Source organism: Colwellia sp. MB3u-4 (assembly GCF_014077065.1).
Taxonomy (GTDB): Bacteria; Pseudomonadota; Gammaproteobacteria; order Enterobacterales; family Alteromonadaceae; genus Cognaticolwellia.
In genome coordinates, this window is the sequence record NZ_JACGVE010000081.1 from 1 (window position 1) to 57671 (window position 57671).

Here is a 57671-nt window from a genome sequence, read left to right on the forward strand (position 1 = left end):
AAGCTATTAAAACCGTTCGTTTGGGTTACCCCTTGGAACTGGAGCGCATTCTAGAGATTTCTCGCTTCACGTCAACACCTAATATCAATTAAATTGCGATTAAATGACTGTTTGCTTTTTAATTAAGCAATGTGAGCAAATAGAAGCCGATACATACATTAATAAACACTAATGCGTAATAAATAGCGGGCTTTTGCTTAAGTTAATGCAAGTAACAATAGCCTTCAAACGCTTTTTATCTTAAATAATTAGCTTAATTGTAAGACGCTGTCTAATAATATTCTATTAGACCCTTCTATACGGTGTTCATTTCTAATACCCCTTGTTATGAATGAATACAAACTTACTTACCGCTAAGATTAGTTATTGAATAGCGCTTAGGTTTAATTTTTTAGCATGACTAGTTAGTTATAGAGTGCAGAAGGCATTGTTGACTGGATTGAATGCAAGGTTTGAAAACGAAAAAAGCCGCTAGATAACTAGCGGCTTTCATATTTAATATTGTTATACCTTACAGTAAATCAATAGATGGCGGTGAGGGAGGGATTCGAACCCTCGAAGGCTTGCGCCTTACACGCTTTCCAGGCGTGCTCCTTCGGCCACTCGGACACCTCACCGTTTTAATCACTATCTATTAAGCTCCTCGTACCGAGCTGCGCTATGTTAGAAAAATAATCTCTATAACGCAACCTAATTTCAACAAAGTTAAAGCAGTTGCTTATTTAACAACCAACGTATAATAAGATTACTTATTTTTGTTCATTTCAGTATTAAAATTTAACATGCGGTCTAGAGATTTAAGCGCTCCTGTGCGAAGTTTCATATCAACGAAGACTTCTCTACCTTCTGGGTTTAACAGTGCTTGTTCAATTTCCTTTAAGCCATTCATTGCCATCCACGGACAATGTGCGCAACTACGACATGTAGCACCTTCGCCAGCTGTTGGTGCTTCAAAGAATTCTTTATCAGGGCATAACTGTTGCATTTTATAAAAAATACCACGGTCCGTCGCCACAATGAATTTTTTATTGGGTAGTGCTTGAGCCGCTTTAATTAATTGGCTAGTTGACCCTACCGAATCGGCCAGATCAATTATTTCTGCTGGTGATTCCGGATGAACAAGCACGGCAGCATCTGGATGAAGCGCCTTCATATCAATGAGTGCTTTGGTTTTAAACTCATCATGAACAATACAAGCACCTTGCCACATGATCATGTCGGCACCCGTTTGCTTTTCAATGTATGCACCTAGATGGCGATCAGGACCCCAAATAATTTTCTCACCCAGGTCATCAAGATGCTCAACAATTTCTAAAGCGCATGATGAAGTCACTATCCAATCAGCACGAGCTTTAACAGCGGTAGAAGTATTAGCATAGACCACAACGGTTCTGTCAGGGTGTTGATCACAAAAAGCACTAAACTCTTCAATTGGACAACCTAAATCTAACGAACATGTGGCTTCTAATGTAGGCATTACCACTGTTTTTTCTGGGGTCAGTACTTTTGACGTTTCACCCATAAAACGCACACCCGCTACAATCAAAGTCTCTGCAGGATGGTTGTTACCAAATCTTGCCATTTCTAATGAATCAGCTACACAACCACCGGTTTCTTCTGCTAATGCTTGAATTTCAGGATCAGTGTAATAATGTGCAACAAGTACAGCGTTTTTTTCTTTCAATAATAATTTGATACGTGCTTTATACTCTTCACGCTCTACAGCACTTAGTGGCGTAGCCTTTTTGGGGAATTGAAAGTCAAAGTCAACGGCTAAATTTGCTTGGGTCATATGTCTTCTCAATGAGTGCCTTTAAAATCGTAAGAATTATAAGGTATAGAAGAATAAAAGTGTACTACGAATATGGTTCAAGGTGGATAAGAAATATAAAAATTAAGTTACTGATATGAAGAATGGTGTAGGTGCTTAGGTAAAATAAAACATTACTGAGGTATAAGATAGGGTTTTTAAAAGTGGTCGGTCGTGAAGGATTTGAACCTTCGACAAATTGGTTAAAAGCCAACTGCTCTACCAACTGAGCTAACGACCGATAAACTACTTTTAATTTTTAATAATGAAACCGCATGGTGCTAATTTCAATGCCACTATGTTCTTAACTATCAAGTATCAAGGTTAAGAGAAGTGGTCGGTCGTGAAGGATTTGAACCTTCGACAAATTGGTTAAAAGCCAACTGCTCTACCAACTGAGCTAACGACCGTCATATATTCTGAAACAAATACCAAACACTTTTATTGGTAAAAAAGTGGTCGGTCGTGAAGGATTTGAACCTTCGACAAATTGGTTAAAAGCCAACTGCTCTACCAACTGAGCTAACGACCGGTATTTGTTCCCGCTGGACTACTCGTCCAATGCGGGGCATATAATACTCATAATATTTTTAAGTGCAACAACAATCGTCGACTTTTTTGCACTTTATTGTTTGTTCGAACAAAAAGCCACCAAAGCGCACAACTTATAAGCAAAAATTATGGTTTGATACTATTTAATCGTGGTTGCGCTAGTTTTGCAGCACTTGAATTAGGGTATTGCGCTATCAGCTTTTTGTATACGGCAATCGCTTTGGTTTCATTATTTTCTTTTTGCTCAACCATAGCAAGCTTTAACATTGCGTCACTACGTTTACTGGAATCAGGATAATTACTCACCACTACATCAAATTCTTGACGTGCTTGAGTTAACTCACCTTTGTTAAACAATAACTGTCCTAACCAATAATGGGCGTTCGCTGCATAAGTCGAGTTAGGATACCTTTGATTAAACGCTTCAAACTCAGGAATAGCTTGTTCGTAACGCTTATCTTTTAACACCATATTAACCGCACGATCATAGGCTTCATTTTCAGTTAAGTTATTACTGTAATTTACCTTACCTGCATCACCGCTAGGTGCAATGATTGTTGCGGGTATTTGATTTGCTGGTTTTAGTGCTTCTGATACTCTGCGATCAAGCTCTTGATACAACTCACGTTGACGGTCAAGTACCTGACTCAATTGATAAGTGTGTAACTCAGTGATGCCACGAAGCTCGTTCACTTCGTTTTGCAGTTCATCGAGTTGTCGTTGAACGTTAACTTGGGCTCTGTTACGGGCATCAAGTTTGCGTTCAAGACTAACCAGCTGTTCACTCAAGCTTAATTTGGCAGCCTTGGTAGGCGTGCCAGCGGTTACTTCAATAACAGGAGCCCGTTCAGCTGCTACTGCCAAATTGGCAGCCACAGCGAACGTCATCCCGAATAGAATACTATTGGGTTTCATTTCATTACCTGATTAGTAGACCAACACGGCACGACGGTTTTTAGCAAACGCGCCTTCGCTACGATCTTTAACCATTGGTTTTTCTTCGCCGTAACTTACTGTGCTTAATTGTGCAGCTGAAACGCCCATGTTCTCTAAAAACGTTTCAATAGCTTTTGCACGGCGTTCGCCTAATGCAATGTTATATTCAGGTGTACCACGTTCATCAGCATGACCTTCAATTAACACGTTGACCGTTGAGTTTTCGTTAAGAAACTCAGCATGTGCTTCAAGAATAGCGACAAAATCACCACTTACTGTTGATCTGTCAAAATCAAAATAAACAATATGCTCTGAACGTAATTTTTCAATTTCTTGACGTTTTTTAGCTTCAATAGCATCAGCACGTTGCATTGCTTCAACTTTTACAAGTTCGGCTGCTTCACGAGCTTTTTGTTCAGCCATAACGGCTTCATTTTTTTGCATCGCACTAGCGTCTTCGCTAGCTGAGTCAGATGAACTACAAGCCGATAAAGCCATGATAGGTAAAACAACCGCTAAGGCTTTTACTGTTTTATTAAAGCGCATTTTATGTGTCCTTATTATTTACAAATTAAATTACTAATAATTATTATAAAAATGGTGACCATGAAGGTGACTTCACTTCGCCATTAAGTGCTGGCAACCTTGCCTTAAATCTTCCATCTACGGAAACTAAACTTAGTACCTGACGGTTATTGTGTAAAGTACTATAAATAATCATACCACCGTTAGGTGATATACTTGGTGATTCGTCCAAACGTGTTGTGGTTAACACTTGAAAAATCCCTGAATCAAATTCTTGCTTGGCTAGATGATACTTACCGTTTGTACGATTTACCATCACTAATTGACGACCATCAGGTGTTAATGAGCCACCTAGGTTCATTTCGCCATCAAAAGTTAGCCTTCTAATTTTGCCATCTACTAAACTTACCCGATATAGCTGCGCTCTTCCACCCCGTTCTGAACTAAATATCAATGACTTGCCGTCTGGTGTCCAACTGGGTTCAGTATCAATGGCACGATGACGGGTTATACGTCGTAACTTTTTCGTTGCAACATTCATCACGTAAAGCTCAGGATTATCATCTTTAGACAATACCATTGCCAGTTTTTTACCATCTGGTGACCAATTAGGTGCGCTGTTGATACCCTCAAACGAGCTGATTAAATTACGTTGCCCAGAATAAATATCAATAATATGAATTTGTGCTTGTCGATTTTCAAAGGTTACATAAGCTAACTGATTACCACTGGGGTGCCACGATGGTGACATTAATGGCTCTTTTGAACTTAATAAAACATGTTCGTTAAAACCATCGTAATCGGCAATAGCTAACTGATAAGGATATTCACCTTGATCGCGCACAATAACATAGGCAATTTTTGTTAAAAATGCACCGCGGGTACCTGTGAGCTTTTCATAAACAGCATCACTGATACGGTGGGCATAACGACGAAATTGATCGGCGCCAATCTCAACGGTACTTTCATCCAAAATATGATCTGAGGTACGCACTAACTTGCCATTACTTAACATTTGCGTTTCGCCACCGGTAACTTGGCCACGAATAACATCAACCAGCTGGTATTTAATTTGATAACGACCTATCGAGGTTTCGCTAACTTCACCAATAACAACGGCTTCAACACCTTCACTTGCCCAAGCGCTGTAATCAATTTCACTATCCTTGTTAGGTACCTGAGGATAACGTGAGGCTTTAATTGGACTAAATTTACCACTGCGTAGTAAATCATCACTGACCACTGTAGATAAACGCTCTGGCATGACACCCGTTCCGGTCCATTTAAATGGCAACACAGCAATGGGCCGTGCACTATCAACACCTTCGGTGATAACAATTTCTAACGTTGCCCTTACCTGCTGCGAAAACACTGCAGCAAAGAATAGTAAAAATAAAGTTACATTTTTCATAGCGTCGATTATCTTCCTAATATATACAAAAACTTAATTAAATTTGTCTGGTGCTACCGTTAAACTGATCGTTCTCATTTCTCGAAATATTTCAGGGTCTTTAGAAACAGGTAAAGTACCCGCTTTATATACCGCTGTTTTTGCTGCTTCACAAACTCGTCTGTCGCCTTGGCCTGTGACCACATTGGTCACAAAACCTGAGGGTGCTAGACTTATGGTTAACTTACAAGATTTACCTTCCATCGTGCTACGGTCAGTGATCAAATTACGCTTTATGGTTTGCGTTATTAATGCGGTAAACCGACCAATTTCTGTCATCATTTGTTGGCGACGAGCCTGTTGACGATTGGCCATTTCTTCAGCCATTTGTTGCTCTAATAACTTTTGCTGAGCGGCACGTTCTCGATCTTCTTGCTGTTTACGTTTTTGCTCTGCCGCTTTCTTTTTACGTAAATCTTCTGCTTTTTTAGCTGCTTGCTCTTCTTTTATTCGCTTAGCTTGCGCGTCTGCTGCGGCTTTGTCAGCTTGCGCTCTTTCAAGCTCTTTTTGTTTGCGCTGTTTGTCTGCCGCATTTGCTTTAGCTTGAGACTTTTTAGCCGCGCTGTCAGCTGCCTTTTTTTCTTGCTCTTTTATCTTACGCTGACGTTCAAGACTCTTAATGCGTTTTTCTTCATTTAGTTGTTTTTCTTTTGCGGCGGCAATACTATTTTCAAGATTTTTAAGCTTTTGAGCGTCATCGGCCTTTTGCTTTTTAATCTTATTAATTTGCGCCTCTACTTTACTTCTTTCAACAACAACCGCTTGAATAGGCTCCATTTGTACTGACGTTGGCGTCGATTTTGGTGGCGATGAGAAATCACCCCACAACAAAACAACAGCAAGTACTATGTGTATGGCAAAACTTAACGCTAAGGGAGTTGAATACTTCGATGACACTACTTACTCTCCGGGGTATCAGTCATTAAACCAACAGATGGTACACCTGCTATTTTTTGTAACATCACCATTAATTGAATAACCGCATCATAAGAAACCGCACCATCGCCATTAACCACCACGGGGGTATCAGGTGCCAACTTTAAATGTGCGGCGACTAAGGTGGCAACTTCTTCTGCCGACATAGGTTCATTTTTGCTGGTTCCAACCGCCAGATAATAGTTGCCATTAGCATCAACTGAAGCCACTAAAGGCGGTTTCATGTCTTTACTTAGAGGTTGTGCATCAGCTTGCGGTAAATCAACTTTAACGCCTTGTGTTATCAGCGGTGCCGTTACCATAAAAATAATCAGCAACACTAACATTACGTCAATATAAGGTACTACATTTATCTCAGCAACCTTGCGGCGCCTGACTCGATTATACATAGTTAATCTCTACCTTAGCCGTGTTGCTCTGTCGCTGTTTGTCTTTGTAATATACTTGAAAATTCGTCCATAAAGTTACCATAGCTATTTTCAATTTTTTCAACATTATGACTAAAACGGTTAAATGCCATCACGGCAGGAATGGCGGCAAACAACCCCATTGCAGTCGCGATTAATGCCTCGGCAATACCGGGCGCAACCATAGCCAGAGTGGCTTGCTCAACCGCACCTAGGGCAATAAATGAATTCATGATACCCCACACGGTACCAAACAAACCAATATAAGGGCTTATTGAGCCAACGGTGGCCATAAAGGGCAAATGTGTTTCCAAGTTATCGACTTCTCTTGACATTGCCACGCGCATTGCCCGGTGGGTGCCGTCAACTATCACTTGTGGTGAATAGCCATGCGATTTACGTAAACGAGCAAATTCACGAAAACCAGAAACAAAAAGACTTTCAATACCGTCAATATGCTCTTTGGCAGAAACTTCACTGTAGAGCTTACTTAAATCAGCCCCACTCCAAAATTTGTCTTCAAAGTCTTTTAATTGTATTTTAGCTGCAAGCAATACTTTACGACGTTGAAAAATCATGGTCCAACAGGCAATTGAAAATCCTAATAAGGTCAACATGACCAGCTGAACTAATAAACTGGCCTGTAAAAATAAATCAAAAAACGAAATTTCAGCTGACACGTTTTAATGCTCCTAATATGCTTTTGGGGATAGTACAAGGTTTAGGTTTTGCTAGAGCCAAGTTAACACAAGCGACTTTAATCTCAGCCGTACATAATGTTATCTGGTTCTGGTTCACAAGTTGCTGTGAAAATACCAAACTCGCAGACTTTAATCGGCTTATTGTTGTGGTCATTGTTAGCAAGTCATCAAGTTTTGCTGATGCCTTATTGTCCATTGCCACCTTTGTGACCACAAAACCGATATTTTGTTCTAAAAATATTGATTGATTAATGCCAAGTTCGCGCAGCCATTCTGTTCTAGCGCGTTCAAAAAACTTTAAATAGTTCGCGTAATAAACGATACCACCGGCATCGGTATCTTCATAGTAAACACGTACGGTGTGTTGATGACTGCTTAATGACATTAAATTTTTCGATTTATCTTAGTATAAAATTTTCAAGTGCTTATCTTAATAGATAAAGCTCACACGGAACAAGAGCTAAGGTACTTTCTTTGTAAAAATTTCAACAATAAATCTAATTACGGATCTTTTATTAGTCTAATATTATAAAAAATCATTACTGATCAGCGACTGTAAATGGTTACTCTCCTTATATTAATGCAAGATTACTATAATTTATTTCGCATTAGTTTTCCTAATGATTAACATAAATTATTTTTGTTTGTGTTGCTCAACTCATCGGACTAGAATAGCCTTGTTGTTTGAGCTAGCGCACGAATTTTGTTTTTTACATTTTTCATCTTAGCCCACAAATGTTTTGATAGGTGTTGTTACCTTTCTCTGTTATATATTTTCTAGGATCCCCATTTCCTTTTAGCAGCTTATATTTTAAGTTGGCCCACATAGATTTATGTGGGCTTTTTTTTACTTAAAATTCAAAGAATAAACATCGACGTTCTTTCACATCCATGTGACCACGCCATACCGTTCATCCTGAACATAAAAAGCACCCTAAGGTGCTTTTTATAACGGTAAAAACTTAGCAGTTAACTTGGAAAGTCTAAGCCAAAGTGCAGATAAGCTCTACTTGTAGCAATTCGCCCGCGCGGTGTGCGTTGTAAAAAACCTTGCTGGATTAAAAAAGGCTCTAATACATCTTCAATGGTTTCACGTTCTTCGCCAATGGCAGCGGCAATGTTATCAAGACCAACGGGGCCGCCGGCAAATTTATCAATGATCGCTTCCAATAATTTCCGGTCCATTAAATCGAAACCTTCATTATCTACCTCTAACATATCTAAGGCACTAGCAGCGGTTGCTTTACTGACTATACCGTCAGTTTTTACATCCGCGTAATCTCTGACTCTGCGTAATAAGCGATTAGCAATTCGCGGTGTACCACGAGAACGCCTTGCGACTTCAAATGCTCCCGCTTGAGCAATGTCTAAATCTAAGAAATGTGCTGAACGCATGACAATTTCGGTTAACTCTTGCGTGTTATAAAATTCTAGCCGTTGCACTATCCCGAAACGATCGCGAAGTGGTGAGGTTAACGCGCCTGCGCGAGTTGTTGCACCAATTAAGGTAAAGGGCGGTAAATCAAGTTTTATAGAGCGGGCTGCTGGCCCTTCGCCGATCATAATATCTAACTGATAATCTTCCATTGCTGGGTAAAGAATTTCTTCTACCACAGGACTTAAACGATGAATTTCATCGATAAACAAGACATCATTTTCTTCAAGGTTAGTCAGTAATGCCGCCAAATCACCGGCTTTTTCCAATACCGGACCTGAGGTAGCCCGAACACTTACGCCCATTTCATTGGCGACAATATTGGCTAAGGTGGTTTTACCTAAACCCGGTGGACCAAAAATTAACAAATGGTCAAGCGGCTCGCGTCTTTTCAAAGCCGCCGCAATGAAAATTTCCATTTGAGACTTTACATGAGCCTGCCCAGTATAGTCGGACAACATTTTAGGCCTAATAGCCCGGTCAACCGTTTCATCTTCACGGGTGGCTACGGGTTCAATTAATCTGTCTGCTTCTATCATGTATTACTCATTGTAAAAAATCATTGAAAAAATCATTGAAAAATTTTATCGTCATCACGTTCGGCTAAAAATTGTTATCGTCGATATGGCGAAGTGATTAATACTTATAACATGGCTTTTAAGGCACCACGGATCAAATCTTCGCTACTTTTGTCAGGATGAAAAACTGATTTAACTGCTTTGTCTGCTTGTAGCTGACTATACCCTAAAGAAACTAAGGCGTTAATAGCATCGCCTTTACTATCACTGATAAAGGCATTGGCTTGATGAACATCCGTTGGCATCATATGCACCAAAGCGTCACTGCTGTCAGTTTGCCAATCTTTTAATCTATCGCGCATTTCAATCAACAAGCGTTCCGCTGTTTTTTTACCAACACCGGGTATTTTCACTATGGTGGTTAAATCGTCATGTATAACACAACTGACAAATTGATCGGCAGACATGCCTGACAAAATAGCCAAACCTAATTTAGGCCCAACACCATTAACCTTGATCAGTAAGCGAAACAGTTTACGCTCCACTTTATTAGCAAAGCCATAAAGTAATTGTGCATCTTCACGTACCACAAAGTGGGTATATAAAGTCGCTTCTTGATTAACCTCGCCAAGGGCATAAATACTGGTCATTGGCATTGTCACTTCATAGCCAACACCATTACATTCAATTAAAATTTCGGGGGCCATTTTTTCTATTAATATGCCACGTAAACGTCCAATCACGGCTTAACCTTTGCTTGATATACTATATGACAACACCATACCACTAGATATTTATACAGTAAAGTTTACGCCCTGAATTATTTAAAGCGGTGCGCAAATAACGATAATACTAAACAAATAGCTATTAGCGTAAGCGTCCACGTACTGTTTTAGTGGCTTGGCCTGAGAGTTTACTGATCGAGTCGTGACTGTGCGCATGACAAAGTGCAACGGCCAGTGCATCGGCGGCATCAGCTTGAGGTGTGCCCGGTAATTTCAAAATAGTTTTCACCATGTGTTGCACTTGAGTTTTATCTGCCGCACCTGTACCCACAACCGATTGCTTAATTTGTCTAGCAGAGTATTCTGCAATCGTTAAACCATTGTTCGTCGCCGCAACAATAGCCGCACCTCTGGCTTGGCCTAACTTTAATGCAGAATCAGGATTTTTCGCCATAAAGACTTGCTCAATAGCAAACATGTCAGGTTGAAATTGCAAGATAAGCTCACTAACGCCAGCAAAAATTGTTTGCAAGCGCATACCTAAATCTTCACCTGCCGCTGTGGCTTTAATACAACCACTGCCTAAATAGGTAAAGTTACGGCCCGATTGTTTAATGACGCCATAGCCGGTTAAACGTGACCCTGGGTCAATACCTAAAATAATACTCACTCGTTATTTACCTTAATAAAAGCGTTAACTTTAAAATAATACTATTGAAAAAAAACGCACGAATAAGGCCTAAGTAGCATTAATTCGTGCGTTTTAATTGTTTTAACATTAACGCTTAATCACGTTAAAATTTTTCTAACCGACGTTATTCTGCTTTTGGCTCAGTATCAGTTTCTTTTGCCAAACAAGCAATGCCTAATTCAGCCAGTTGTGCTGGGTTTGCATGACCTGGCGCATTAGTTAACGGACACGCCGCAGTTGTTGTTTTCGGGAATGCCATCACATCACGAATTGAACTAGCTCCAGTCATCAGCATCACTAAACGGTCTAAACCAAAGGCTAAACCGGCATGTGGTGGCGCACCGTATTGTAATGCTTCTAGTAGGAAACCAAACTTTTCTTGCGCTTCTTCATCGCTAATACCCAGAATGCGAAATACAGCGGCTTGCATATCTTGATTATGAATACGCACTGAACCACCACCTAATTCACAGCCATTAAGTACCATGTCATAGGCATCAGACAAAGCACCCACTGGGTTTGCTTCTAATTCAGCAGCGGTTAAATTGGTTGGCGCGGTAAACGGGTGATGAATAGCATGCATGTTGCCATCAGCTTCTTCAAACATTGGAAAGTCGACAACCCACAATGGTTTCCAATCACCTTGCAATAACTCAAGCTCTTCACCCACTTTTAAACGCAAAGCACCTAATGATTCAGTCACCACATTGTAAGTGTCTGAGCCGAAGAAAATAATATCGCCGGTTTTAGCATGAGTACGGGTTAATAAGGCATTAACGGCGGCTTCATCTAAGAATTTTAAAATCGGTGATTGTAAACCTTCAAGACCGGCATCAAGATCATTAACTTTTAACCATGGCATGCCCTTCGCACCGTAAATACCAACAAACTTAGTTAACTCGTCAATCCCTTTACGAGAGAATTTAGCGGCGCCTCCCGGTATACAAATAACGGCAACTCGGCCTTTATCGTCGTTAGCCGGGCCAGAGAACACTTTAAACTCTACATCTTTTAAGATGTCAGCCACGTCAACAATTTCAAGTGGATTACGTAAATCTGGTTTATCAGAGCCAAAACGAGTCATCGCCTCTAAATAAGTCATGCGCGGAAATTCACCTAAGTCTACGTTAAGTAGCTCTTGGAATAAGCCGCGGATCATAGTTTCAGTCACTTGCATCACTTGATCTGAACTCATAAATGAGGTTTCAATATCAATTTGAGTAAATTCTGGTTGGCGATCAGCACGTAAGTCTTCATCACGAAAACACTTAACGATTTGATAATAGCGTTCCATACCTGACATCATCAACAATTGTTTAAATAATTGTGGCGATTGCGGTAAAGCAAAAAATTGCCCTTTATGAGTACGACTAGGCACTAAATAATCACGCGCACCTTCAGGTGTAGCGGCTGTAAGAATGGGTGTTTCTATATCCAAAAAGCCTTGTGACTCAAGTGATGCACGCACCGCTGAAGTCACTTTAGCGCGAAAACGCATACGCTCAGTCATTTCTGGACGACGTAAATCAAGATAACGATATTTTAATCGTAACTCTTCAGAGTTCTTCTGATTTGAATCTAAAGGTAGCGGTGCTGACTTATTTAAAATAGTCAACTCTAAGCCCAACACTTCAATAGCGCCCGTTGCCATATCTTTATTCACTTGGCCATCAGGACGAGCGCGCACTTTACCTCTGATTTGCACGCAAAACTCATTACGCAAAGTGTTGGCTTTTTCAAGCACTTCAGGAAAGTCCGGGTCGTAAACAACTTGCACAATACCTTCACGGTCTCGTAAATCTAAGAAAATTACCGCACCTAAGTCACGACGACGATTAACCCAACCACAAAGTGTGACTTCCTGACCCACATGAGATTCATTAACCTCACCACAATAAAGACTACGCATGTATTTACCCTAAAATTCGAATAAGCTGAACAAGTTAACAGATGTTTTATAAATCTATAACTTGTGATGATAAAAATTGCCAACATTATAAAGCAATGCTAAGTAAAGTCACCCGACATTCAAGGAATAGTCTAATTAGACCCGTTCCGCTTCATTATGCCGGTTAATGATATTGATGATGCTTACCCCCTCAAGCTTTAAGTAGGTTTTTCATTCTATGCTAAGCACTGCCAATCATGGCGTAACGTCGGCTATAACGCCCTCAGCAGAACATAAAAACACATTACCTTGTTTATCAGAGAATATATCAGGTAAAATACGCTTTTATAGCCGCAAACGTTAGTATAGTTTTGACATCATGAAAACATCAGATACCGATTTAATTTTTTCTAATAAACAAAGTAAAATCAAAGACTTTGCATTCGACGCGCAAGTCGTAGAAGTTTTCCCCGATATGATCAGCCGCTCAGTGCCTGGTTATAGCACTATTATTGATACCATAGGCCGACTCAGTCAGCGCTATGTCACCGATAACAGCCAAGTTTACGACCTGGGCTGTTCGCTCGGCGCGGCAACATTGGCGATGCGTAAAGGTATCCGCGCAAAAAACTGTAAAATTATCGGTATTGATAGCTCAAGCGCTATGGTTGAACGCTGTAAAATGCATGTGAGTGCTTTTAAAGGTGAAACACCGGTTGAGATAATAGAAGCTAATATTCTTGATATTGAAATTAAAAATGCCTCTATGGTAGTGCTTAATTTTACTTTACAATTTATCGCGCCAGAACAACGTCAATTATTGTTAAATAAAATAGCTAAAGGCCTTAATCCCGGTGGTTTATTACTACTGTCAGAGAAAATAGCTCATACCGACAGCGTCTGCAACGAGTTACTCGTCGACTTACATCATGACTTTAAGCGTGCCAATGGTTATAGCGAATTAGAAATCGCCCAAAAACGTACCGCACTAGAAAACGTCATGCTCACTGATAATTTAGACACCCATTTAAAGCGTTTGAAACTGGCTGGCTTTAACCATAGCGCGCCTTGGTTTCAATGTTTTAACTTCTTTTCTCTGATCGCGATTAAATAACCCCATGATTTCATTTAACAACTTCTATCAAAAAATAGCGAGTAATCGCTTAAGTCACTGGCTTAACATTTTACCCGCGCAACTGACTCAGTGGCGTGAACAACATTTACACGGCGAGTTTGCCCAATGGCAAAAAACCTTAATGGCGTTACCAAAAACATCACCATCAAGTGTTGATATTAGTACCACAGTACGGGCAGGAGAACGCGCTGACATTAATGACGGTGAATATAAACGTTTAGAGAATTTACTGAAAAAGTTTAAACCTTGGCGTAAAGGCCCGTATCATATTCATGGGCTGCACATAGATACTGAATGGCGTTCCGATTTTAAATGGGATCGCTTAGCGCCGCATATTAGTGACTTAACTCATCGTTATGTACTCGATATTGGCTGTGGCAGTGGCTATCACTTGTGGCGTATGCGCGGTGCAGGTGCTGAGTTTGTTGTGGGTATCGACCCGACACAATTGTTTTTATCACAATTTCAAGCCATACAACATTTTGTTCAAGATGATCACGTTAACTTATTACCGCTAGGTGTTGAACAGTTGCCTGAGTTAAATGCCTTCGATACGGTATTTGCGATGGGCGTTTTGTATCATAGACGCTCGCCAATAGATTTTCTTTACCAACTAAAAGCGCAATTAGTTAAAGGCGGCGAACTGGTCTTAGAAACCTTAGTGGTCGATGGCGATGAAAATACCGTGTTAGTGCCGGGCGAGCGCTACGCGAAAATGCGCAATGTTTGGTTCTTACCCAGTTGTGAGGCTATGTGTGCATGGCTTGAACGTTGTGGTTTTAAAAATATTCGTGTGGTTAATACTGATATCACTGCCCTTGACGAACAACGTAAAACTGATTGGATAGATACTGAATCATTACAAGACTTTCTTGACCCTGATGATAACAGTAAAACCATTGAAGGCTACCCAGCGCCAAAACGGGCAATATTTATTGCCAATAAATAGCCTTATGTTGGTTAACTTTCACTAAAACACAATGCTATTTCACCACGAGGGACAGAGGGATTTCGTCCTTCGGTGAGAAGAGTAAAAAAATTAAAGCAATGTCATAACTTTCGACATTAAATTTATTACGTGTTTACTCAGTGTTAACTCCTTCTTTTCTCATGCTTTCCTCCCTGTAAATCCTAAAAAAATTCACAGGAAGAAGTGAATGAGGACTGAATGAGGACTGAATGAGATAAAAAACACTAAACCATGTCACAATCGAGAAACGTTGTCCTACACCAATAAAAGCAAAATAAATTAACGTAATGTCTTACTCAATATCAACCGACCTTCATTAAATTTACTCAGTGTTGACGCCTTCTTTTCTCATACTTTACTCCCTGTAAATCCTCCTTGTAAATACTAAAAAATTCACCACCGAGAGACTTGGCTCTGCACCTAGAGGGAAAAAATTAAAGTCGTGGTCAAACGGCTAGCAAGTGCTGAGTAAGAGCTAACTTAATGGCTTGGGTATTACCTTCCTTTAAAGAATAATATACTATTTGTATCATACGGTTAATTCAGCTTGAAAACAGAGGCATCATGGACAATCCTTGGCAAATAAGACGATTAGAGCGAGTCGCAAAAAGACATCAAGATCACCGCAGCCCATTTCAACGTGACCGAGCACGTATTCTCCATTCAGCCGCATTTCGACGACTACAATCAAAAACCCAAGTGATGGGTAGTGGTCAAAGTGACTTTCATCGCACCCGATTAACCCATTCTTTAGAAGCGGCACAAATTGGTAGCGGCATTATCGCGCAAATTCGCAGTAAATATCCTGAGCATAGCGCTGCCCTACTGCCTAATGACGACAGTTTGATTGAAGCATTATGTTTAGCGCATGATATCGGCCACCCTCCTTTTGGCCATGGTGGAGAAATTGCCCTACATTATATGATGCGTGATTATGGTGGCTTTGAAGGCAATGGACAAACCTTTCGTATCGTGGCGCACTTAGAACCGTTTAGTGAACATTTCGGTATGAACTTAACCCGCAGAACACTACTGGGCTTAATAAAATATCCACAAACCTTAAACAATTTACAACAAAATATTCCGCAAGCAATACCGGCATCTTTTCGCCAATTAGAAACGTCGAAATGGCAGCCACCCAAAGGCTTATATCTTGACGATATTGATATGTTTAATTGGGTATTAGCGCCTTTATGTCAGTCAGACAAAGCACTTTTTCAACAATTTACCAGCAAAGCGAATAGCCATAGTAAAACCAATTATAAATCTTTAGATTGCTCGATGATGGAATTAGCCGATGATATTGCCTATGGCATTCATGACCTAGAAGATGCCATAGTTACCGGCGTGGTTAATCAACAAGACTTTGATGAAAATGTGATCAAAAGGCTACTAAAAATAGACGATGAGTGGCTGCACGATTATAGCTTAAGCTTAGCGGATAATCTTTTTAGTCCTCAACGCTATCAGCAAAAAGAAGCCATTGGCGGTTTAGTGAATTACTTAATAACAGCCGTCGAATTAGATGATATTAACGCAACCAAAGTGTGTAACTTTCAAGAACCACTTTTACGCTATAATGCCGTGCATCCGTTAATTGCCGCTCAAGTGCTACAGATTTTCAAAGACTTTGTTTATCAATTTGTGATCAAGCAAACGTCAATTCAACGGTTGGAATATCGTGGTCAGCAAATTGTGATGGAATTATTTCAAGCCTTGTCTTCCGACCCTGAGCGCTTATTACCTAAAAACACCGCCATGCGTTGGCTACAAGCAAAAGAAAACAAGCTCAATCAACACCGTGTTATCGCTGATTATGTCGCAGGGATGACCGATGAATATGCCACCAAACTTTATCAAACCTTATTTTTACCCATAGGACAAACTGGGTTTGGTCAACACGACTATTAACTTATCCAGCAGATAACCTAAGCAGGTGCTGATAAGTTAAGTACCACTAAAAAATAGTATGCACTGTAATAACCCATGGAGAGGTTTTTCTAACGATGGCTAATATGCTAGATATTTATTGTGGCAGCAACGCCTTAAAAACAATACAAGCACACGGTTTTAAACAAGAACTTTTTACCACTATGCTGGGCGCCAGTGGTGGGCCAAAATGGTTTAGCTTATTTGGCTTAGACAAATACCTTTTTGGTGAATATTTTAAAGATCGTCGCACTGAATTAAATTTAGTCGGTTCGTCAGCAGGGGCATTTCGCTTTGCCGCCCTTAGCCAGCAAGATCCCGTTGCGGCGATTACGCGCTTAGCGACACTCTATTCACAAACCACCTATTCGGAAAAAGCTAAAAATAAAGAAATTACCGCCAAAGCAATAGCCCTACTTGAAGAAGTCTTAGGTGCGAACGGCAGTGATGAAATTATCAACAATCCAATTTTCAAAGCACACTTTATTGTCGCAAAATGCCGTGGCTTAACTGCTTTTGAGCAAAAAACGCCGTTAATGTTGGGGTTAATATCAAGCATGGTATTTAATCAAATCAATCGCGGTTTACTGGCCAAACAATATCAACGCTTTGTTTACCATCATCCTAAAAGCCAGTTAACGATTAATGACCCTTATAATTTTAATACCCAATATCAAGCCTTGAGTCACAAAAACTTAACCACCAGTTTGCTTGCTTCTGGCTCTATCCCTGTTGTTATGAGTGGTGTAAAAAACATTGCTGATTCGCCAAAAGGCATGTATCGCGACGGTGGTATTATTGATTACCACTTTGATGTTGATATCAAGCCAGCATCTGGCCTTACCCTGTATCCACACTTTTCACCAACGCCAAAAGCCGGTTGGTTTGATAAAAATTTAGCGCGTAAGGTCAATACCGAGTATTACAAAAACACCGTAATGTTAGTGCCCTCTGCAGCCTTTATTGCTCAATTACCTTTTGCAAAAATACCTGATCGGAAAGATTTTATTAATCTAGCGCCTGCAACACGGCTAAAATATTGGCAAGCAGTGTTAAAAGCATCTGAATGTTTAGCGGATGAATTTTCAGCATGCGTAGCTAAACCGAACACCGAACATATTAAACTTATTGAATGAGCTTAATACTAAACGGACTAATTTAGTCCGTTTAGTATTATTTGAATCAAGCCTTTATGGCTATTTTATTGTCAGACTGAATTAAGGCGGTGGTGTTTGCTTGGGGTTTCTCGGATAAAACTTATCCGGTAAGCCATTTATGTGTTCAAAAAATCGTGTGTCTTTGTAAGGCAGCTTCATAAAACCAGAAATACCAATACCGGTAATCGTTGGTAGCAACTGTAATATTTCTGTCAAGCATTGCGTAAACTCTGCTTCTTTATCGTGATTTAGCAACATTAAATAACTGTGAATTTTAAGGTGTCGTGGCAAAACCTCAAAAATAATACAACCTGTGTGATGGATCTGATTTAAACGCCCTAGCACCACCATAACTTCGTCGGGTAAATATAAATATTCATCTGGGTCGACACCATCTTCAAAGTAAGAATGCAGTCGTGTTATATCGTCAATATCGGCAATATCACTGACATCAAAATGGATAACTTGATTGGCTAAGGCTTGAAAGGGTTGCTCTTCATTTTCACGCTCAACATGCAAAGTGTTTCGGGCATTGAACAAACAACTTTTGAAAACCCCTATTCTGAAGATCCCTTGAGCCAAGCGCACCATATTATTCACCGCACTTTGAAATGATGTTTTCAGTTTAGGGTCAAATAACGATAAGTTTGAGTCAATATACACGCCATTTTTTTCCCAACGCACCGCTAAGCCACCGACAACAGGAAAATTAGCTAGACGGCTAACCGCAGCAACAAAAGCCTTCTCAGTATCGCCCATGCCCATCAGAAAATTCTTAAAGTATTTTTCTAATTGCACGTCGTCTATATCATTTAATTCGTCTACCTCTACAGATTCTCGCAGGAAAGATTTACGCGAACCATAAACCACAGTATCCATATTTTTGTGATAACTTTTACACCAAACTGGCACTAAAGGCTTAATTTCAACCGGCAAAGGCGGATCAGCCATCACGGTATTTTTTAACAGGGCTAGATGTTTAAAAAAATAGTCCCCCGCTTTATTTCGCTCACTTCTGTCTTTGCTAAACATACCCGATAATATTTGCGCCAGTAATTTAGGCAAGCCCAAAGATGAAGGCGTGATCACCGCACTACCATAGCGACAAGACTGCCCTGAAGCTAAGGCATATAAGGTAGCCGCTAGACCTTGTTCGTCAAAACGGGGCGACGACATTTCACCGCTAATTTGCTCATCACCAATAAAGTAAACATCGCCTAAGCGGGCATTACTATTTTGTAAGTCGCTGCTCATTAAATCCATAACATTATTAGCGGTAGATTGGCCATTAACATCAAGTTGGGCAGGTACTGAGGAGCCCCAATCGATTAGGTAGACTTTCTCAGTTTCAGGGTCAAACACCACATTGGAAGGTTTTATGTCACCATGAACATAAGGCCTACCCTTCTCGTGTTGACTGCTATCGCGCAAATAAATCAGAATATCAGCAAGTTGTAGGGCAATTTTAACAATTAATTCACTCGGTAAAGGCCCTTCTTGATAGGACAACTTCTCAAGATCTATGCCTGGAGCACGCTGCATATGGACAATTGATTGGCGCTTTATCTTATAATAACCCATGATTTTAGGAATACGTTCATGAGATAATTCTCGCTGAATATCGGCTTCTTCAGCTAAGCGGTCTTGAACATGTTGTGGCAGATTAATACGGGAAAACTTAAAGACTTGTGATTGCCCATGTTCGTCTTCACCGCCAAAGACAAAACCATAAGCCCCTTTACCAATGAGCGCGATATTTTGATAACCCAACAAAGTTAACTGCTGCTGACAAAGCTCAACCCATTGCTTTAACTTGGTTGCATCTTCATGATTTAATAAATAAATCGACTGTTCTTCAGCGATATAAAAATGCTGGAGTTTCTTTTCCGCCACTAGACTTCCTTAACTGTAAACATCTGGATCTAGATAAATTATCATTGAATTTAAGGCTAATTGATATCTTTTAGCTGAGTTCTTGTGACTAAAGTAATTCAAAAACATTGAGTTATTTAAATTTATCATTTCTTCAGCGTAATTTTTAATAAAAAAAACCTGCATAATGCAGGTTTTTTTAATCAAGATAATTGAACAAAAATTATGACATATGCACTAGCATATTGCTTGGCTCTTCAAGGAATGACTTCCATAAATTACAAAAACGAGCAATGGTGCCACCGTCAATAGTACGATGATCGCCAGACCAACTCACTTGCATAATTGAGCGAGCTTCCACTTCACCTTTGTCATTAAAGCGGGGTAATTTTTGTAACTTACCTAAGGCAACAATAGCAGATTCAGGCTTATTGATAATAGGCGTTGCCACCGTGCCACCAATAGCGCCAATGTTTGAAATGGTGATCGTGCCACCTTTCAAATCAGCTGCTGGCACTCGACCTGAGCGGGCGTCATTGGTTAAACGGGTAATATCCGCAGCTAAGTCTAAAATAGATTTTGTTTGTACTTGTTTAACATTAGGTACTAACAAACCTACTTTTGAGTCAACGGCCATACCAATATTATGATCGTCAAAATAAGTTAACTCGGTGCAATCTTCATTCACTTGCGTATTCACTAACGGAAATTGCTTCAACGCTAACGACATAGCTTTCATAAAGAATGGCATCATGGTTAATTTAATATCTTGCTTGGCATAAACTTCTTTTAGTTCACCACGCAATTTAATCAAATTGGTCATGTCGATTTCTTCACAGTAAGTAAAGTGAGGAATAGTCGATACTGACCTAACCATAGCTTTTGCCATCACAGCTTTTATACCGCGAATAGGTTCAACGCGTGTGCCACCAACAACACTACTGGTAACATTGCTAACATCAGCAACGCTAGGGTTAGTCGCCACTGCGGGTGCTGGTACTTTGTTAAAAGCTAAAACATCTTCTTTATAAACCCGACCTTTTTTACCACTGCCAGGTACTTGATGAATATTAACACTTAACTCACGCGCAACACGGCGCACGGCAGGACTAGCGACAGCTTTTTCATTCACTGTTTTTGCTACAACTGCTTGATTTTCAACAACCTCAGCCTTAGTGGGTGCATTAGTGGCAGCAGCTTTTAGAGCTTCAACTACAGCAGCAACAGTCGCTGGTCCAGAGGCGGCAATTTCAACGGCAAATAAGGGTGCATGAACTTTGGCAATTTCACCTTTGGCATAATAAAGCTTAACCACTTTACCTTTATGCATAGCTGGAATTTGTACCAAGGCTTTATCGGTCATAACGTCAGCTATCGGTTGATCTTCTTCAATCAAATCACCTTCAGCTACTAACCATTCAACCAGTTCACATTCAACAATACCTTCACCAATATCAGGTAAAATAAAGTCTTCTACTTGAGTGCCACTTGCAGTAGTAGGCGCTGGCACTACAGGTATTTCAGCGGCTATTGTGTCATCTAATGTTGGTGCAACAGCGCTTTGCGTTTCAGCGCTACCTTCTGGTGTCATAGAAAATAAAGGTTGATGAACTTTCGCTATCTCGCCTTGTGCGTAGTAAAGTTTGTCTACTACGCCAGAATGCATCGCTGGAATTTGAACCAAGGCTTTGTCGGTCATCACATCAGCAACGGGCTGATCTTCTGCAATCACATCGCCTTCAGCTACTAGCCATTCAACCAGTTCACATTCAACGATACCTTCGCCAATATCTGGCAGTATAAAATCAATGCTCATGCTTATAAATCCTAGTAGGTCATAGTGGTTTTAATTGCTTCAAAGATCTTTAAATGATCTGCAGCGTATTCTTTTTCAAGTGCTAATGGATAAGGTGTATCCATGCCACAAACTCGAGAAATTGGCGCTTCTAAATGCAAGAAACATTCTTGTTGAATAGTCGCGGCAATTTCACTGGCAAAACCAGCCGTTAAAGGGGCTTCCTGACTGACAACAAAACGCCCTGTTTTAGTCACTGAGTTTGCTACTGTTTCAATATCCCAAGGCAAAATGGTACGTAAATCAATAATTTCACATGAAATACCGTCGCTTGCTGCCAATGCTGCTGCTTTCTCAACGATCTCAACTTGAGCGCCCCAAGCCAGTAAAGTGATATCACTGCCTTTTTGCACAACTTCAGCTTTACCTAAGGGTAGTTCGTAGTCTTCTTCTGGCACTTCGCCAACTGATGCACGATACAAACGTTTAGGTTCAAAGAATATTACTGGGTTATCGTCACGAATTGACGCCAGTAACAAACCTTTTGCTTGATAAGGGTTACGAGGCACAACAACTTTTAAACCAGGTGTATGAGCAAAATAAGCTTCAGGTGATTGGCTATGATATAAACCACCGGCAATACCACCGCCGTATGGCGTACGAATAGTCAATTTACCCACATCAAATTCATTACCACTACGGTAACGAAATTTAGCTGATTCATTAACAATTTGGTCAAAGGCCGGAAAAATATAATCAGCAAACTGAATTTCAGCAATAGCGGTACTGCCTTGCGCGGCTAGGCCATTAGCAAAACCAATAACACCTTGCTCAACCAAGGGGGTATTAAAGCAACGGCTTTTACCGTATTTTTCTTGTAAACCACTGGTGGCACGGAACACGCCACCAAAGTGACCCACATCTTCACCAAAACAAACCGCACGATCGTTTTCTGCCATCACGATATTAAGCGCGTCATTAATCGCTTGTAATAAATTGATTTGCGCCATTACTTAATTCTCCCTGACGTAAACGGGTAAGCTTTAGGATGTTTTTTGATATGTTCTTTAAGATCATCAAATTGACTTTGTAACAAAGGCGGTACTTGATCATAAACATCAGTAATGAGATCTTCTACTGGTGGCTTGTCAATTTTTTCAGCCACTTTAACAGCGGCTAAAACTTCATCTCTGAGCTTTTCGAACAAGGCAGTTTCTTGTGCTTCGTCCCACCAACCTTGGGCAAGCATCCAGTTCTTCATCCGAAGAATTGGATCATGTTCTTGCCATTTGGCTTCTTCTTCACGTGTTCTATAACCTGAAGGATCATCAGACGTTGAATGCGCACCTAAACGGTAAGACATAGCTTCAATTAATACCGGCTTGCCTTCTTTTATGCCATATTCACGCGCCAATTGTACTGCAGCAATTACAGCTAAAATATCATTGCCGTCAATACGTATGGTTTTCATACCGTAACCCACACCACGTGAAGCAATACCATTACCGACATATTGTTCTTCTGATGGCGTTGAAATAGCGTAGCCATTATTACGACAGAAGAAAATAACCGGTGCTTGATGTACAGCCGCCATGTTTAAGCCGGCATGAAAGTCGCCTTCAGACGCTGCGCCTTCACCGAAATAACAAATGGTAACCGCATCTAAACCTTGCAGTTTTTGACCATAGGCATAACCGGCAGCTTGTGGGATTTGTGTACCAAGTGGTGATGAAATCGTCATATAGTTCAATTCACGACTACCGTAATGAATTGGCATTTGACGACCTTTACCTAAATCTTTTTCATTGCTGAACATTTGGTTCATAAAGTTTTCAAGGCTAAAACCTCGAAACATTAATGCTCCCTGCTCACGATACTGCGCCATGATCATATCTTGATCTTTCAGGCCAGCAGCACCACCAACACTAGCAGCTTCTTCGCCAAGTGCCGTCATATAAAAACTGATGCGACCTTGGCGCTGTGCTGCCACCATACGTTCATCTAATACACGATGAAAAGCCAGCGTTTTATAGGTTTTAGTCGCTAATGCTTGATCTATGTTTGGCATGGCAGCATTTTTATAAATGCTACCATCTTGTTTCAATATTTTAAGGATTGGAATTTCAACTGAATGACCATCAATAAAAGCGGGTTGATGTACAACCGGGCTTTCGCTATATACGTCAGTGTTCATAGCCTTCTCTTTTTTTATTAACCTTGGATATAAGGTAACATTGCCTATTCTACCTTGGCTTTAATTAATGAAAGTATAGAAGCTTTCAACGCAAGGTGAGTATTAATGTCGTTGTTATGAATTGTTGGTTGTAATAATCGCGATCACTTTACCTTTACGTAAACTGAAACACAAGTCTAGTGATTAAAGTGAGCTGTTCTGCAAGCCTTGCAGCGAGCAGAATTCTTTACAGTTATATTCGCTATAATCAAGCCTATTAGTCTAAGTCATTGATAAAAAATATTTTAGTTTCAAAAAACTCAGTAGCTAAATACCGAAGTCCATTTAGACGCAGACTTTTAGTTTCAGTTCTAAGCTAAGTATCTAAGTAACGAGATTCACCTAGGCACAGGCTATGTCTTCCAGACATAACCTAAGTACCTAAGTCCATTTAGGCACAGGTTATTTGTTCCAGACATAACCTAAGTACCTAAATCCATTTAGGCACAGGTTATTTGTTCCAGACATAACCTAAGTACCTAAATCCATTTAGGTAAGTGTTGTGGGGGTAACGGTTAGCATCGCACGTTGGCCAATAGCGACATTAGCATTAGGGAAAATAATCGCTTCGCCGTCTTGCTGAGTTTTAACTTCATTTTCACCGTCAATCGCTAGGACATGACCTTTAGGAAAGTCTGTGAAATTTTCAACATCATCAGCAAAAGTTAACGAAAAATCTTCATGTTGGCGATCAATCACCTGTGATATTTCATAAAGGTTAAAGTCGCTGGCTTTATATGGCACTAAATCAAGCTGCTGGCCTGACACTAGCTTGGTCAAAGTGTCTCTAACTTGAACAAACTGGCTCATATCATTCTCACCAAATGGACGTACTTTACCTAGCTCAACGGTAAAAGCATCAGCGCCAAATTCATGTGACGAAAAATAACTAAAGGTAGTCGTTGGAGAATGTGACAACAAAATAGTGCTAACACCGCAGGCATTTAGAAACTGTAGCTGACTTTTTTTACGCGGCGCGCCATGCAAAAAAGGGTAAACCGCAAATTTGTCACACTTTGAGCCACGAATAGCGGTATGTAGATCGTAATGACAACGACTACGTTCTTCGCCATCTGCTGAGTCTAATTTACTGCCTGCAACGAAGAAGTCTCTCACTGTGTTTTCTAATAACAAAGCACGATGACGCTCTTTATTAATTAACCCCGCACCTTGGCCTTGGTCTTGTGAATGGCCGCCAGAAAACAAACGATTCAGGTTTTCTTCAATAAAGCGTTCAGCAATATTCATTGAGGCCGGATTACCAAAAATAAATAATACCCGCTCTGCTAACTTCAACTCACCTCGGATCAATTGGCCAATAATATCGCTGCAAATTTCAATAGGCGCGGTTTCATTACCATGGACAGCACTCGATAAAACAATATCTTGGCTGCTAGCACGATCAATCGGTTCGAAGGTAATTAAACCGGTATCTAATACCGTGACTTTACTTGAGGTTTGAGAAGCTTGATGCGTAACATCAAAACTAAAAGCGCCACCAGGTAATGACCATTCATTAGCACGAGTCATTGAGAGAAAATCACCACTTTGTTGTAAAGTTGATGCGAAGGCATTGGTTGAACTTGAAAAATCACTCACGCGTTTTCACCTGTTGTCATAAAAGAGTTTAATTGAGTAGCCTAGATTGGAGACGGCAACGCTTATTAATTGTTGATTACTGATTACGCGCTATTGTACTTGATTTGAAACTAAAGGTCTTTGCGCTGAAAGTTTAATCTCTTTTGTGCATGATTACTCAGTGTGAGCTTTAACAGTAGATATTTTTTTCGCTATTGGTTGCTTAGTAGGTTGATTGCTGGCTAGGTTGATTGGTGAGTAGTAAAACATTCGTCTTTAACTGTCTCGGCTATCTTATTAAGCACTTTAAGCAGGCGGTTTAAAATAGTGAAAATTACAACTTTCAGAGTTAAAAGTTTAACCAGGTTACTAACTCGCTCTAGGGTATAAAGCGAGTTAAAATTTTAAGCTGAATGTAGACATTTGCAGGCGTATTATGAACCTATGACTTGGGTTATTAACAGCCACTTTTGTCGCTAGCTATTAAAATTGGGACTTAAATTTTAATAGCTACTTTTGTTGCAATAGCGTTTGAACTCTCCTGAGGTCATGGCGACTATCTTCGAAGGTAGCTAGATTAGACAAATATTATTTTTAGCGCGCAATATCCCCTAAAAATATTAGATGTTTAAATTTGGTTTGATGAAACTTATTAACCTTGCTGCGGATAACTATTTTTGCACAAAGGCTTTATAAACTCCGTTTGTCCAACCAAAGCCTTCTTGCACATCATACTCGCCTCCTTCAGCTTTATCACTTTGCTGGCAGACATTGTATTTTTCCATCAGCTTGCCCGTTTTGTTAAAATAAACCTCAACAGTATTTAGCCAACGGCTTTTAATTGTTTGCGCTAAAGACGCTTGCTGATAGTTAAGTAAACCTTGCACCGCAAACCAGTGTAAAGGTGCCCAACCGTTAGGGGCGTCCCATTGTTGGCCGCTGTTAATAGCTGTAGTCGTTAAGCCTCCTTTTTGCAAAAACTTATCTTCAATAACATCAGCTATCTGCTCTGCTTGGCTTGAACTGGCTAATTGTACAAATAAAGGTAACACGCCGGCTAAGGAATACACCGCACTCTGGTTTTGCTGACCTATATCGTAATCCATAAAATAACCCTGCTTCGTTGACCACATATAACGATTAATAGCATTTTTTCTGCTTAGGGCATAATTTTGGTAACTTGCACTCGCCGCTTTATCGCCAGTCGCTAAATAATAATCAGCCAGTAGGCTTTCTTGTTTATACAGCAAGCAATTTAAGTCTACTGGAATAATTTGGGTGGTACGAATAGAAGCCAATGACTGCGCATCAGCTAACCAACGAGAGCTAAAATCCCAACCCGACTCACAAGCCGCACGAATATTACGATAAAACTCACCAGGGTTTTCGGGCCTTGACTGATCTAGCAATTCTATATCTTCTTTATATGACTCTGACCGTGGTGTTTCGTTGTCGTCCCAATAACGATTTAAAAAGCTACCATCAGGCATTTTTACAACACGCCTATGCTCATATTGCCCCTGAGATAAACTGGCACTTCCCTGCATCCAAAATTGGTACTCCACTTCAATCGGCGTAATATATTTTTTTAAAAATGCACCTTTATCGTCTTGATAAGGTAATAGCAACTCAACTAATAAGCCTAAAATAGGTGGTTGAGAACGCGAGATATAATAGCTTCTATTGCCATTAGGAATTAAGCCGTAACGTGATTGTAAGTCGACAAAATTTTCTAACATAGATTCAACTAGCGCAACTTGATTCGACTCAACCAAGCCCAAAGCAGTAAAATAACTGTCCCAGTAGTATATTTCTCTAAAACGCCCTCCTGGCACTATATAAGGTTTATTAAGGGCTAATAAAGAGCTATTGAGTTGCTGATCTGCTGGCATGCGTAAAGCTTGCCATAAAGCGTCAATTTGCTTATTAATATCAAGACTTGGTGTTTCAATAAGTATTTCATTTAGCTTAGGAATAATAAAATTTTCTTCAACAAATTCAATGATATTTTCATTATTAATTGGCGCTGAATTATATTTTTTCAATATATCTTCAAGCGGAAATCTGGCTATGGCGTCAGCAAAAGTTTTACTATCAGGAAAAATGCCACTCATTTGTACTTGATTAAATAGCTCACTTTCAAAGAATGCTAAGCTTGTTTGAACTTTTGACGTTATATTATTGGTGTGTTTCATTCGAGTCTCTATACCGGCTTTAAATCGAGCGTTTTCTGCGTTGCCGTTTTGAAAAAATACAGACTAATAAAAATTAGTCCCATAGGAATAAGTGACAGATAAAAAGCGGTTTGGCCGCCAAAAGCTTGAAAAGAGAAGCCGGTAATAATTGAACCTGTGGTTCCCCCCAGAGCAGAAAAAATAACAATTAACCCTGTCATAGCCGCATGTTGCGAACGCTCTATACTGCTTAACATCACTGAATTAAGTACTGGATAAATAGGCGCCATCATCAAACCAATCAGGGGTAAAAGATAAGCAACTAAAGGCGCATCAAAAATGCTGGTCACATTTTGTGTTGAAGAAAGTTCGGTTAATGGTAATAGCACGATAATGGTTAGTCCCATCACGATTAAGCAGATGTTGAGTAACACATACCAATGAATTACTCGTAATACTTGTCCGGCCAATAATCGACCAATGGCAAGCGCAGCCGCAAAAATACTGGTCATTTGTACGCTAACATTACTGGGTAAACCCAGAACCTCACTGTTGAAGGTGGGTAACCAAGTGCCAATACCCTGCTCAATTAATACGTAAAGGAAGATAGACAGAACAAACACCAACACTAAGGGCTGAAAGCTCATTTTAATCATGTGCATAAAACCACTGATCATGTTTTTATTTTCACTGCTTATTTCAGCTTTCTCAATGGAAGAAAAAGCGACTAAGACTAAGGTTAACGCGATCATTGCGGCCAAAGGATAATACACGTCTAACCAATCGGTGGAGGTTTTGATATTAGGGTCGACATAAAAGCTAAATAACCAATAGCCTGACAAGCTACCCAACATAAAAATACCTTCAATGGTGTTAAGTAGTGACGAATGTGATTTTACCGATGATGATAGTTGGCCAATAATCGAGTAAACCGATACTTTGACTAACGCAAATGAAACACCAATGCAGGCAAACAGTAACTTAATCACCCAAAAACTGCCCAGTATTGGAGTAATCAAGCACGCCAGTGTCACTAATGACAAACCCATCATCAAGGTGACTTTATAGCCAATTCTTGGAATGAGAGAGGCTATAAAAAAAGAAACAAAAGCAATGGATAAGTCTTTAAAGCCTTCTAAAGTACTAGCTTGTGGCATACTAACACCAAAACTATTAATCGATTGAAGGATCACTGTACCAACGCTATTTAGCAGAATGGCAAAAACAAAATAGGCTGCTGCAATAGCACTTATGGTGACTAGTCGGGACATACTTTAACTTATCCTTGAAGGTGATTTTACTTAGTGTATAACAAAAAAACCACAATGCAAACGTTTGCATTGTGGTTTTTTTATAATCTATATCCGCTAGTAGCTTAACTATCGCGGGTAGATTTTCGCTTAATAAGCTCAATGTCGATGACAACAGACTCGGCTGCTTGGTGATTAAATTGCCTTAACAGCTGCTCAACCATTATTTTAGCCGCTAATTTAGTGTCCTGTTTAATGGTAGTTAAGGCGGGATGAAAAAGTTCGGCCATCGCAATATCATCAAAACCAATAATACTGACATCATTAGGAATGTTAATGTATCTTTCTTTCAAAGCCTTTAAAGCACCTAGAGCCACCATATCACTCGTGGCAACTATGCCATCAAAAAATAACCCTTTAGCTAAAATTATCTCGTCAATTTTTTCATAGGCAACTTTACTGGTAATGTCACAAGATAAAGTTAACTCGGTTGACGAGTCTATATCAGCTTCTATTAAGGCTCTTTTATAACCTTTATAACGTTCACTCATTTCAGCATGTTCAGGATCGCCAAGAAAAAGAATACGTTTACAGCCGCCGTCAATCAAATGCTGTGTTGCAAGGTAGCCGCCCAAGTCGTTATTACTGCCAACAATAACGTAACTGGATTGTGCCGTTGGAGCGCCCCAAACCACAAGCGGAGCACCTGATTTAGCCACTTGCTCGACTTGTGTTGTGCTTTTACCCTGGCCAATAACTATAATGCCGTCGGCTCTGCTACTGCTAATAAAATAGTTAGCCCAATCATCATTAGCCATGTGCGAATTTGACAATAATAATTCATAGCCGTGTTGATTAAGCTCTTGGTTCAAATCGCCAACAACTTTAAGTAAAAAAGGGTCGCTGATACTTTGGTCTGTATCATCAGTTAAATTTAAAATAACGGCTACAACATTAGTCTTTTGGGTACGTAAACGACTTGCCGCTCGGTTTAAACTGAAATTGTGCTCTTTAGCTAAAGCTTGTAGGCTTTCTCGCGTTGCTTTTTTTATCAATGGGTTATCTTTCAAAGCCCTTGATACTGTTGACGTCGAAACACCGGCTAGCTTTGCCAGCCCTGCTAACGTTAATTTGTTGTCATTAACCAATTGTCTTTACTTCCTAAGTTGATACAACTTTCGATTTTACCGTCATAAATTTACAGCTTAATTTTTTCTACTTAATAATGCTCAAGAATTATTGCACAATTAGCCAGTAATGCAATTGAAAACAAAAAAATGCAAACGTTTGCAACAATCAACTTGCAAACGTTTGCATTCACACTTATATTGCTTGTGGGGAAAAATATATTCAACAAAACTATTAACTGATAAAGCGAATGCTCTTATCAGATCAGGGGACAAAACATGACTAAGAATTTCAAACTATCTGCAATCACCATTGCAATAACCTTACTTTGCCAAGCAAATAATGTTTTAGCTGCAGAAGAATCAAGCCGTAAAGTAGCCAATGAGAAAATTGAAAAAATTATCGTTACTGGTACTTTTAGTGGTAAAGCGGTTGCTAAGGAAGAAGCCAGCTTTGCTATTAGCTCGTTTTCTGAAGAAGATATTAAAAGATTAGCACCAAAAAGCACTGCTGACTTGTTTAAGGCAATTCCTGGTGTTTGGTCTGAAAGTTCAAGCGGCGTTGCTGGTGCCAATGTTTTCGTGCGTGGTTTCCCTAGTGGTGGAGATGCGCCTTTCTTAACAGTTCAACTGCAAGGTGCGCCGATATTTCCGCCACCAACGCTTTCTTTCCTAGAAAATTCAACCCTATTTCGCTTAGATGAAACAGTAGAATTTATGGAAGCACTACGTGGTGGTACCAACCCAGTGATCAGTAATGGTCAACCCGGCCTTACCACTAACTTTCTATTAAAAGAAGGCTCAGAATATACCGAAGGCTTAGTAAAGTACTCTACTTCTGACTACGGTTTACAGCGTGTAGACGCAGTGGTGAGTGGCAGCCTTGCTGATGATCTGTTCTTCATGGTAGGTGGTTATATTAAAAGCTCACCCGGTGTGCGCGATGCGGGTTTTAATGCTGAAGAAGGCAATCAATTTACGCTTAACTTAACGAAAGTTTTAGACAACGGTAAAATCAACTTCTACACTCGTCAAACTGATGACCATGGTGTTTGGTATTTACCAACACCTTTAAATGTTGAAGGTGTCGATAATAAATTTACTCAAATAGGCACATTAAATCGCCAAGCAAGTATTCAATATGGTCCTGAAGGTAATAAAACCACTGAAACGGTTGATTTTGGCCAAGGGCGTGGCTGGAATGGCTCAGTGTCTGGCGGTAGTATTGACCTAACTTTAGATAATGGCTGGGGACTAGTTGATCGATTCATTTATACCAGTGGCGATGCTGATACCTATGGCTTAGTACCAGAAGGCTCAGCCGTTAAATTATCAACAGTGGCAGATAATGGCAGTACTGCATTGGGTAGTGTTACAGGTACTGAATATTCAGGTGATACTGATGTTCAGCAAATTGGTCGTTGGGTAGTAAAAAAACAAATTGAAGCATTTACCAATGATTTCGCTTTAACCAAAACCTTTAACAAGGGCAGCGTAACCGCCGGTTTATATAACTCTACTTTTTCTGCCAAAGATTGGTGGGCATTAGGTAATCAGTCTTATCATGTCATAGCACCCGGCGGTGAAAACCTGACCGGTATCGATTGTAATGACAATGTGGATAGCTGTGGCTGGAATTACGATATCAATAGTGTTGGCGAAGGCCGTACAACAGCCCTTTACCTTGCCGCTTCTTATGAAGTATCAGATGCAATAACGATTGATGGTGGGTTGCGTCGTGAAAACCATCAAATTGAATACACAGTAGATGAAGACTTAGACGGTGTAATTACCAAAGCTGTCTCTTACGATGAAACAAGCACGGCTTGGACAGTCGGTACGAACTGGATGTTTGCTGAAAAACAAGGCATTTTTGTCCGCGCTAGTGAAGGCAGTAAAATGCCTTTCTTTGATGATTTTAGAGATAACTTTGGTGCCTACCAAACCGGTGAAGATCTGATCAAAGATGTTAGTCAATTTGAATTAGGTTATAAGCTTTCTACCAATAGCTATGAGCTTTATGCAACAGGTTTTTTCAACGAGGTAAAAGGTGACACTTTCGTGGCAACGCCAGGTGATCCTGCAGAAGTTTTTACCAATGAAGCTTATGGCGTAGAACTCGATTTTAATTACTACAGTAATAATGGTTTTTCAATAAACCTAAATGCTACTTTGCAAAAAACAGAAGTCACTGAGCATAGCGATCCACTGGTTATTGGCAATGAATCGCCAAGATTACCAAGCTATCAAGTGCGGGTAACACCTAGTTATAATATCGACTTTAGTAATGGCATGTATGCCACCTTGTACGGCACACTTAGCGTGGTAGATGATCGTTTTAGCGATGCATTAAATACCCCAGCAGCAATATTAGAGGGCTACGAGAAAATTGACCTTGGTATGATTTTAAATCTTTCTGATGCAGTACAAATGCAATTATCGGTAAGTAACTTAACTGATGAAGAAGGTTTAACCGAAGGAGATCCACGTGACACCTTATCTTCAAATGGTCGTTACATCTTAGCGCGCACTATTGATTTTAATGTCAGTTATCAGTTCTAGTTTGCACTAGCGTCAGCTAACAACAAAGCGAAACAACTTGATTCGCTTTGTTGTCTTGACTCACTATTAACTATTAAACTAAGCCAGTAACTAAGCCAGTAACTAAGCTTACCATAGATTAATAACTACCTATTTGCCAATCTAGCAGCAAAAGTAGTAGAAAAAACAGAGCTTATTAGCACATAAAGTTATCGCTTTCTGTGCTAATTCATTTCATCAACTCACACTGTAATACACTGCAATTTTTTCGCCACTAACGATTTAACAGCTCAGCATTGCTTGGATATTTTTTCAGTAACTCAACAAGTTTACTCGCACCTTCTGTGGGTTTAAGACCGGTAAATGCTCTTCGCAAGGTTTTTATCTTTTCGAGATCCTTAACATTTAACAGCAGTTCCTCACGGCGCGTACTACTTTTAGCCATATCCAAGGCAGGAAAAATTCGTTGTTGTGCAGCTTCCCGTGATAAAACAACTTCCATATTACCCGTGCCTTTGAATTCCTCAAATATCACTTGGTCCATCCGGCTGCCAGTATCAACAAGTATGGTTGCTAAAATAGTCAGTGACCCACCATGCTCAATCTTTCTCGCCGCGCCAAATAATTTTCGTGGTATCGCCATCGCGCTAGCGTCAAGGCCGCCCGACATAGTACGGCCACTGCTTTTCTGATTGGCATTATGTACTCTTGTCAGTCGAGTTAGAGAATCAATAACAATCATAACATCATGACCTTCTCCCGCTTCCTTGCGCGCAATATTAAGCAGGTTATTAGCGACACGAACGTGTTGGTCATGGTTTTCATCTGTAGAGGAAGCATGTACTTGTGCCGACACGCTGCGCTTAAAGTCTGTCACCTCTTCTGGGCGCTCATCAATAAGTAAGGCATAAAGCTTTATTTCGGGATAAGCTGTCGCCACGGCTTGGCAAACATCTTTTAAAAGCGTGGTTTTTCCGGAGCCTGGCGGAGCAACAATCAAGCCTCGTTGACCTCTGCCAAGCGGTGTAAACAAATCCATCGCTCGCATGGAAAGTTGCTCAGAGCCTGATGCTAGCTCAATACACTGATAAGGATTGATGGCTACGCCATTTAAAAAACGCTTTTGTGGGTCATCACAAGATACATCTTTAACTACTTCATCCACTTGTTTGGGTAATTTTTTTCTTTTTACCGGTAATGTTAATATTTTTCTTGTCATGATATCGCTTTATAGCTCTGGAGAGTGAAGTGTTCTTTAACCTCGGTATTTTAGTCTAAGGTAACTAACGGGTATTACACCCATACAATATTAGCGACCTGCTCAGATTATATGTTATTAAAATAGCGATTAAGCCACTAGAAAAAATTGATCAATATTTTCAGCTGTTATCTTTAAAATCAAAATCAAAATTAAGCTTAAAGCGCTATCGCTCTGCTTGCCTTGCTAGCACCGAAAAAACTATATCCATAGCATTGTAAATTAAGGTAAATAAGCCCAATTTATCATCACAGAAAAGCGTTTTTTTAGCTAACGTTTTATGTCAGTAACATAAATTAAGCGCTAACGTAGCATTTTTATAGCGGCTAACTTTCCTATTAAAGTCATGGTAGATAGAGTCACGTTGAAGAGTAATTACCAGCAGTTTTGAGAATTTATGCCATCATTATCAATGACTATTTTATCGCTTTATTTTACTCATTGGACATAAGTAAATTTCAGCGGCATAAGGGCTCTATTATTAATTGTGCTCGTTTTAAGTAATTAACAGCGCACTTGTGCGGATGGTTAAATAGCGATCCTGACTGTTGATTTTTAATGCCAGTTTTTATCACTGAGTCGGCTTGTTTTTATTGTTCAGGATGACATTGAAAAGCTGAACTTAATATCTTAACAGCGTTAATTTGCTCACAAAAACCAGTAAAAAAAGATTTAAAAATTCAAAGCTCATTTCTGATAGCAATAAATAACTTAACGCTTTATTTCTCGAGATTTAGGCATAGGCTTAGCTTCATGCTTTGCCAGTAAATCTGTTGAAAAAGAAATAACTTGACCACGTCCAGTCGCTTTAGCAAAGTATAATGCCATGTCTGCATTGCTTAGTAGTTCATCTAAAGTCGTACCATGTGTTGTATTTTCGACAATGCCAGCACTAAAACTAAGTTGAGTCATGTTTTTTTCTGGCGTCAGTATTTCATAACATTTTATTGAATCTAAAACTGTATCAATCAGCGTAGTTAACTCTATGCCAGTGCGCGTGTAACTAAAGACACAAAACTCTTCTCCACCAATGCGGGCAAAATAACAGTCATTATCTAACGCTAGTGTCACTTTTTCAGCAAAACGCTTTAGCACATAATCACCAAACTCATGGCCATAAACGTCGTTAAACTGTTTAAAATGATCAATGTCGATTATGCAGATCGACCCCTTAGTATTATTTTGGTTTTGGTTTTGGTTTTGAATGTATTCATTAAATCTTTTGAACATAGCTCGACGGTTGGCGATACCGGTTAATGAGTCGGTATAGGCCATTTTAATCAGGCTCTTTTCTTGTGTTTCCATAAGAGAAGCATAAGCCTGTAATGAATATTCTAGTTTTTTCAGCTCGGTTATGTCCTGACCAACAATCATGAGTTGGTCTTCATCATAATCACTCATGATAACTTTGATGGTTTTACGCGTGCGTTCATCTTTTAATTGTATGGTAAATGCATAAGGGCTTTGTGCAGTTACAGCTAAGACTTGCTCTCTAGAGAATTCTTGATATTTGCTCTCAAATAGGTTGAAAATGGCCTCGCCACATTCCCCTATGATCGCCTTAAACTTGCTACTCGAATAAGATGGGGCTAATGTTTGCCTGTTACATATTGCAACGACAACGTCTAATTTATTTAATAAATCAAATCCCATGGTTATTACTCCGCGACAATTAACGATTTTCGAGCAGCTATCAAGCGAGCTAACGCCTTGATATCCTCGTCTTCAACTTTAAAATTGTTCAAGGTAGCGATAAAAATATTGACCACTTCATGCCATTCAACTTCAGTTATCTTAAATCGACTATGAGCTGATTTGAGCTTTGCATCATCATATTCACCTGGGCCTCCCATCATAGCCGCCAAGTATTTGGTTTGGTGCTCGATTAATGCCTCCATCCTAATAGGTTCAAAAATATAAGCGACAATATCTGACTCTAGAACTGCATCGTAAAACTCACCCACAAGAGGATATAAAGTGGCAAAGCCCCCGTATTTTTCAAAATAATTTATTGTCGTCATTTAATTTCCGTTTCTAGTTCTATTGCTAGAATTTATCCATAACTAGGAAGCCTAATATTTCGCTAAGCTAATATCTCACTAACTAAGTGACTACTTGCTCTTTTTTTCAATGAATATAACAAGACTAAAGCTTGCTATATTCATCTTAACCAACACTACAATACTTGATAATACACTAAGCGTAAATAAGACTACCTTAACATCTTGTTACATTCATCTTAACCCGCACCACAATACTTGATAATACACTAAGCGTAAATAAGACGACCTTGAGTATCATAAGAACAGAAAGTAATAGATAAATATTAGAATGACATAACGATAAATAAAGTCACCCACTGGCAACTTTATTTAACATCATTCTAACCATATCTTTTATGCTTGTATTACAAACCAGCAGCCACAAAGGCAGCACTGACAAGTTTTTGTGCATCGCTAATAATTAACTGTAAATGCGCATCATCAATAAAACTTTCGGCGTATATTTTATAAATATCTTCAGTGCCTGACGGGCGAGCAGCAAACCAACCATTTTCAGTACACACTTTAATGCCACCAATAGCGGCATTGTTACCGGGCGCATGTGACAATATTTGGCTGATTTTCTCACCCGCTAACACATCAGTAGTAATAGCATCCGCTGTTAGTGCCGTCAGTACCTGCTTTTGTTGCAAGTTAGCGACCGCCTCAACACGGCCATAACAGGGCTCGCCTAATTGCTTAGCTAATGCTTGATATAATTGATAAGGGTCTTTACCGGTAACGGCAAGCATTTCAGCCGCGAGTAAGGTCATCACAAAACCATCTTTGTCTGTGGTCCAACAGCTGCCGTCACGGGCGATAAATGTCGCGCCGGCGCTTTCTTCACCGCCAAAGGCATAGCTTGCATCATGTAAACCATCAACAAACCATTTAAAACCAACAGGTACTTCTGAAAGAGGACGGTCAATAAGCTTGGCAACACGGTCAATTAGCGAACTAGATACCAGTGTTTTACCTATTTTACAAGTTTTAGGCCAGTTTCGGTGAGTCATTAAATAGTGAATAGACACGGCTAAGTAATGATTAGGGTTCATCAAACCACCGGTTTTAGTCACAATACCGTGGCGGTCAAAATCAGGATCGTTGCCGACGGCAATATCAAACTTGTCTTTCAAAGCAATTAAGCCTGCCATGGCATAAGGTGATGAACAATCCATGCGAATTTTGCCATCTTTATCTAATGGCATAAAAGCAAAACTTGCATCAACCACTGGATTGACTACGTCTAATTTTAAACCATGTTTTTTAGCGATTACCGGCCAATAATGAATACCTGAGCCCCCTAAAGGGTCAACACCAATATGTATACCTGCTTTTGCAATCGCTTCCATATCAACTACTTGGCTTAATTGCTCAACATAAAAAGTGATAAAGTCTTCACGAGTCAGTAATGCAGATTTTAGTGCTTGGGTATAATCAAGGCGTTTAACATCAAGCAGTTTATTCGCAATTATTTCGTTCGCACGCTGCTCAATAACTTGGGTTATTTCACCTTCAGCTGGACCACCATGAGGAGGATTATATTTAATGCCGCCATCGCTGGGTGGGTTATGCGAAGGCGTGATGATCAAACCATCAGCTTGGCTTGACTGGGTTTTATTATGGACAATAATCAAGCGTGAAATAACCGGCGTTGGCGTAAAGCCATCATCGTCTTGAATAACAACAGGGACATTGTTGGCGATCAATACTGAAATAGCAGAAGCAAAGGCTGGTTCAGATAACGCATGGGTATCTTTACCTAAATAAAGTGGCCCATTAAAGCCTTGCGCTAAACGATATTCAGCTACTGCCTGACAAATAGCTTCAATATGCTGCTGATTAAAGCTTAATTTACTGGCATTACCACGATGCCCAGAAGTACCAAAAGTCACTTTTTGCTCGGCAATGTCAACATTAGGTGTTTGTAAAAAATAGTCGCTAACCAAACGACCAAGGTTAATTCTATCTATCGGTCTTGCCAGTTTGCCTGCATGTTGATGAATGGTCATTTAATTTCCTTATCCCTTATAAAAATTTAAGCCGTATACCTTACTTGATCACAGATTAATATCACCATGATAACTAAAGTAAATCGCGAATGTCTTCGACATCTTGCTCGTTATAGCCTAATGCTCGACTGACTTCGGTCAACATCATTTTTTTACGGGTAGTGTTTGAGTTTGTAATCACCCAAAATGGGCTTTCTGGAATCTGACGAGGCTTAGTACTGCTGCCACTAGCCACTAATTCTGCTTCACTGGCCGCAAAATATAAACGGTCACGACCTCTGATCTGACAAGCGACTGAAAAACACTGGCCGTGCACCCGATGTAATGCCGCTAATACCAGTAAAAATCGACCTACAGCGCCACGCTGCATAGCCAACTCTTCTCTATTGATGTAATGAAATACTGAGCCATTAACATCAACCTTTGCATCAGCTACTGGCTCTTCAACAACTGCTTCTACAATTTGTTCAACAACTTCTACTTTAACGGCAGCTACAACCTCAGCATTGTTTTGGCTGGGTAAGTTAATTAGACGACGTAATATCGACGAGGCACTTTCGCCAATATACTGGGTATTTGAGGCAATATGTTGATAAAGTTCTTCATCTATTTCGATGTTTTTCATTGATGACCCTAGGAAAATTATGATAGATCGCGGCAAGATTATACTTGCGTTAATAATAAGTCTCTATAGTGGATTAACAAATGATGGAAATATTTTTCAAAAAGCCATTGGGTAAGCTGTCGAAATTAAATATTAGCCACCACAATCAGCGCGCTCAAATCGATATACTGCTTGATTTTAATAAAATTTAATTTAGATTTTATTACCTCAAAATGTAAAAATAAGCACAGTTTTATTCCTTAAATAACACCATAAGAGACTCCAATGGCAAAGCTTTTAAACTATCAACAATCTGGCAGCGGTAAAAACATTATCCTTATCCATGGTTTATTTGGCCGCTTAGAAAACCTCAATATGGTGGCAAAAGCCTTAGCGGAAAATTATCGAGTCACCAGCGTTGATGTCCGTAACCATGGCGACTCATTTCACAATAGTGTGATGAACTACTCAACCATGGCACAAGACATCATTGATATTATGCAGCACCTAGCCATCAATAGTGCCGTAGTCTTGGGGCATTCTATGGGCGGAAAAATAGCCATGGAATTAGCCCTTACTGCGCCAGCGCTAGTTGAAAAGTTAATTGTTGCCGATATAGCCCCGGCTGAATACCCACCGCACCATAAGCAAATAATTGCTGGCTTAAGGTCACTTGACTTTACCACGATAAAACAACGTAAAGACGCGGATAAACAGCTCAGCCAATATGTTGACAATCTCAGCGTGCGACAATTTTTATTGCGTAATTTAAGTAGCGAAAATGGCCAGTTTTCTTTTAAATGTAATATTGAAAACATAGCAAAAAATTATCCACAAATAATGACAGCTTATCAAGGCAGCAATAGCTATCAAGGCCCCACCCTGTTTATCAAAGGGGCTAATTCTGACTATATATTGCCCGAACACCGCACTGCAATATTACGCTTATTTCCACAGAGTCGTGCTCGCGTTATTCAAGGGGCTGGGCATTGGTTACATGCTGAAAAAACGCTTGCCTTTAATCGCAGCGTTGAAGGATTTTTAACAAGTTAATTGATCTAGCGCTAATACCAAACAGTATAACTTTGTATAATTAGCGAGATAAAATTATTTTATACTCATAGGCGCCAAAATAGCAAAATAATGCTGACAAAGTGGTTACTCAGGTAACAAAAATAATGTCTTTAAAAGCCGTAATATGCTATAGTGCGCCCTGAAAATTTTAGGGTTAAATATGTTAGCAGAACACTTCGAATTAATTGAAACCATTGGGCTAAATTTATTTTTTGCTTTTATCTTTATTTTCATTGGCTTATCAATGCATGATGTAATGAAAAAAAACGATGTACCTAAGATCGGAAAGATAGTTGTTTATTTTGTATTATTTTTAGGGTGTGCTGGATTTATCGCAAAAGGCATCATTCAGTTTATTTGGGAAAGCCAAGGCGTTGGGTAAGTAAGTAATAAGATGGCAAAAGAAGTAGCAGATTTAACGACCATTGACTTATTTAGCGATGAAAAGCGACCGGGGCGACCAAAAACGAACCCCCATTCACGCAGCGTGCAAGTAAAAATAAACAAACGCAATCAGGTCAAGCGCGATAAGAACAATGGCTTAAAGCGAATAGAGTTTAAATTACATCAAGATGTATATGAACGCTTAGACGCTTTAGCAAATGATAAAGGTGTTAGTCGAAGTGAATTAATAGAAGCCCTATTAGTTCAGTCGCTTGATGCCAACGATATTAAAGTTTAGTTAGCTATAAAAAGGTTAAATTGATGGCAATTGTAGGTTTATTTTTCGGAAGTGACACAGGCAACACCGAAGCCGTAGGCAAAATGATCCAAAAAAAATTGGGTAAAAGCCTTGTCGATGTTAGAGATATCGCCAAAAGTACCAAAGAAGAAATCGCTGAGTTCGATTTAATAATTTTAGGTATTCCTACCTGGTATTATGGCGAAAACCAATGTGATTGGGATGACTTCTTACCTGAATTAGAAGAAATTGATTTTACCGACAAACTCGTGGCTATTTTCGGTTTAGGCGATCAAGAAGATTACTCTGAGTACTTCTGTGATGCGATGGAACCATTGCGTGATATCGTGGAATCAAAGGGCGCTATTATTGTTGGTAACTGGCCAACCAAGGGTTATGAATTTGAGGCCTCTAAGGGCTTAGTTGACGAAAACACCTTTATCGGTTTATGTATTGATGAAGACCGTCAGCCTGAACTAACCGCCGAGCGGGTCGATACTTGGGTTAAACAAATTTACGATGAACTATGTTTAGCTGAGTTAGCAGACTAACGCTTTACACAGTAAACTACATTGTATTGAAAGAGCCAGCGGTTAGCTGGCTTTTTTGTTGCTATTATAGCTAATACCAATCTCACTAATTATCTGATCATTTTTACTGGTTAAAACAACCCACTACTGCGTTATTTATTTAATAATTAGAACAACTAGTTATTAAATAAATGCCTTATATTTGGCCATTTTACCTGCGTATAAAGTAGACCACCTAGTTAATGAAATTGGTATAACAAAACCTGCTATACGCTTGCAGCCGGACATGCGTTTAAGGTATATACATTAATTTTCAACCCTTCATCTAAAAAAACTAGTAAACAAAAAATGTAGCCATACTAGCGCATAAGCGCTTGAGAGAAAGGCAATGGCGGTTGACTATCACTATAGTCCAAGGCATTTAATAGTTAGCACTTAGTAATGCTGCTCCTAATTAAGTTTAATTATTTGATTTTAATAATTAAACTTAATTAATATCGTGAATTTTGCTATCATGATCTTCTGATGGTTTGGTACTGTTCTTTCTAATGAAAATATTTATTTTAAAATCAATTTTGTTGTTTTTTTTAGTGCTTCCTCAGCTGAAGGCATTTCAATCTCCATCGGCCATTGAAAACATCACTTTTTATACTGAGATTTATCCGCCAGCCAATTATTTAATCAATGATGAACTCAAAGGCATTTCAGCAGATACGTTAAAAGCTATCTGGAAAAATTTAGACATACCTGAACAAGAAGTACTGTTAGTGCCATGGGCACGTGGCTATAAATTTACTTTAGATAAAAGTAATACCGCTTTATTTACTGTGTCTAAAACTCAACCACGTGAAAAGTTATTTAAATGGGTTGGGCCTTTTTTTCATTCTACTCATGTCTTATTTGCCAAAAAATCAAAAAACTTTAATTTTTCCAACTTACAGCAAGTGTTTAATCATACTGTTGTAGCGGTAAAGGATGATATTTCCGGTATTTCGCTACATAAAATGGGTTTTCCTGCGGCTAGTCTTGCAGAAATTTCACAACTAGAACAAGCCTTTTTGTTGATGCAATCAGGTCGTGTAGACATGATGGTTACCTCTATTCATGCTTTTGAGCATTTAGCAAAAAAAAGCAACTTAAATACTGATGCCTATGAACAGGTTTGGCAGGTCAACAAAACAGGTAATTACTTGGCATTTAATATCAATACACCCAATCACATAATACAAAGCTACCAGCGAGCCTTTGATAATATTGCTAAACAACGATTAACCATTAAACAACAATATGACTTGTCTCCAGCTGAGTACTAATTAACAGGTTTTTTAGCTATAAAAGGACTTTAGCCATAATAAACTTGTTTTTTCAGCTACGAATTTTCATGGTTAAAAGTGACTTAGCCAGTCTCCTCTGAAAAAGCCTTACCTTACTTGATCAGATATAAGATAAGTACTTCAGCAATCGGCTCACCTTGATTCAAACTCGGTTTATCCTAGTTACTGGCTAGCAATGTTGTAGGATAAAAATCCTGTGCTCTGCCCTCTGTTAACAGTTAACTGTCACTGTCCTCTGTTAACAGTTAAGCTAAATAAGTCGCGAAAAAGAAATATAATGTCGTCGCAACACTTATCACAATAACAACACCTCTTACCTGCTTTTGTGGTAGTTGGCGTGATATATTCGCCGCCATATAGCCTCCTACTAACGTGCCACATAACAAAACAGTACCTTCATACCAGACAATAACGTCATTATAAATAAACAGGGCGATGGCAATTAATGACACTGCCGCTGACACTAATAATTTCAATCCATTCATTGCATTGATGTTGGTATGGCCTGCTAATGCTAAATAGCTGAGTATAATGATACCCAGTCCCGCGTTAAAAAAACCGCCATAAATAGACACTCCCAAGAGTAGTATTAACAGTAAAACCCCACCAATAGCAGATGCGTGTTGGTGCTTAGTCGCTATTTTTTTAAACCCTGCATTAAGCTGACCACCAAAAATAAACAGTACAGTGGCAAATAATAACAACCAAGGAATAGCGACTCGAAATATCCCTTCTGATGTTTGCAGCAATAGCCAAGCACCAAAAACACCCCCTATCAAACTGATAACGATGATGAGTAAGAGTTCATCTTTATGCGCAGCAAGCTCTTTTCGAAAGGCATAAGTACCGCTCATATAACCGGCGCACGACGCAAAAGTATTGGTCGCATTAGCCATAATAGGAGGAATACCGACAAAGATAAGCGCGGGAAAGGTAATAAAACTTCCACCGCCGGCAATCGAGTTAACAACACCACCAAAAAAACCGGCAAGGAACAAAAATATGAGTTCAAATGACATGATTAATAATAAGCCTGTAAAGATAAAAATGGGTTAAACGGTAGCATATTTTCTTTCAGCCCCAGATACTGGCAAGTAAAATGCCTGTGTGATGTTCAATCCTAACCTGATTTCATCCATTTGAATATTATATATGATGACGGCTTGACTACTATTTGACTACTATCTGACTACTATTTGACTAGTGCTTGACTAGAGTTTCATCACTGAATAATAGAAATTAATCGACAAAAGAGACAAAGCGATATAGTTTAGCTGTATCATTTACAGCATCCATAACTGACGGATTAACTTGATCTATTTCAAAGATGCCCACCCTCTTGGAAAAATTAATCATATTCCTAGAATTGTTGCAACCATGTATGCTTTGTCCATTTCGGTGCAAATTTTAGGAGCAAATATCTTTGATATACATTATATCTGGATTATTCCCTTGTGCCTTTTATGGCCACATCTTGCCCTGACAGCAACCAACCTGTCTGCAAATGGACGAAAACAGGAAGAGATAAACATGCATTTAGATGCTTTGTTTGCTTGCCTGATGATACTGGTTACGCCGATTTATTCCTTTACTTCAACGATGATCACATTATTGATTGCAAACGCGCTATTTGTTGGTGGCTTTCGTGCCATGTTAACTACGCTATTAGTGATGATCACAATTTTTGCTCTAGCTTTTGCTATCTTGCCTGAATTGCACTTTTTGGATGAAGAATACAATACTATTATTTCCAGTAGTTTTTTCTTGCTTATTTACTTGTGCGCATTCGCTCTAACGGTTTTTCGCCTCACGCATCGATTAATTAAGCTCAATAAGAAAGTTAAAACACTCTCGGTAACCGACCCATTAACTGGCTGCTACAATCGATTATACTTGGATAATAATTTGGCCAAAGAACTACAGCGTACTTATCGTTTTAAAAATCAAGTTACTGTGCTGTTTGCAGATTTAGACCATTTTAAAAAAATTAATGATCAACAAGGTCACAATACTGGCGACAGGGTACTAAAAAAATTCGTACAGATAGTTAATACATGTATTCGCCATGACGTTGACTGGATAGCCCGTTATGGTGGGGAAGAATTTATTATTATCTTACCCAACACCGACGCAGAATCAGGTGCCATCACGGCCAATCGTATCCGAGAAGCCATCAGTCAATATAAATTTGTTTCAGACGAGAGCTATTTTCAAGTTAGTTGTAGTTTTGGTGTCTCAGAAACTTATCTCGATAATGATGAATTAAACATAGAACAACTGACTAATCAGGCTGATCAAGCGCTTTATAAGGCAAAAGATAAAGGTCGAAATCGCGTTGAAATATTTTCACCAAACGAAACTTTGAAAGGTTAATCGCTCGATACCCGTACATAAATGATCAAACGCTAAGTAACAAATTTTATTGCTTAATGATTTTAATAACAGCACAAGCGTGACTTTTTATGACTAAGTTAACTTGATGCTTATCGCCACTTAATTTTTTATTATGGCTTGTTCTGTTTCAGTTCGCCAAAAAAAACACGGTCAGGCATGAGCTGTTTTATTCAATCAAAAAACTTCGCTTTTTCTTCAAACTAGCTCGCCTTAAGGTTTAAAGCTCAACCGTATTAACTCCTAACGGTAATAACTTACAAGGGAAATAAAGTCTAAGCGCTATTAACGTCTAAAAAGCCAACTGACGATTAGTTCTTTCGCCCCCTCACACACTCACAAGGTGAACCAGTGGCTAAAAAGTGTTCATCATAAAACACTTACTCACCTTGGCCTTAAGGCATTATGGCCTAAATACGCTGTTTAATGAGTTAACTGATATCTCAATATATCGACAATTTTTCGCTTACAACAATTTAGTCTGCAATTACTCTATAAAGCTTACCTATAACAGCGTAGGATGAGGTAACTTTAGATATAAATTAGGGCTGCACTTAACGTGCACTAACATAAAAAATTATGCAACTAACAGCAAAAGCATCACTGACTAACGCGTTACTTATTTCTATTTGCACACCGAATTTTAAAGGTGATGAAGCAACCGAGTCACTTGCAGAGCTTGCCCGCTTAGTCACTACGTTAGGCTTTAAAGTAGTAGGTACACAATCGCAAAAGCTGAGTTCTACCCAAAAAGTGAATGTACTCGGCTTAGGAAAACTGGCTGAAATAGCGCAACTCACCGGTAACAAGGGTGTGGTTGAAGGCTTAGAAGAGGATGAAGACTTAGAAGAAGATGCAGAATTCACCCTTAACCCTGTAAATGTTCCATCAGATAACCTGCCGTTTGCCTGCGCTGATGTGGTGGTATTTGATTGTGATTTAAGCCCATCTCAGCTGCGTAATGTCGAGAATCAGTTAGGCGTAGAGGTGTTTGACCGTACCGGCATTATTATTGAAATATTTAGTCGCCATGCTCGGACCAAAACAGCGAAATTACAAGTTGAAATTGCTCGGCTTAATTATGTTGCACCGCGCCTTCGTGAAACATCAACGGGTGATAAAGAACGTCAAATGGGTAAAGGCGCTGGCGAAACTACACTAGAGCTAAACCGCCGTGCAGTTCGCGACCAATTAGCCGAACTCAAGCGTGAGTTAGTCAGTGTTCAAGACGAAATGAAAGGCCGACGTAGCCAACGTTCTGAGCTTTTTTGTGTCGCTTTAGTCGGTTATACCAATGCCGGCAAGTCATCAATGATGCGAGCCATTACCGGTAGTGATGTTGAAGGTGAAAACAAACTTTTTGCCACCCTTGACACCACAGTTCGTGCCTTATATCCCATCACTCAACCACGAATATTAGTCTCAGATACTGTCGGTTTTATTAAAAAATTACCACACGATTTAGTCGCCTCATTTCATTCCACTTTAGCAGAAGCCCATGATGCATCATTATTGCTCTATGTGGTTGATGCTGCCGATCCTTCATTTCGTGCACAACTCGATGTCGTTCATGACGTATTAGAAGAAGTGGGTGTTGAAGACAGTAAAAAATTACTGGTACTCAACAAATCAGACCAACTGAGCCTTGAGCAACAACAAGCGCTGATGGAAGAGTTCCCTGATGCTATGATGACTTCAACCCGTAATCCCGCTGATATCAGTAAATTGCATAAATATATTGTTGGCGTTGCACAGGACGAGATGATTGAAGACGAAGTTATTATCCCCTATACCGCTAAAGGTATCATAGGTGAAATTCGTTCAAATATGAGTGTTATTAAAGAAGAATATGAATACAGCCATATTAAGCTTACTGTACGTTCAAATGCGATTGATTTAGAAAGATTAAAGAAGAGCATGCTAGGTTTATCAACTGATGACTCATAAAGCGTAAGTTATAAGTCATCAATGCTAGTGCATCAACGGCACAGTAATTAACTGTTCTCACGGGGACACATTAACCCATGTGTTCCCGTTTTTGGTCTAATAATCAAAATAAAGCTCACGCCTGCTTTACTTTAGCTAACTTATTAGCATAAATGATTAAAATTTTAACCCCAAGTATTAGTCACTTTACAGCCATTATTACGCTGGTTTTTTTCTGCGAATATAGAGTTTTCTATTGAGCTTAGCGACAATTTCGCCTTGCGCATCTTTTACATACACCGGAATTTCAGGCAGATATTTTTCGCCTTGCGCGGTCTGGGTCAAAATATCGGCAATCAAAGCATCGGTAATGAAAAATTCTGCGGTTACTGTGCCCTTGCCGGGTTTAATATAATCGATGTCTGCTGACTTATCCCAAACGATATAATCTTTTCCCAATCGCGCCATTACCAATAACATGCAGAAGGGATCTGTCATTGCATATAACGAACCACCAAAATGTACACCAACCGCATTTTGGTTAAACATGTTTAATTTTAAACGCACTTTGGCTTGACGAAAATCCTCAGAAACATCAACAACACGAATGCCAGTAAATAGAAATGGTGGCCAGATATTTAGTAATAATTTCATTTGCCAAGCTTTTTTAAACATAGGTTTTCCTCAAAGGTGGAATAAAAACGTGAGTACTGATATAAACGCTAAGGTTTATATCCTCATACTCGTCAGACCAGCAAAGTATTATGACGTTTTAAGCCAATAAAACCAACAAAATAGACAATCATTTACAACTAGCCCTTTCAACCGAGCCCATAACCCCCTATAATTTTCACTATATTTAAAGCAGATGTAGAGACCAAAATTAATGCCTGAACAAAATGAAGAACTAAAAAGAGCTGGACTAAAAATTACTCTGCCGCGCATTAAAATTTTGGCCATTTTACAAAACCCCAATAACCAGCACATCAGTGCTGAAGACGTATACAAACTTTTGCTTGAGCATAATGAAGAAATTGGTTTGGCGACAGTATATCGCGTATTAAACCAATTTGATGATGCTGGTATTGTCACTCGTCATCATTTTGAAGGTGGTAAATCAGTATTTGAACTAAGTCATAAGAAACACCATGATCACTTAGTGTGTTTGAATTGCGGTAAAGTGATTGAATTTGAAGATGATGTAATCGAACAGCGCCAAGAAGACGTGGCAAAATTTCATAAAGTGAAATTGACCAATCACAGTTTATACTTGTATGGCGAATGTGAAGATGAAGTAGCGTGCGAGAAATATCGTAAAGCGCAGTCTTAAAGCGCAGACAAAATAACAAATAAAAAGCCCTAGTTATTAAGTTAACTAGGGCTTTTTATTTTCAAGAAGAGCGGTATATATATAGAATAGTAACGCAAGTTATCGCTCACTTAGTGAGAATACACTGTCGTTAAACCGCTACTACCTAAGCTAACATCAAGCTAACGCAGCGCAGCTAAACGCTAATCAAACTCACCAACGCTCAATACTCCACTGCACCGCCATCAAGGCAATCAATAAAGAACCTAACGGCATCACGCCTTTGCTATAGAATTTTCTCTTGCGCAGTAAAATCAATACCGGTAGTAAAATAGCTAATATGGCTAACTGACCGATTTCCACACCAAGATTAAAGGCTAATATACTCAGCAATTGTTGATCAGCGGGTAAACCTAACTCGCCTAATACGCCAGCAAAGCCCATACCGTGTAACAAACCAAAAGCAAAGGTTAACCAAGCTAAACGTAGTACTAGAGGCCAAATATTATTCAGGGCAGCAAATAAAACGGATAAAGCAATGCCAAGTTCCACCCAACGACTACTTGGGCTTAACCAGCCTAAAGCGGTTGCGGTTAATGTCAGCGAATGGGCTAAGGTAAATGCGCTAATAATCCATACCGTATTGGTCAAAATAACGTTAACACTGGTAATAGCTTGCCACTGCTTGTTTTTACGTTCTAGTACCGCCGGCAACAATAGCGCTAACAAGAACAGAATATGATCAATACCGATCCAAATATGAATAATGCCTTGATAGACAAACTGCTTAAAAGTGGTCCGCCAACTTCCCTCACGTAAGTCTATCGTTATTTTTCTGGTGTTATCATCCAAGACAAAGCTGTGCATATTGCTGCCATCACCAATGTTTAGCACCATTTCATGGCTACTATCTAAAGCAAATATCGCACTATATTTTATATTTAATGGCCCACTGATAGCACATTGTCCTGAAAAGTCAGTAACAGCAAAGGCTTCGTTAGCATGATCCTGTAAACGCTCTACAAGGTCGAAACGCAGGTTACATGTAAGATTGTCACGGCTAAGTAATAAGTTTTCTGCTAAGTAACTGGCGATCTCAGCTTGGCGACTTTTTACTTCTCCCCAAGTTAACTCACCATTAGCATTGAGATCTAAACCCACCGCAAGTTCCAAGTCAGCTAAACTCAATTGCCATTCGCCATTAATGCGACCCGTATCGTCAATTTCGGCAATAATATAACTGGTGCTCAATTGATGAGCCGACACGGTATTCGCTAATAATAACGACAGTCCGATTAAGGCTATTTTTAACCACTGGTGCATATTTAATCTCACTACTGTTACTGCTTATTGGCTGTAAGCTTTCTAGCTTATGCCTGCGTTGAACTTTTAAGGTCGGCTTGTGCTGCCATTGCGCGTTTAAGTATGCGTTTATCTGGGCCTAATTTAGCTTGTTGCCAGTTGATTTTTGCCCAGTGCAGCGCTTTAATTGCATCAGGCGCAATATCTAAATAATAACGGGCAATGTCGGCGGCATGGGCTGTGTCATTACGCTGCAAGCGTATTTCAATGCGCTGGCTTAGTCGCTGTTGCCACACTTGTTTGTCTAGATTACTGGCTGAGTTACCGGCTTGCTCTGCCAAGGCTAAACGCAGTAATAATGCATCATCAAAACTATCACTGGCTAATACAATCGGCCCTAACTTATCTAATACAATGTTACCTTGTTGTTGCTCCAAATGAATATCAGCCCATAACGCCAAATAACTCACGGGCGCTTGTGCTAAAGGAAAATCTGACAAATGTTCAAGTGCTTGCTCTGGAAGCTGTTGTCGTTGGGCAAGATCAGCCAAAATTTGTTTAAGCCACACATGCTGTTCACGTGGAATGTCGCCCGCCATATTAACCACGCGTTTTAGTTGCTGATAGCTCTGGGCAACTTGTCCTTGTTCAGCATTAACTTCAAGTACACAAGCTGTGCTTAGCAAAAGACTGCCCTGCCCCAACACTTGTAAACAGGCTTGTTTAGCTGCCACTAAATCACCTTGAACCATGTGAATATTGGCTTTCATTAGCCAAGCGGCGACATGATCAGGCTGAAGCTGCAGTATTTCCAAAAGCAGTTGTTGTGCCTGATCAAACTCATGATAGTGCTGCAATACCGTAGCTGAATAAAATTGTAATTCTAAATCATTAGGATCAGCTAATAATAAGGGCTTAAGTAATGCGCTGGCGCGGCCATAATAGCGACTGGCTAAACCTGGTTTGCTCGCGTCACTGATCAGTTGCGCGATAAACACTTTTGGTTGTTCTGCGGGTTGAGGCACCGTCCAACTGGCAACGATACTTTGGTCTGATTGGGGTACATAACTTGCTGAGTATGCCGGGTGTGCGATAGTAATAAAAATCAATATTAATAAGGCGCGGCTGTAACCTTGTAGGTAAATGAGTATGGCCATATTATTATCCATAAAAGGGCGCCTTCCATGGCGCAGTCAAACTTTATTTTACTGTGGAAGCAAGTCGTCGTATGCCGCTGGATCCTCAACATCTTGAGTAAACGTACGACCATTTACGGCCAAAGGTTTATCATTAGATTGCTGATTAAAGGCTGCACGACTCGTACTATTAAAAGATACTGTCAGCGTTTCAATAGTAATGTTAACTGTACCAGTAACCGCGGTATTTACGCCGTCAGTCACTGAAAAAGTAAAGCTGTCACTACCGGTTACTTCGTTATTTGGCTGGTAAGTAAATCCACCATTGCCGCTAACAGTAACCACACCTAACATTGCCTGTTGATCAAGGCTAAAGCTTAAAGCGTCGCCATCTGCATCAGCTGCACTTAACATATCGGTAATCGGCGTTTCTGTTTGAGTAATCAAATCCACCGTTATCGTAGTAGGTGCCGCATTGGCTGGCTCGCTTGGCGCTTCATAACCATCATTACACCCTGCAAGTACCAAAGTGGTCGCTAAACTTAACGCTATCACCTTAAGTTTAGGTGCTGCGATAATAGGCGACGCTGTGTTGCGTTTATAATATTGCATTAAAGTGCTCCTTATTCAGAACCGGGTAACGGCATAGCTAAATATGGGAAGCTATCGCCCATCATAGATGCATCGCTAGGTGCGCCATCAGTAAAGGCGGCATTACCAACACTAGCATCTTCTGGTGCACAGAAACCTAAGTTTGTCGGCACGCCATTCACTGGAATGTCATGACATAAAGCGCCCATTACTACACGAAGTGCAATATCAACTACGTCATCACCTGGACGACGACCGTTTGGAAAACCCGCTAAATCGTTGCCAGCTACACCGAATGCAGATTGCTCGCTAGCTGGCTTGGCAGGAATACCTGTATTTAAGCGCAACATTTCAGAACCTGTAACGATTGATTGCTGGTTAACACCTTCAACACCGGTCAAAAATGCCGCGATCAAATCAGTTCGTGGAAAGTTTGTTGGCGCCAGTGTTTCTAAATCAGTGCCAAGTCTAGTGTTTACTGCATCTTTAAACAGAATATTCAGTAACTCAGGTAACGTTGGGTGTGTGACATAATCGATAAACTGGCCATCATTACTTGGATGCGAGCTAGAAAATTTATCTTTATCTGCTAAACCGATAACCAACTCGTTTACTAGCGGTGAACCCAAACGTGAAACCTGAGTCATTGCACCACCGTTCACTTCAGTGCTATCAAAACTAGCATTAGGATTCAAAATTCTTGCTTGCGGCAAACTTGCACTAGTCCAACTACCAATAACACCATTACCTTCGCCAATTAAGCAAGCGGTTGGTACTTCAATAGCAATACTGGTGACGTTTTTATCCGCTAAATCATCATTCATTGATGATTGAGTAATACCGTCTGGGAAACCTTCTCCATCGCCATTACCACGAACACTGTCACCTTCAACAGGCACAAAGTTGACTAAATCAAAGACCTTACCCAAGTTAACAGTAAATGCATCTTTACGCTGACCAACGAACACTTTAGCCGGGACATCACATCCAGGGATAGTTGCTGAATAAACAAAGCTATCGGCGTAAGTTTTATACTCTGCGGCGCTGCCAAATGATTTAGTACCAATATAATCTAGTGGCTTGCGAAAATTTGTGCCGCCTGTGTCCATATTAGTAACATCAACAGTAGTGCCTGTGCGCATCGGGCCTGAAGTCATTTTAACCCTGTACTTTTCAGAGAAATTAGCTGCCCCTTGATTATCCGCCGTGATCTTACCGACATTCTTAAGCGGTACACCAACAGGTATTTGTTCACCTTCTGGACCTACCATCAAGGCAATACCAGCATTGTCATTGCCTAGCATCTGACTAAAATTAAAACTAAAAGTAATATCTTCAACGGCATCGCCATCACTGTCGATATGGATGTCATAAGTCGCAGCAGGATCCATAGCGAAATAGTTAGGTCCACCATAAGCATCTTGTAAAGGGATATAGTTCGCAATTAGGGTAACATAATCACCACGCCCTGCTTCGTAACTATTGAATGAATAAAAATCTGTTGAATCTATTGTCGGCATGCGCGTAACATTAGGTGCTTCACGATGACTTGATGCTGTAACAGCTTGAGACAAGGTTGCACTCATAATTATCGAGGCAATAAGCGTTAATTTATATTTTTTCATGACGTTTCCTTTTTTAATTTTATGATTCTAAATAGTACTTTTTTTAGAGTTCATATAGTTAAACGGTTGAGATTAAGTATTGGATGCAAAGAAAGTAATCTTTTTTTAAATTAATTATTTTTCCAAGCGATTAATCAGCTTAAACACGCTAATAGGTCATATTTACCTACCCGATTAAAAACGTGTCATAACTTATATACTGCTCTTATGTACCGCAGCACCTCTATGCTTTTATACTTTTGTGCTCTTTTATTGATAATGTTGTTCCAACCCAGACAACTTAATTAACTAACGAAAGCTGATTTAAAGCCAGCTCGCAATAACACTGTATGCATTTGTGCTTTTATGACTAGGTTAGCTTTCAAGTTATGCAACTTACATAACTTGTACGAGTTGGTTAAACTTATGCTGTAATCCCGCTCAATATTTTTTAATGATTGACGATTCATCCAACACACTAATATCAGACCGCTAATGGATAAATTTATTTCAGGGCAATAACAAAAAATTAAAAAAAAGTAAAAAAAAAGCGAAACTTGCGTTTCGCTTTTCACCTTATTTAGAACAGATCATGCGCTAGCTGTAAAACTCATTAGCGCTGATTAATAAACTAAAGCGTAACCAATTTAGAGGTGTATAGCACGGTAGTAGGTGAACCATTCGGCGAACCACCTAGCGGCTCTAAACTCACCGCCAAAGCAGCAATTTCAATTTGATCAAACAATTGAGGTTTATTTAAGGTCAATTTACCCGTTTTAGGTAATAAGCCTAAAGAGATAGGCGCTCTGCCATCTGCTGGTACTATCCATAATTGATAATCCGCATTAGCCTGAGCCACTAAGGTTTTAGTCGCTTGAATATCAATAGTGTCTGTGCCGATTTCTAGTGCCCATAGCAGCTCAGTTTGTTCATTATTTACTAAAGCGAGTTGTTGAGCATCCGGTGCTGATATGGGTTCAACATTGACTAATAATACCGCTAGCACCAAAGCAGCCGCTGACGCTAAACCTGCGATGCTTTGCCAAATCTTTGACTTGGCCTTGGTGAACGACACAATATTATTTTTTTCTGGCTCAGTAACAAACCCTAGCTGCTGTTCGATGCGCAGCCACACTGACACATCAGGTGTCACGGGTGAAATTTTTTCTCCTAAGCCATTTAGCTGCTGCTCCCAAGTTTGGGTAGCCTCGCTGATCGGCGGATATTGCATCATTAATTTTTGAAAGCGCTGACGAGCAGGTCCGCGTAAGGTACCTAATACGTATTCTGCAGCTAGGGCATTTTTGAGGTTTTCAGATAAATAATTCATGAGGTTAAGCAACTTTGTAAACTTGTAAGACCGCGTCTTATCCAGCTTTTAACCGTGCCCAAAGGATTATTGAGGTGTTTAACCACCTCCTGATGGGAGCAGCCATTGAAGTAGGCCAAATAAATAGCCTGACGTTGTTGCAGATCAAGTTTTTGCAAGCATTTGTCTAGTAACAGTTCTTCTATGTCATGGCTTTTCTCGGGCGTATCTAGTTCAACGCTGTCTGGCTCAATTAATTCATCTTCTTTTCTAATTTTGTTATAGCGCAAAATATCTAGCGCCCGATAACGCACTATGCTGATCATCCAAGTCAACACTGTGCCCTTGCCGACTCGGTATTCTGATGCATTATGCCAAATACGCACATAAGCCTCTTGCAAAGCTTCTTCAGCTAATTCTTTACGCGCTAACATTTTCAAGCTAACCGCATAAAGCTGTTTACTGGTGGTTTGGTAAAGCGCTGAAAACGCCTTTTTATCGCCTTGAGCTATAGCGCCAAGTAAGGCTAGGTGCTGTTCATGTTCCATTATTTATGGCTCTTTTTCTGTAAGAATAATTTACTGACAAGCCAAGATAGTATACTAACTGATGAGGATTTACCTACAACTCCATTTAGCCTCAACCGAGAAACTCCTTTTAAAAAAACCTAAAAGCGCCCGATTGGAAAATAAATAAATCCGATTAAATAGCGCTATTATCTGGCTAAATTTATGACACAACTGTTCAGTATCCACCAACAATTATTGCACCGAGTAACTCTTGATATTAAATTGAACATCAGTAAGTAGTTTTAGCAGAGGGCTAGGGAGGTAAGTGTAAGTAGCTAGGTTCATCAGAATAAATAGCTTATTAAATCTCACACACTCAAGAGTTTTATCGTTACATAGAGCAGTGCTAAGCTGATAAAAATGAAAACGATTGCGGCCAATTTAAATATACTTTTTGCTAGCCAATGTTTCATCCGGGCAAACCAACCTTTGGGCATATCATCAATATTTGGCGTATTAACTAATAAACCTAATATTGCACTTAATAACAAGCTCCATGTGGCTAATAACAAACTCGGTACACCATAACTATTTTGCTCAGCAATCGAGCCATTAAGAAATAAAATCACGATAAAAACCAGGCAGGCAACAAAGGCAAAATTTAATAACGGCTTGATAATAAACAAACGCTGCGCCAACTTTTTAACTGTCATACTTTATGCCTCTTTAACTTAGTTTTAATGTCACTTTGATTAAATTTCACTTAACTTTCATGCACTTTAATATTAGGTTCATGTGATTAACCACACAGTCATAGCCTAGTGTGATTATCTCGACAGTTTAGCGTTTTTGCTTACAGACTCAAACCACTAGTTTTATTATTTACACTAATTATCAGCTCTTTTTCTGCACCTAAAGTAGTATTCTACAACTTGGTTTTATAAGCCATGCTGCTAAGCTGAAATGATTTTCTTAGCCTCTTAATTGGAAGCTTTTATTTTTTATTTTCTACTATGGAGGAAGTTTAACATGACTAAATATTTATCGATGTTTATCATCATTACCATCAGCTTGTTAAGTGCTAACAGCCTAGCTAAGCCAAGGGCATTAATTGGATTTGGCCTTAATCCTGGTGAGCTAAGCGCCAGTTATTTTCAAGGCGCTAAAGACAATAAAAACCTTATTGTTTTGTTACACGGTTGTGCTCAACAAGGGCAAGTGCTCGCACAGCAAAGTGGCTTAATGGCTTTAGCAGACAAAAAACAATTTTCACTACTTATTCCACAACAAAGCCAAGACAATAATATTCAAGGCTGCTTCAATTGGTTTTCTTCACAAGATATAGAGCAAAACCAAGGTGAAAGCCTGTCAATAAAAAACATGATCACGAGCGTTAATGCTGAACATCATTTTAACAAAATTTATATTATAGGATTGTCAGCCGGTGGTGCGATGGCAAGTTCAATGCTGGTTAATTACCCACAGCTATTTACTGCTGGCGCCATTATTGCTGGCATACCCTACCCTTGCGCCCATAACTTAAGCACGGCTATTGCCTGCATGCGCAGCGGCCCCTCACAAAACCCTGAGCAATTAACCCAATTAGTGCATCAAATAAACAGCTCAACAAAACATTGGCCTACGCTGTCAATTTGGACCGGTTCTCAAGACACAGTCGTTAACCCAAAAAATTCACAACAACTTGCTATCCATTGGGCCGAGTTAACTCAGTCGTCAAAACAGCCCATTATCTCAAAACACCAAGGCTATAAAGTTAGCCAATGGCAAGGCCAGAACAAGCAAGTGAATGTCGAACTCATTGAGATTGAAAATATGGGCCATGGCATTGCGGTAGCGCCACAAAAAATTGATGGTGGCAGTGAAGCGCCGTTTGTCATTAACACCCCTATTAGCACTGCATTGTACTTACTCGAGGCTTGGGGGCTATAAATGCTTAGCTATTTCGCTAAAACTAGACTGTAAGCAATAAATAAAATTATATTTAACGGCTTTAATTACAGCAACTTAAAAATAAATACCGACGACATACTACTATAGTACAAATTGTCTTCTGGCAAATTTACTATAAAGTTTTAAGCCCAATAATGAAGAAATAAAAACTGCGCACATTAGCGGTTGATTAGATTTAAAACACAGGGAAATATTATGAAGCATTACAACCTAAGGCTAAGTGTTTTGGCCATCACCATTTCAGCCGCACTGACCAGTCAAAGCATCTTGGCCGCAGCAGCGAATGAACAGCTAAACAATGCTCCAACATTGGAGCGGATTGAAGTCACCGCTCGAAAATCATTGGAAAGTTTACAATCTGTACCTGTCGCAATCACTTCTATTGGCGCTGAACAATTAGCGCAAAATGGCATTAGTGTGATGACAGAAGTTCAACAGTTTTCACCGAATACGACTTTACAGGCCAGTCGTGGTACTAACTCAACCTTAACGGCTTTTATTCGCGGTGTTGGTCAAGATGATCCACTTTGGGGCTATGAACCTGGTGTCGGCATTTATATTGATGATGTTTATATTGCCCGTCCACAGGGAGCCGTACTAGATATTCTTGATGTTGAACGTATTGAAGTATTACGAGGTCCTCAAGGTAGTTTATATGGTAAAAACACTATTGGGGGTGCGATTAAATATGTCACTAAAAAAATGTCTGGTGATGTAGAACTTGATCTTACAGGAACCTTTGGAACTTACGATCGTAAAGATTATAAAGTTGCGGGTAAAATCCCAGTGATAGCTGATAAATTATATCTTGGCTTTGCTTTGGCTGACCTAAAGAGAGATGGTTATGGGGAATTTTTACAATCTGCCTTACCGGGTCAAAGCTTAGAGAACTATAATAAAGATATTTTTGCTGGTCGACTTACCATTGAGTTCGAACCGACAGAGGATTTATTCTTACGTTTTAATTACGATAAAACCACCGACGACTCAAATGCAAAAGGCGGTTATCGTTTACTGCCAAGCATGGTGACTGATGCGCCAGTACCCAATAGTGTTTATGATTCTTACACCAGTATGCCTACGTGGAATAGTGTTGAGTCAGAAGGCTTTAGCCTAACAGCTGAATATATCATCAATGATACTTGGTCGGTTAAATCAATCACCTCAAGCCGTGATAATTATTCAAAAACAAATATTGATTTTGATAATACCGCCGAGCGTATTTTCGATGTCCCTGCCATTTATGATGATGAACAATTTACGCAAGAATTTCAGCTAAACTATAACTCAGATAATTTAACCTTTGTCTCTGGTCTGTACTACTTTGATGGTGAATCATGTGGCCAGTTCGATGCTATTTTAGAGAATTTCGGCAAGTCTTTGGCTTTACCTGGGCTAACTCGAGAAGTGACGGGGTGTAATAACAGTGAAAGCTATGCTGTTTATGCTCAAGGTTCCTACAATATTACCGATAAATTCTCCATGACCTTAGGTGCGCGCTATACCAAAGAAGAAAAAATAGCTAACGTAAATAATGGTGTGGTATTTGAAACCGTTTATCCAGAAAGTAGCTGGGTACCCGGTTATGAACGTGGTGATGTTCAATTCCCTGAAGTGCTTAATGATAAAGAAGATTGGTCGCGCTTTACCCCGCGTGTAGGCGCAGAGTATCAATACTCAGACGACATGATGTTTTTTGCCAGTTATTCACAAGGCTTTAAATCAGGTACTTTTAATCCAAGAGCCAGTGGT

The 57671-nt window shown here is 39.7% G+C and carries 49 protein-coding genes and 4 tRNA genes (1 of these 53 running past the window's edge); 15 read left to right on the forward strand and 38 right to left on the reverse strand.

All coding sequences use genetic code 11. The annotated features are described in order from the left end of the window. Nucleotides 1–529: 529 nt before the first annotated feature. The 16 genes from H4J61_RS12240 to aspS form a co-directional block, all read right to left on the reverse strand. A tRNA-Ser gene (locus H4J61_RS12240) sits at nucleotides 530–617 on the reverse strand. Nucleotides 618–745: 128 nt separating this feature from the next. Continuing rightward, nucleotides 746–1792 carry a quinolinate synthase NadA gene (nadA, locus tag H4J61_RS12245; protein WP_182185248.1) on the reverse strand — a complete coding sequence of 349 codons (1047 nt, stop codon included), beginning with the start codon at nucleotides 1790–1792 and terminating at the stop codon, nucleotides 746–748. Between the two features lie 183 nt (nucleotides 1793–1975). Beyond that, nucleotides 1976–2051: transfer RNA gene (locus H4J61_RS12250), tRNA-Lys, on the reverse strand. Nucleotides 2052–2144: 93 nt separating this feature from the next. Continuing rightward, nucleotides 2145–2220, reverse strand: a tRNA-Lys gene (locus H4J61_RS12255). A gap of 46 nt (nucleotides 2221–2266) precedes the next feature. Continuing rightward, a tRNA-Lys gene (locus H4J61_RS12260) sits at nucleotides 2267–2342 on the reverse strand. Between the two features lie 146 nt (nucleotides 2343–2488). Further along, on the reverse strand, nucleotides 2489–3277 hold the full coding sequence (gene ybgF / locus H4J61_RS12265) for a tol-pal system protein YbgF (protein ID WP_182136085.1): 789 nt from the start codon (nucleotides 3275–3277) through the stop codon (nucleotides 2489–2491). A 12-nt stretch (nucleotides 3278–3289) separates the two neighbouring features. Continuing rightward, the gene (gene pal / locus H4J61_RS12270; protein ID WP_182136086.1) at nucleotides 3290–3844 is read right to left on the reverse strand and encodes a peptidoglycan-associated lipoprotein Pal; all 555 of its coding nucleotides are present in this window, start codon (nucleotides 3842–3844) and stop codon (nucleotides 3290–3292) included. Between the two features lie 43 nt (nucleotides 3845–3887). Continuing rightward, nucleotides 3888–5234, reverse strand: a complete 1347-nt coding sequence (gene tolB, locus H4J61_RS12275; RefSeq protein ID WP_182136087.1) for a Tol-Pal system beta propeller repeat protein TolB — start codon at nucleotides 5232–5234, stop codon at nucleotides 3888–3890. Between the two features lie 33 nt (nucleotides 5235–5267). Then, nucleotides 5268–6170 (reverse strand): cell envelope integrity protein TolA, encoded by a 903-nt coding sequence (tolA, locus tag H4J61_RS18090; protein ID WP_182185249.1) that lies wholly within the window; start codon nucleotides 6168–6170, stop codon nucleotides 5268–5270. Then, nucleotides 6170–6598: a protein TolR gene (gene tolR / locus H4J61_RS12285; protein ID WP_182136089.1), complete on the reverse strand. Its 429-nt coding sequence runs from the start codon at nucleotides 6596–6598 to the stop codon at nucleotides 6170–6172. Before tolR ends, tolA begins: the two co-directional genes overlap by 1 nt. 14 nt (nucleotides 6599–6612) lie before the next feature. Then, entirely contained in the window at nucleotides 6613–7296 is a 684-nt protein-coding gene (gene tolQ / locus H4J61_RS12290; RefSeq protein ID WP_182185250.1) for a protein TolQ, read from the reverse strand. Next, nucleotides 7286–7702, reverse strand: coding sequence for a tol-pal system-associated acyl-CoA thioesterase (gene ybgC / locus H4J61_RS12295; RefSeq protein ID WP_182136091.1), 417 nt, complete (start codon nucleotides 7700–7702; stop codon nucleotides 7286–7288). Before ybgC ends, tolQ begins: the two co-directional genes overlap by 11 nt. Before the next feature lie 584 nt (nucleotides 7703–8286). Next, nucleotides 8287–9291, reverse strand: coding sequence for a Holliday junction branch migration DNA helicase RuvB (gene ruvB / locus H4J61_RS12300; RefSeq protein WP_182185251.1), 1005 nt, complete (start codon nucleotides 9289–9291; stop codon nucleotides 8287–8289). 104 nt (nucleotides 9292–9395) lie between these two features. Next, nucleotides 9396–10013, reverse strand: a complete 618-nt coding sequence (gene ruvA, locus H4J61_RS12305; RefSeq protein ID WP_182136093.1) for a Holliday junction branch migration protein RuvA — start codon at nucleotides 10011–10013, stop codon at nucleotides 9396–9398. A 124-nt stretch (nucleotides 10014–10137) separates the two neighbouring features. Beyond that, nucleotides 10138–10665 (reverse strand): crossover junction endodeoxyribonuclease RuvC, encoded by a 528-nt coding sequence (gene ruvC / locus H4J61_RS12310; protein ID WP_182136094.1) that lies wholly within the window; start codon nucleotides 10663–10665, stop codon nucleotides 10138–10140. 145 nt (nucleotides 10666–10810) lie between these two features. Then, nucleotides 10811–12595, reverse strand: coding sequence for an aspartate--tRNA ligase (gene aspS, locus H4J61_RS12315; RefSeq protein ID WP_182185252.1), 1785 nt, complete (start codon nucleotides 12593–12595; stop codon nucleotides 10811–10813). Nucleotides 12596–12953: 358 nt separating this feature from the next. Between aspS and cmoA the strand changes: the two genes are divergently transcribed. The 4 genes from cmoA (at nucleotide 12954) to H4J61_RS12335 (ending at nucleotide 17744) form a co-directional block, all read left to right on the forward strand. Next, a complete protein-coding gene (gene cmoA, locus H4J61_RS12320) occupies nucleotides 12954–13688 on the forward strand; it encodes a carboxy-S-adenosyl-L-methionine synthase CmoA (RefSeq protein ID WP_182185253.1) in 735 nt (244 codons plus the stop codon). A 4-nt stretch (nucleotides 13689–13692) separates the two neighbouring features. Continuing rightward, entirely contained in the window at nucleotides 13693–14658 is a 966-nt protein-coding gene (gene cmoB, locus H4J61_RS12325) for a tRNA 5-methoxyuridine(34)/uridine 5-oxyacetic acid(34) synthase CmoB (protein WP_182136097.1), read from the forward strand. Between the two features lie 585 nt (nucleotides 14659–15243). Beyond that, on the forward strand, nucleotides 15244–16590 hold the full coding sequence (locus tag H4J61_RS12330; protein ID WP_182185254.1) for an anti-phage deoxyguanosine triphosphatase: 1347 nt from the start codon (nucleotides 15244–15246) through the stop codon (nucleotides 16588–16590). A gap of 104 nt (nucleotides 16591–16694) precedes the next feature. After that, on the forward strand, nucleotides 16695–17744 hold the full coding sequence (locus tag H4J61_RS12335) for a patatin-like phospholipase family protein (protein WP_182185308.1): 1050 nt from the start codon (nucleotides 16695–16697) through the stop codon (nucleotides 17742–17744). 81 nt (nucleotides 17745–17825) lie between these two features. Here H4J61_RS12335 and H4J61_RS12340 read toward each other — a convergent pair whose 3' ends face one another. The 8 genes from H4J61_RS12340 to H4J61_RS12375 form a co-directional block, all read right to left on the reverse strand. After that, complete coding sequence (locus H4J61_RS12340; RefSeq protein WP_182185255.1) at nucleotides 17826–19658, reverse strand: protein kinase domain-containing protein; 1833 nt, start codon at nucleotides 19656–19658, stop codon at nucleotides 17826–17828. A gap of 202 nt (nucleotides 19659–19860) precedes the next feature. Next, entirely contained in the window at nucleotides 19861–21453 is a 1593-nt protein-coding gene (locus tag H4J61_RS12345; protein ID WP_182185256.1) for a dihydrolipoyllysine-residue acetyltransferase, read from the reverse strand. 11 nt (nucleotides 21454–21464) lie between these two features. Next, nucleotides 21465–22442 carry an alpha-ketoacid dehydrogenase subunit beta gene (locus tag H4J61_RS12350; RefSeq protein ID WP_182185257.1) on the reverse strand — a complete coding sequence of 326 codons (978 nt, stop codon included), beginning with the start codon at nucleotides 22440–22442 and terminating at the stop codon, nucleotides 21465–21467. Further along, nucleotides 22442–23626 (reverse strand): thiamine pyrophosphate-dependent dehydrogenase E1 component subunit alpha, encoded by a 1185-nt coding sequence (locus tag H4J61_RS12355; RefSeq protein WP_182136105.1) that lies wholly within the window; start codon nucleotides 23624–23626, stop codon nucleotides 22442–22444. The genes H4J61_RS12350 and H4J61_RS12355 overlap by 1 nt, the downstream gene beginning before the upstream one ends. Nucleotides 23627–24154: 528 nt before the next feature. Then, nucleotides 24155–25264, reverse strand: coding sequence for a succinylglutamate desuccinylase (astE, locus tag H4J61_RS12360; RefSeq protein ID WP_310650057.1), 1110 nt, complete (start codon nucleotides 25262–25264; stop codon nucleotides 24155–24157). 650 nt (nucleotides 25265–25914) lie between these two features. Further along, nucleotides 25915–27438, reverse strand: a complete 1524-nt coding sequence (gene treF / locus H4J61_RS12365; protein WP_182185258.1) for an alpha,alpha-trehalase TreF — start codon at nucleotides 27436–27438, stop codon at nucleotides 25915–25917. A gap of 8 nt (nucleotides 27439–27446) precedes the next feature. After that, nucleotides 27447–28688 (reverse strand): sugar MFS transporter, encoded by a 1242-nt coding sequence (locus H4J61_RS12370; RefSeq protein ID WP_182136107.1) that lies wholly within the window; start codon nucleotides 28686–28688, stop codon nucleotides 27447–27449. Nucleotides 28689–28792: 104 nt separating this feature from the next. Then, the gene (locus tag H4J61_RS12375) at nucleotides 28793–29815 is read right to left on the reverse strand and encodes a LacI family DNA-binding transcriptional regulator (protein ID WP_182185259.1); all 1023 of its coding nucleotides are present in this window, start codon (nucleotides 29813–29815) and stop codon (nucleotides 28793–28795) included. Between the two features lie 258 nt (nucleotides 29816–30073). On the opposite strand from H4J61_RS12375, the gene H4J61_RS12380 reads away from it, so the two are divergent. Beyond that, nucleotides 30074–32356, forward strand: a complete 2283-nt coding sequence (locus H4J61_RS12380) for a TonB-dependent receptor (RefSeq protein WP_182185260.1) — start codon at nucleotides 30074–30076, stop codon at nucleotides 32354–32356. Nucleotides 32357–32609: 253 nt separating this feature from the next. On the opposite strand, the gene rho is transcribed toward H4J61_RS12380, so the two are convergent. The 5 genes from rho to seqA form a co-directional block, all read right to left on the reverse strand. Then, nucleotides 32610–33554 carry a transcription termination factor Rho gene (rho, locus tag H4J61_RS12385; protein WP_182185261.1) on the reverse strand — a complete coding sequence of 315 codons (945 nt, stop codon included), beginning with the start codon at nucleotides 33552–33554 and terminating at the stop codon, nucleotides 32610–32612. A 750-nt stretch (nucleotides 33555–34304) separates the two neighbouring features. Beyond that, nucleotides 34305–35246, reverse strand: a complete 942-nt coding sequence (locus tag H4J61_RS12390) for a GGDEF domain-containing protein (RefSeq protein ID WP_182185262.1) — start codon at nucleotides 35244–35246, stop codon at nucleotides 34305–34307. Between the two features lie 5 nt (nucleotides 35247–35251). Then, nucleotides 35252–35614, reverse strand: coding sequence for a group 1 truncated hemoglobin (locus H4J61_RS12395; RefSeq protein WP_182185263.1), 363 nt, complete (start codon nucleotides 35612–35614; stop codon nucleotides 35252–35254). Nucleotides 35615–36000: 386 nt separating this feature from the next. Beyond that, complete coding sequence (gene pgm, locus H4J61_RS12400; RefSeq protein WP_182185264.1) at nucleotides 36001–37647, reverse strand: phosphoglucomutase (alpha-D-glucose-1,6-bisphosphate-dependent); 1647 nt, start codon at nucleotides 37645–37647, stop codon at nucleotides 36001–36003. Nucleotides 37648–37720: 73 nt separating this feature from the next. Further along, on the reverse strand, nucleotides 37721–38272 hold the full coding sequence (seqA, locus tag H4J61_RS12405) for a replication initiation negative regulator SeqA (RefSeq protein WP_182185265.1): 552 nt from the start codon (nucleotides 38270–38272) through the stop codon (nucleotides 37721–37723). A gap of 264 nt (nucleotides 38273–38536) precedes the next feature. Here seqA and H4J61_RS12410 point away from each other — a divergent pair, with 264 nt between their 5' ends. The 5 genes from H4J61_RS12410 (at nucleotide 38537) to H4J61_RS12430 (ending at nucleotide 41850) form a co-directional block, all read left to right on the forward strand. Further along, complete coding sequence (locus tag H4J61_RS12410; protein ID WP_182185266.1) at nucleotides 38537–39304, forward strand: alpha/beta fold hydrolase; 768 nt, start codon at nucleotides 38537–38539, stop codon at nucleotides 39302–39304. 181 nt (nucleotides 39305–39485) lie between these two features. Beyond that, the gene (locus H4J61_RS12415) at nucleotides 39486–39707 is read left to right on the forward strand and encodes a DUF2788 domain-containing protein (protein ID WP_182136116.1); all 222 of its coding nucleotides are present in this window, start codon (nucleotides 39486–39488) and stop codon (nucleotides 39705–39707) included. A gap of 12 nt (nucleotides 39708–39719) precedes the next feature. Then, complete coding sequence (gene ybfE, locus H4J61_RS12420; RefSeq protein ID WP_182136117.1) at nucleotides 39720–40007, forward strand: LexA regulated protein; 288 nt, start codon at nucleotides 39720–39722, stop codon at nucleotides 40005–40007. Nucleotides 40008–40030: 23 nt separating this feature from the next. Then, a complete protein-coding gene (gene fldA / locus H4J61_RS12425) occupies nucleotides 40031–40558 on the forward strand; it encodes a flavodoxin FldA (protein ID WP_182136118.1) in 528 nt (175 codons plus the stop codon). A 527-nt stretch (nucleotides 40559–41085) separates the two neighbouring features. Beyond that, a complete protein-coding gene (locus H4J61_RS12430) occupies nucleotides 41086–41850 on the forward strand; it encodes an ABC transporter substrate-binding protein (RefSeq protein ID WP_182185267.1) in 765 nt (254 codons plus the stop codon). 266 nt (nucleotides 41851–42116) lie between these two features. Here the strand turns inward: H4J61_RS12430 and H4J61_RS12435 are convergent, their stop codons facing one another. Next, entirely contained in the window at nucleotides 42117–42890 is a 774-nt protein-coding gene (locus tag H4J61_RS12435; protein ID WP_182185268.1) for a sulfite exporter TauE/SafE family protein, read from the reverse strand. A 292-nt stretch (nucleotides 42891–43182) separates the two neighbouring features. Between H4J61_RS12435 and H4J61_RS12440 the strand changes: the two genes are divergently transcribed. Both H4J61_RS12440 and hflX read left to right on the forward strand, forming a co-directional pair. After that, nucleotides 43183–44244 carry a sensor domain-containing diguanylate cyclase gene (locus H4J61_RS12440; protein WP_182185269.1) on the forward strand — a complete coding sequence of 354 codons (1062 nt, stop codon included), beginning with the start codon at nucleotides 43183–43185 and terminating at the stop codon, nucleotides 44242–44244. A 597-nt stretch (nucleotides 44245–44841) separates the two neighbouring features. Continuing rightward, nucleotides 44842–46209 (forward strand): GTPase HflX, encoded by a 1368-nt coding sequence (gene hflX, locus H4J61_RS12445; protein WP_182185270.1) that lies wholly within the window; start codon nucleotides 44842–44844, stop codon nucleotides 46207–46209. Nucleotides 46210–46407: 198 nt separating this feature from the next. Here hflX and H4J61_RS12450 read toward each other — a convergent pair whose 3' ends face one another. Then, on the reverse strand, nucleotides 46408–46863 hold the full coding sequence (locus H4J61_RS12450; RefSeq protein WP_182185271.1) for a DUF4442 domain-containing protein: 456 nt from the start codon (nucleotides 46861–46863) through the stop codon (nucleotides 46408–46410). A 211-nt stretch (nucleotides 46864–47074) separates the two neighbouring features. Between H4J61_RS12450 and fur the strand changes: the two genes are divergently transcribed. After that, complete coding sequence (gene fur / locus H4J61_RS12455) at nucleotides 47075–47518, forward strand: ferric iron uptake transcriptional regulator (protein ID WP_182136124.1); 444 nt, start codon at nucleotides 47075–47077, stop codon at nucleotides 47516–47518. A gap of 192 nt (nucleotides 47519–47710) precedes the next feature. On the opposite strand, the gene H4J61_RS12460 is transcribed toward fur, so the two are convergent. From H4J61_RS12460 to H4J61_RS12490, 7 genes are all read right to left on the reverse strand, one after another. Beyond that, nucleotides 47711–48820 carry a HupE/UreJ family protein gene (locus H4J61_RS12460; RefSeq protein ID WP_182185310.1) on the reverse strand — a complete coding sequence of 370 codons (1110 nt, stop codon included), beginning with the start codon at nucleotides 48818–48820 and terminating at the stop codon, nucleotides 47711–47713. Nucleotides 48821–48867: 47 nt separating this feature from the next. After that, entirely contained in the window at nucleotides 48868–49968 is a 1101-nt protein-coding gene (locus H4J61_RS12465; RefSeq protein ID WP_259363302.1) for a lipopolysaccharide assembly protein LapB, read from the reverse strand. A gap of 36 nt (nucleotides 49969–50004) precedes the next feature. Beyond that, a complete protein-coding gene (locus H4J61_RS12470) occupies nucleotides 50005–50547 on the reverse strand; it encodes an Ig-like domain-containing protein (protein ID WP_182185272.1) in 543 nt (180 codons plus the stop codon). 11 nt (nucleotides 50548–50558) lie between these two features. Then, entirely contained in the window at nucleotides 50559–52112 is a 1554-nt protein-coding gene (locus H4J61_RS12475; protein WP_404852067.1) for a DUF4331 domain-containing protein, read from the reverse strand. Between the two features lie 649 nt (nucleotides 52113–52761). Beyond that, on the reverse strand, nucleotides 52762–53460 hold the full coding sequence (locus tag H4J61_RS12480) for an anti-sigma factor domain-containing protein (RefSeq protein WP_182185274.1): 699 nt from the start codon (nucleotides 53458–53460) through the stop codon (nucleotides 52762–52764). After that, on the reverse strand, nucleotides 53457–53987 hold the full coding sequence (locus H4J61_RS12485) for an RNA polymerase sigma factor (protein ID WP_182185275.1): 531 nt from the start codon (nucleotides 53985–53987) through the stop codon (nucleotides 53457–53459). Before H4J61_RS12485 ends, H4J61_RS12480 begins: the two co-directional genes overlap by 4 nt. 329 nt (nucleotides 53988–54316) lie before the next feature. Further along, complete coding sequence (locus H4J61_RS12490; protein ID WP_182185276.1) at nucleotides 54317–54661, reverse strand: hypothetical protein; 345 nt, start codon at nucleotides 54659–54661, stop codon at nucleotides 54317–54319. Nucleotides 54662–54977: 316 nt separating this feature from the next. Between H4J61_RS12490 and H4J61_RS12495 the strand changes: the two genes are divergently transcribed. Next, nucleotides 54978–55898, forward strand: a complete 921-nt coding sequence (locus tag H4J61_RS12495) for a PHB depolymerase family esterase (protein WP_182185277.1) — start codon at nucleotides 54978–54980, stop codon at nucleotides 55896–55898. 216 nt (nucleotides 55899–56114) lie between these two features. After that, a protein-coding gene (locus H4J61_RS12500; RefSeq protein WP_182185278.1) for a TonB-dependent receptor crosses the window boundary here: on the forward strand, nucleotides 56115–57671 show its 5' portion. Its footprint extends 717 nt past the window's final position; only the first 1557 of its 2274 coding nucleotides appear in the window; the start codon lies at nucleotides 56115–56117; the stop codon falls past the right edge of the window.

Excerpts from the sequence above, each read along its gene's own strand:
- rho (WP_182185261.1), bottom strand. The coding sequence starts at position 33,554 with ATGACAAGAAAAATATTAACATTACCGGTAAAAAGAAAAAAATTACCC.
- pgm (WP_182185264.1), bottom strand. The coding sequence starts at position 37,647 with ATGACCATTCATCAACATGCAGGCAAACTGGCAAGACCGATAGATAGA.
- H4J61_RS12460 (WP_182185310.1), bottom strand. The coding sequence starts at position 48,820 with ATGCACCAGTGGTTAAAAATAGCCTTAATCGGACTGTCGTTATTATTA.
- H4J61_RS12465 (WP_259363302.1), bottom strand. The coding sequence starts at position 49,968 with ATGGATAATAATATGGCCATACTCATTTACCTACAAGGTTACAGCCGC.
- cmoA (WP_182185253.1), top strand. The coding sequence starts at position 12,954 with ATGAAAACATCAGATACCGATTTAATTTTTTCTAATAAACAAAGTAAA.
- H4J61_RS12470 (WP_182185272.1), bottom strand. The coding sequence starts at position 50,547 with ATGCAATATTATAAACGCAACACAGCGTCGCCTATTATCGCAGCACCT.
- fur (WP_182136124.1), top strand. The coding sequence starts at position 47,075 with ATGCCTGAACAAAATGAAGAACTAAAAAGAGCTGGACTAAAAATTACT.
- H4J61_RS12415 (WP_182136116.1), top strand. The coding sequence starts at position 39,486 with ATGTTAGCAGAACACTTCGAATTAATTGAAACCATTGGGCTAAATTTA.
- H4J61_RS12490 (WP_182185276.1), bottom strand. The coding sequence starts at position 54,661 with ATGACAGTTAAAAAGTTGGCGCAGCGTTTGTTTATTATCAAGCCGTTA.
- aspS (WP_182185252.1), bottom strand. The coding sequence starts at position 12,595 with ATGCGTAGTCTTTATTGTGGTGAGGTTAATGAATCTCATGTGGGTCAG.
- H4J61_RS12330 (WP_182185254.1), top strand. The coding sequence starts at position 15,244 with ATGGACAATCCTTGGCAAATAAGACGATTAGAGCGAGTCGCAAAAAGA.
- H4J61_RS12345 (WP_182185256.1), bottom strand. The coding sequence starts at position 21,453 with ATGAGCATTGATTTTATACTGCCAGATATTGGCGAAGGTATCGTTGAA.
- H4J61_RS12480 (WP_182185274.1), bottom strand. The coding sequence starts at position 53,460 with ATGAATTATTTATCTGAAAACCTCAAAAATGCCCTAGCTGCAGAATAC.
- fldA (WP_182136118.1), top strand. The coding sequence starts at position 40,031 with ATGGCAATTGTAGGTTTATTTTTCGGAAGTGACACAGGCAACACCGAA.
- ybgC (WP_182136091.1), bottom strand. The coding sequence starts at position 7,702 with ATGTCATTAAGCAGTCATCAACACACCGTACGTGTTTACTATGAAGAT.
- H4J61_RS12485 (WP_182185275.1), bottom strand. The coding sequence starts at position 53,987 with ATGGAACATGAACAGCACCTAGCCTTACTTGGCGCTATAGCTCAAGGC.
- ruvB (WP_182185251.1), bottom strand. The coding sequence starts at position 9,291 with ATGATAGAAGCAGACAGATTAATTGAACCCGTAGCCACCCGTGAAGAT.
- H4J61_RS12335 (WP_182185308.1), top strand. The coding sequence starts at position 16,695 with ATGCTAGATATTTATTGTGGCAGCAACGCCTTAAAAACAATACAAGCA.
- hflX (WP_182185270.1), top strand. The coding sequence starts at position 44,842 with ATGCAACTAACAGCAAAAGCATCACTGACTAACGCGTTACTTATTTCT.
- H4J61_RS12410 (WP_182185266.1), top strand. The coding sequence starts at position 38,537 with ATGGCAAAGCTTTTAAACTATCAACAATCTGGCAGCGGTAAAAACATT.
- seqA (WP_182185265.1), bottom strand. The coding sequence starts at position 38,272 with ATGAAAAACATCGAAATAGATGAAGAACTTTATCAACATATTGCCTCA.
- H4J61_RS12355 (WP_182136105.1), bottom strand. The coding sequence starts at position 23,626 with ATGAACACTGACGTATATAGCGAAAGCCCGGTTGTACATCAACCCGCT.
- H4J61_RS12370 (WP_182136107.1), bottom strand. The coding sequence starts at position 28,688 with ATGTCCCGACTAGTCACCATAAGTGCTATTGCAGCAGCCTATTTTGTT.
- cmoB (WP_182136097.1), top strand. The coding sequence starts at position 13,693 with ATGATTTCATTTAACAACTTCTATCAAAAAATAGCGAGTAATCGCTTA.
- H4J61_RS12450 (WP_182185271.1), bottom strand. The coding sequence starts at position 46,863 with ATGTTTAAAAAAGCTTGGCAAATGAAATTATTACTAAATATCTGGCCA.
- H4J61_RS12380 (WP_182185260.1), top strand. The coding sequence starts at position 30,074 with ATGACTAAGAATTTCAAACTATCTGCAATCACCATTGCAATAACCTTA.
- tolB (WP_182136087.1), bottom strand. The coding sequence starts at position 5,234 with ATGAAAAATGTAACTTTATTTTTACTATTCTTTGCTGCAGTGTTTTCG.
- H4J61_RS12395 (WP_182185263.1), bottom strand. The coding sequence starts at position 35,614 with ATGACGACAATAAATTATTTTGAAAAATACGGGGGCTTTGCCACTTTA.
- H4J61_RS12430 (WP_182185267.1), top strand. The coding sequence starts at position 41,086 with ATGAAAATATTTATTTTAAAATCAATTTTGTTGTTTTTTTTAGTGCTT.
- H4J61_RS12350 (WP_182185257.1), bottom strand. The coding sequence starts at position 22,442 with ATGGCGCAAATCAATTTATTACAAGCGATTAATGACGCGCTTAATATC.
- H4J61_RS12435 (WP_182185268.1), bottom strand. The coding sequence starts at position 42,890 with ATGTCATTTGAACTCATATTTTTGTTCCTTGCCGGTTTTTTTGGTGGT.
- nadA (WP_182185248.1), bottom strand. The coding sequence starts at position 1,792 with ATGACCCAAGCAAATTTAGCCGTTGACTTTGACTTTCAATTCCCCAAA.
- ybgF (WP_182136085.1), bottom strand. The coding sequence starts at position 3,277 with ATGAAACCCAATAGTATTCTATTCGGGATGACGTTCGCTGTGGCTGCC.
- ybfE (WP_182136117.1), top strand. The coding sequence starts at position 39,720 with ATGGCAAAAGAAGTAGCAGATTTAACGACCATTGACTTATTTAGCGAT.
- tolR (WP_182136089.1), bottom strand. The coding sequence starts at position 6,598 with ATGTATAATCGAGTCAGGCGCCGCAAGGTTGCTGAGATAAATGTAGTA.
- H4J61_RS12495 (WP_182185277.1), top strand. The coding sequence starts at position 54,978 with ATGACTAAATATTTATCGATGTTTATCATCATTACCATCAGCTTGTTA.
- pal (WP_182136086.1), bottom strand. The coding sequence starts at position 3,844 with ATGCGCTTTAATAAAACAGTAAAAGCCTTAGCGGTTGTTTTACCTATC.
- H4J61_RS12390 (WP_182185262.1), bottom strand. The coding sequence starts at position 35,246 with ATGGGATTTGATTTATTAAATAAATTAGACGTTGTCGTTGCAATATGT.
- treF (WP_182185258.1), bottom strand. The coding sequence starts at position 27,438 with ATGAAACACACCAATAATATAACGTCAAAAGTTCAAACAAGCTTAGCA.
- H4J61_RS12475 (WP_404852067.1), bottom strand. The coding sequence starts at position 52,112 with ATGAGTGCAACCTTGTCTCAAGCTGTTACAGCATCAAGTCATCGTGAA.